Source organism: Streptomyces sp. NPDC093221 (genome assembly GCF_044753885.1).
Lineage (GTDB): Bacteria > Actinomycetota > Actinomycetes > Streptomycetales > Streptomycetaceae > Actinacidiphila.
Genome location: NZ_JBIVOA010000004.1, coordinates 746,262 through 803,932, shown reverse-complemented (window position 1 = coordinate 803,932; position 57,671 = coordinate 746,262). Strand labels below are relative to the sequence as shown.

Annotated in this window: 38 protein-coding genes (1 of these 38 only partly in view); 15 read left to right on the top strand and 23 right to left on the bottom strand. The window is 71.4% G+C overall.

Going from position 1 to position 57,671, the window contains the following annotated elements; translation table 11 throughout:
• The 6 genes from ACIQCJ_RS20400 to ACIQCJ_RS20375 form a co-directional block, all read right to left on the bottom strand.
• Positions 1–564, bottom strand: partial view of an aldose epimerase family protein gene (locus ACIQCJ_RS20400; protein WP_402712114.1) — the 5' portion only. It extends 561 nt beyond the left edge of the window; the window shows 564 of its 1,125 coding nt (coding positions 1–564); the start codon lies at positions 562–564; the stop codon falls past the left edge of the window.
• Between the two features lie 193 nt (positions 565–757).
• Positions 758–1,774 (bottom strand): LacI family DNA-binding transcriptional regulator, encoded by a 1,017-nt coding sequence (locus tag ACIQCJ_RS20395; protein WP_355347756.1) that lies wholly within the window; start codon positions 1,772–1,774, stop codon positions 758–760.
• A 101-nt stretch (positions 1,775–1,875) separates the two neighbouring features.
• Positions 1,876–2,922: an ABC transporter permease gene (locus ACIQCJ_RS20390; protein WP_188285164.1), complete on the bottom strand. Its 1,047-nt coding sequence runs from the start codon at positions 2,920–2,922 to the stop codon at positions 1,876–1,878.
• The gene (locus tag ACIQCJ_RS20385) at positions 2,919–3,887 is read right to left on the bottom strand and encodes an ABC transporter permease (RefSeq protein WP_355347753.1); all 969 of its coding nucleotides are present in this window, start codon (positions 3,885–3,887) and stop codon (positions 2,919–2,921) included. The genes ACIQCJ_RS20390 and ACIQCJ_RS20385 overlap by 4 nt, the downstream gene beginning before the upstream one ends.
• Complete coding sequence (locus ACIQCJ_RS20380) at positions 3,884–5,638, bottom strand: sugar ABC transporter ATP-binding protein (RefSeq protein WP_402712113.1); 1,755 nt, start codon at positions 5,636–5,638, stop codon at positions 3,884–3,886. The genes ACIQCJ_RS20385 and ACIQCJ_RS20380 overlap by 4 nt, the downstream gene beginning before the upstream one ends.
• 317 nt (positions 5,639–5,955) lie before the next feature.
• Positions 5,956–7,047, bottom strand: a complete 1,092-nt coding sequence (locus ACIQCJ_RS20375; protein ID WP_355347747.1) for an ABC transporter substrate-binding protein — start codon at positions 7,045–7,047, stop codon at positions 5,956–5,958.
• A gap of 431 nt (positions 7,048–7,478) precedes the next feature.
• Here ACIQCJ_RS20375 and ACIQCJ_RS20370 point away from each other — a divergent pair, with 431 nt between their 5' ends.
• Both ACIQCJ_RS20370 and ACIQCJ_RS20365 read left to right on the top strand, forming a co-directional pair.
• Entirely contained in the window at positions 7,479–9,923 is a 2,445-nt protein-coding gene (locus ACIQCJ_RS20370) for an RICIN domain-containing protein (protein WP_402712112.1), read from the top strand.
• A gap of 62 nt (positions 9,924–9,985) precedes the next feature.
• On the top strand, positions 9,986–12,616 hold the full coding sequence (locus ACIQCJ_RS20365; RefSeq protein WP_402712111.1) for a glutaminase domain-containing protein: 2,631 nt from the start codon (positions 9,986–9,988) through the stop codon (positions 12,614–12,616).
• 18 nt (positions 12,617–12,634) lie between these two features.
• On the opposite strand, the gene ACIQCJ_RS20360 is transcribed toward ACIQCJ_RS20365, so the two are convergent.
• From ACIQCJ_RS20360 to ACIQCJ_RS20320, 9 genes are all read right to left on the bottom strand, one after another.
• Positions 12,635–13,597: an endo alpha-1,4 polygalactosaminidase gene (locus tag ACIQCJ_RS20360; RefSeq protein ID WP_402712110.1), complete on the bottom strand. Its 963-nt coding sequence runs from the start codon at positions 13,595–13,597 to the stop codon at positions 12,635–12,637.
• Complete coding sequence (locus ACIQCJ_RS20355; RefSeq protein WP_355347735.1) at positions 13,594–14,280, bottom strand: spherulation-specific family 4 protein; 687 nt, start codon at positions 14,278–14,280, stop codon at positions 13,594–13,596. Before ACIQCJ_RS20355 ends, ACIQCJ_RS20360 begins: the two co-directional genes overlap by 4 nt.
• Complete coding sequence (locus tag ACIQCJ_RS20350) at positions 14,277–15,239, bottom strand: NAD-dependent epimerase/dehydratase family protein (protein ID WP_402712109.1); 963 nt, start codon at positions 15,237–15,239, stop codon at positions 14,277–14,279. The genes ACIQCJ_RS20355 and ACIQCJ_RS20350 overlap by 4 nt, the downstream gene beginning before the upstream one ends.
• 6 nt (positions 15,240–15,245) lie before the next feature.
• A complete protein-coding gene (locus ACIQCJ_RS20345; RefSeq protein ID WP_355347729.1) occupies positions 15,246–15,959 on the bottom strand; it encodes a sugar phosphate nucleotidyltransferase in 714 nt (237 codons plus the stop codon).
• An 89-nt stretch (positions 15,960–16,048) separates the two neighbouring features.
• Positions 16,049–17,050 (bottom strand): GDP-mannose 4,6-dehydratase, encoded by a 1,002-nt coding sequence (locus ACIQCJ_RS20340; RefSeq protein ID WP_391160661.1) that lies wholly within the window; start codon positions 17,048–17,050, stop codon positions 16,049–16,051.
• Positions 17,051–17,141: 91 nt separating this feature from the next.
• On the bottom strand, positions 17,142–18,845 hold the full coding sequence (locus ACIQCJ_RS20335; RefSeq protein WP_402712108.1) for a hypothetical protein: 1,704 nt from the start codon (positions 18,843–18,845) through the stop codon (positions 17,142–17,144).
• Positions 18,842–20,443, bottom strand: coding sequence for a GT4 family glycosyltransferase PelF (gene pelF / locus ACIQCJ_RS20330; protein ID WP_402712107.1), 1,602 nt, complete (start codon positions 20,441–20,443; stop codon positions 18,842–18,844). The genes ACIQCJ_RS20335 and pelF overlap by 4 nt, the downstream gene beginning before the upstream one ends.
• 159 nt (positions 20,444–20,602) lie before the next feature.
• Complete coding sequence (locus ACIQCJ_RS20325) at positions 20,603–22,783, bottom strand: hypothetical protein (protein ID WP_402712106.1); 2,181 nt, start codon at positions 22,781–22,783, stop codon at positions 20,603–20,605.
• Positions 22,784–23,197: 414 nt separating this feature from the next.
• Positions 23,198–24,025, bottom strand: a complete 828-nt coding sequence (locus ACIQCJ_RS20320) for a peptidoglycan-binding protein (protein WP_402712105.1) — start codon at positions 24,023–24,025, stop codon at positions 23,198–23,200.
• Between the two features lie 718 nt (positions 24,026–24,743).
• On the opposite strand from ACIQCJ_RS20320, the gene ACIQCJ_RS20315 reads away from it, so the two are divergent.
• From ACIQCJ_RS20315 to ACIQCJ_RS20305, 3 genes are all read left to right on the top strand, one after another.
• On the top strand, positions 24,744–24,932 hold the full coding sequence (locus ACIQCJ_RS20315; RefSeq protein WP_391050723.1) for a hypothetical protein: 189 nt from the start codon (positions 24,744–24,746) through the stop codon (positions 24,930–24,932).
• A gap of 970 nt (positions 24,933–25,902) precedes the next feature.
• Positions 25,903–26,481, top strand: coding sequence for a hypothetical protein (locus ACIQCJ_RS20310; protein WP_402712104.1), 579 nt, complete (start codon positions 25,903–25,905; stop codon positions 26,479–26,481).
• Positions 26,482–26,795: 314 nt separating this feature from the next.
• On the top strand, positions 26,796–28,937 hold the full coding sequence (locus ACIQCJ_RS20305; RefSeq protein ID WP_391050727.1) for a SpoIIE family protein phosphatase: 2,142 nt from the start codon (positions 26,796–26,798) through the stop codon (positions 28,935–28,937).
• 42 nt (positions 28,938–28,979) lie between these two features.
• Here ACIQCJ_RS20305 and ACIQCJ_RS20300 read toward each other — a convergent pair whose 3' ends face one another.
• From ACIQCJ_RS20300 to ACIQCJ_RS20290, 3 genes are all read right to left on the bottom strand, one after another.
• Positions 28,980–30,476, bottom strand: coding sequence for a hydrolase (locus ACIQCJ_RS20300; protein WP_402712103.1), 1,497 nt, complete (start codon positions 30,474–30,476; stop codon positions 28,980–28,982).
• Positions 30,477–30,866: 390 nt separating this feature from the next.
• Positions 30,867–32,987, bottom strand: a complete 2,121-nt coding sequence (locus tag ACIQCJ_RS20295; RefSeq protein ID WP_391050749.1) for a discoidin domain-containing protein — start codon at positions 32,985–32,987, stop codon at positions 30,867–30,869.
• Between the two features lie 332 nt (positions 32,988–33,319).
• Entirely contained in the window at positions 33,320–35,485 is a 2,166-nt protein-coding gene (locus ACIQCJ_RS20290; protein WP_391050731.1) for an NPCBM/NEW2 domain-containing protein, read from the bottom strand.
• Positions 35,486–35,716: 231 nt separating this feature from the next.
• On the opposite strand from ACIQCJ_RS20290, the gene ACIQCJ_RS20285 reads away from it, so the two are divergent.
• Entirely contained in the window at positions 35,717–36,931 is a 1,215-nt protein-coding gene (locus tag ACIQCJ_RS20285; protein WP_355347699.1) for an aromatic acid exporter family protein, read from the top strand.
• A 67-nt stretch (positions 36,932–36,998) separates the two neighbouring features.
• Here ACIQCJ_RS20285 and ACIQCJ_RS20280 read toward each other — a convergent pair whose 3' ends face one another.
• Positions 36,999–38,177 (bottom strand): PP2C family protein-serine/threonine phosphatase, encoded by a 1,179-nt coding sequence (locus ACIQCJ_RS20280; RefSeq protein WP_355347696.1) that lies wholly within the window; start codon positions 38,175–38,177, stop codon positions 36,999–37,001.
• 202 nt (positions 38,178–38,379) lie between these two features.
• Between ACIQCJ_RS20280 and ACIQCJ_RS20275 the strand changes: the two genes are divergently transcribed.
• The 7 genes from ACIQCJ_RS20275 to ACIQCJ_RS20245 all read left to right on the top strand — a co-directional run bounded on the left by ACIQCJ_RS20275 (position 38,380) and on the right by ACIQCJ_RS20245 (position 48,921).
• Positions 38,380–38,886, top strand: a complete 507-nt coding sequence (locus ACIQCJ_RS20275; protein WP_355347693.1) for a MarR family transcriptional regulator — start codon at positions 38,380–38,382, stop codon at positions 38,884–38,886.
• A gap of 235 nt (positions 38,887–39,121) precedes the next feature.
• Positions 39,122–39,493, top strand: coding sequence for an STAS domain-containing protein (locus ACIQCJ_RS20270; protein WP_355347690.1), 372 nt, complete (start codon positions 39,122–39,124; stop codon positions 39,491–39,493).
• Positions 39,494–39,866: 373 nt separating this feature from the next.
• Positions 39,867–44,150 carry a discoidin domain-containing protein gene (locus ACIQCJ_RS20265; protein ID WP_402712102.1) on the top strand — a complete coding sequence of 1,428 codons (4,284 nt, stop codon included), beginning with the start codon at positions 39,867–39,869 and terminating at the stop codon, positions 44,148–44,150.
• Between the two features lie 267 nt (positions 44,151–44,417).
• A complete protein-coding gene (locus ACIQCJ_RS20260) occupies positions 44,418–45,851 on the top strand; it encodes a ricin-type beta-trefoil lectin domain protein (RefSeq protein ID WP_355347684.1) in 1,434 nt (477 codons plus the stop codon).
• Between the two features lie 253 nt (positions 45,852–46,104).
• On the top strand, positions 46,105–46,617 hold the full coding sequence (locus ACIQCJ_RS20255; protein WP_355347681.1) for a DUF664 domain-containing protein: 513 nt from the start codon (positions 46,105–46,107) through the stop codon (positions 46,615–46,617).
• A gap of 202 nt (positions 46,618–46,819) precedes the next feature.
• A complete protein-coding gene (locus ACIQCJ_RS20250; RefSeq protein ID WP_391050750.1) occupies positions 46,820–48,439 on the top strand; it encodes an MFS transporter in 1,620 nt (539 codons plus the stop codon).
• Between the two features lie 29 nt (positions 48,440–48,468).
• The gene (locus ACIQCJ_RS20245) at positions 48,469–48,921 is read left to right on the top strand and encodes a MarR family transcriptional regulator (protein WP_355347678.1); all 453 of its coding nucleotides are present in this window, start codon (positions 48,469–48,471) and stop codon (positions 48,919–48,921) included.
• 56 nt (positions 48,922–48,977) lie between these two features.
• Here ACIQCJ_RS20245 and ACIQCJ_RS20240 read toward each other — a convergent pair whose 3' ends face one another.
• Positions 48,978–50,510 carry an MFS transporter gene (locus ACIQCJ_RS20240; protein WP_402712101.1) on the bottom strand — a complete coding sequence of 511 codons (1,533 nt, stop codon included), beginning with the start codon at positions 50,508–50,510 and terminating at the stop codon, positions 48,978–48,980.
• A gap of 245 nt (positions 50,511–50,755) precedes the next feature.
• Here ACIQCJ_RS20240 and pgm point away from each other — a divergent pair, with 245 nt between their 5' ends.
• On the top strand, positions 50,756–52,396 hold the full coding sequence (gene pgm / locus ACIQCJ_RS20235; protein WP_355347672.1) for a phosphoglucomutase (alpha-D-glucose-1,6-bisphosphate-dependent): 1,641 nt from the start codon (positions 50,756–50,758) through the stop codon (positions 52,394–52,396).
• A gap of 91 nt (positions 52,397–52,487) precedes the next feature.
• Here pgm and ACIQCJ_RS20230 read toward each other — a convergent pair whose 3' ends face one another.
• Positions 52,488–54,254 (bottom strand): ABC transporter ATP-binding protein, encoded by a 1,767-nt coding sequence (locus ACIQCJ_RS20230; RefSeq protein WP_355347669.1) that lies wholly within the window; start codon positions 54,252–54,254, stop codon positions 52,488–52,490.
• 85 nt (positions 54,255–54,339) lie between these two features.
• The gene (locus ACIQCJ_RS20225) at positions 54,340–55,425 is read right to left on the bottom strand and encodes an S-(hydroxymethyl)mycothiol dehydrogenase (protein ID WP_402712100.1); all 1,086 of its coding nucleotides are present in this window, start codon (positions 55,423–55,425) and stop codon (positions 54,340–54,342) included.
• 176 nt (positions 55,426–55,601) lie between these two features.
• On the opposite strand from ACIQCJ_RS20225, the gene ACIQCJ_RS20220 reads away from it, so the two are divergent.
• Positions 55,602–56,600: a YihY/virulence factor BrkB family protein gene (locus ACIQCJ_RS20220; protein WP_402712099.1), complete on the top strand. Its 999-nt coding sequence runs from the start codon at positions 55,602–55,604 to the stop codon at positions 56,598–56,600.
• Here the strand turns inward: ACIQCJ_RS20220 and ACIQCJ_RS20215 are convergent.
• A complete protein-coding gene (locus ACIQCJ_RS20215; RefSeq protein ID WP_391050741.1) occupies positions 56,570–57,289 on the bottom strand; it encodes a chaplin family protein in 720 nt (239 codons plus the stop codon). The genes ACIQCJ_RS20220 and ACIQCJ_RS20215 overlap by 31 nt on opposite strands.
• Between the last annotated feature and the right edge of the window lie 382 nt (positions 57,290–57,671).

The following is a 57,671-nucleotide window of genomic DNA, read 5'->3' as shown; positions in this document are numbered from 1 at the left end:
CTCCGACCCGCCCAGGTTGAAGTACGCGTGGTTGGTCAGGTTGACCACCGTCGGCCGGTCGCTGCGCGCCTCGAAGTCCAGCGACAGCGTCCCGTCGTCGTCGAGCGCGTACGTCACCGTGACGTCCATCGCGCCGGGGAAGCCCATGTCGCCGTCCGGGCTGTGCAGCGTCAGCCGCAGCGCGCCGGGCAGCGGCTCCGCCCGCCAGACGCGGCTGTCGAAGCCCTCGGGGCCGCCGTGCAGATTGTGGCCGCCGTCGTTGTCCGGGAGCCGGTAGTGGCGGCCGTTGAGCGTGAAGCGGGCCTCGCTGATCCGGTTGGCGTAACGGCCGACGAGCGCGCCGAAGTACGGGGTGTCGGAGGCGTACGCCGCCAGGTCGGGCAGGGACAGCACCACGTTGGCGGGGCGGCCCGTCGGGTCGGGCACGTGCAGCGCGTGCAGGACGCCGCCGTAGGTGAGGATCTCGGCGCTCACCCCGGAGGCCGAGCTGAGCCGCCAGCATTCCACTCGCCACCCGTCGGGAGTGGTGCCGAAGGGTTCGCTGAGCGGGGTGGGACGGGGCATCGGCAGTCCTCGTAAAGGGGGTCGGGGCGACGGATGCCGGACGCGGCGGGCGTCCGACGACGGGAAGGCGGCGGCAAGGCGGCGAGAAGACGACGGGGAGACCGGGCGGGGAAACCGGCCGGGGGCGCGACCACGGGCGACCACGGTCGGGCACCGGTGGCCGACCCCCCGGGGACAACGCTACGCGGCGCGCTCACCCCGCTCTGGGCGCGGTCGACTCCCTGGTGACCAGCGTGTATCCGGGCGTGATCCGCTCCGGCCTGATCTGCGGCGTACCGGTCAGCCGCGCCACGACCCGCTCCACGGCGAGCCGTGCGATGGCCTGTTTGTCCGGGGACACCGTGGTGAGCGCGATCGTCGAGAAGCGGCCCTCCTCGACGTCGTCGAAGCCGACCACCGACACGTCCTGCGGCACCCGCAGCCCGCGCTCGACCAGGGCCCGCATCGCGCCGAGCGCCATCAGGTCGTTGTACGCGAACACGGCGTCGGGGCGGGTGCCGCGGTCGAGCAGCGCGTTCATCGCGGCGGCGCCGTCCCAGCGGCCGTAGCCGTCGGTGGCGGCCACCAGCGAGTCGTCGTCCGGCAGCCCGGCCGCCGCCAACTCCTCCCGCCAGCCGCGCAGTCGCAGGTGCGCCGGTTGCCTGGCGCTCTCCCTGCGGGCGCCGAGGAACGCGATCCGCCGGTGCCCGAGGCCGGTCAGGTGCCGTACGGCGGTACGGGCCGCCGCCACGTTGTCGATGGCGATCTGGTCGTACGGGGCGTCGTACTCCCGCTCGCCGAGCAGCACCAGCGGCGCGTCGTCCATGCGGCCCAGCAGGTCCGCGGCCTCCAGCTCGATCGGGCTGAGGATCAGGCCGTCGATGACATGGGCCCGGAAGCCCTGCGAGACCAGCACCTCCTTCTCGCGCTGGCCCGCGGTGTGGTCGAGCAGCACCGTGTAGTCGTGCCGGGCGGCGGCGTCGATGACGGCGCCGGCCAGCTCCGCGAAGTACGGGTTGCCGAGTTCGGGGACGGCCAGCGCGATGATGCCGGTGCGGCCCTTCCGGAGATGGCGGGCCGTCAGATTCGGCCGGTAGCCCAGCTCGTCGATGGCCCGCTGCACGCGCTCCCGCATCCCCGGCGTGACATGCGGATAGTTGTTCACCACATTCGACACGGTCTTGACGGACACGCCCGCCAGTCGCGCGACATCCTTCAGGCTGGCGCCCACGGAGTTCCTTCCCTCGGCCGACCTCGTGCGAGGCGCGGCGGTTCCGGCCTCAGTGTGCTGGAGCCGGTCCCGCGGATCGCGGACGGCCCCTCCCGGCCCGGTCAGGTGCCCCGGCGGGCGGCCGACAGATAGCGCTGGGCGACGACGACCACGATCAGGAAGCCGCCGCTGACCACCGACTGGTAGGAGGAGTTGAGCGAACCGATCTGATTGATCAGATTCTGGATCACACCGAGCAGCAGCACGCCCCACAGCGTGCCCGACACCGAACCCGCGCCACCGACCAGCAGCGTGCCGCCGATCACCACCGCGGAGATCGCGTCCAGCTCCATGCCGACACCGATGATGGTCACACCCGAGGACAGCCGGGCCGCGTTCAACGCGCCCGCCAGCCCCGCGAGCAGCCCGCTGAGCGTATAGACCAGCACCTTCGTACGGGCCACCGGCAGCCCCATCAGCAGCGCCGCGTCACCGCTGCCGCCGACGGCGAACAGCGCCTGGCCGAACGAGGTGCGCTGGAGCACGAGGCCGCCGACCCCGAACAGGGCCAGCGCGATCAGCACCGGGTAGCCGAAGCCCCACACCGCGCCGCCGCCCAGCTCCTGGAAGGCCGAGCCGCGCGGCACGAGATAGGTGGTGGCGCCCTCGTGGGTGAGCGCGAGCAGCAGCCCGCGCGCGCCGAGCAGCGAGGCCAGCGTCACGATGAACGGGGCCATCCCGGCCCGCGCGACCAGCAGTCCGTTGAAGGTGCCGATCGCGCCGCACACCACGAGCGGCACCAGCAGCGCGGGCAGGAATCCGTACTGCGAGGCCCACGCGGCCAGTACACCGCCGAGCGCGAAGACCGAGCCGACCGACAGGTCGATGCCGCCGGTGACGATCACCATCGTCATGCCGAGCGCGACGATCGACAGGAACGACGCCTGGATGGTGATGCCGCGCGTGTTGTCGAGGGTGGCGAAGGAGTCGAAGACGAAGGACGAGATCAGGCAGAGCAGGACGAGGACGGCCAGGACGCCCTGGCGCTGGAGGAGTTCGGCGGCGCGCTGCCGCCCGGAGGGGCGGGACTCCGCGCTCACCGGCAGCGGCGCGTCACCGGCCACGGCGAGCGCGGGAGCGGGGGCGGCTGTTTTCACGAGGGCTTTCATCGGGATCGACGCTCCCGGGCGACGTAGACGGCGACGAGGATGATGCCCGCCTGGACCATCTGGGCGGTGGAGTCGTGCAGATTGTGGGTGACGAGCGTGGCGTGCAGGAGCTGCATCAGCAGCGCGCCGAACACCGTGCCGAGGACGCGTACCGAGCCGCCGGTCAGCGGGGTGCCGCCGACCACGACCGCGGTGATGGCCGACAGCTCCATCAGATTGCCCAGCGAGGACGGGTCGCTGGCGGTCAGCCGCGCGGTGGCGAGCACACCCGCGAGCGAGGCCAGCACCCCGCACAGCACGTACACGCCGATCAGCACCCGCTTGACGGGGAGTCCGGCGAGCCTGGCCGCGGCGCGGTTGCCGCCGATGGCCACCAACTGGCGTCCGAAGGTGGTGCGTTGCACCAGAAAGGCGACCAACAGCGCGAGCACGCCCGCGATCAGGACGACGATCGGGACGCCGAGCACGCTGTTCGTGCCGAGGTCCAGCAGATTCTGGTTCTCGATCTGCTTGAGCTTCCCGTCGGCGATGACCAGGGCCAGGCCCCGGCCGCCGACGAAGAGCGCCAGGGTGGCCACGATGGGTTGCAGCCCGACCAGCGACACCAGCGAGCCGTTGATCAGGCCGACGAGCACACCGGCGAGCAGCGCCACCGACAGCGCGGGCAGCAGGCCGTATCCGAGGTAGAGCGGCAGCACGGAACTGGCCAGCGCCATCGTGGAGCCCACCGACAGGTCGACGCCCTCGGTGCCGATCACCAGCGCCATGCCCAGTGCCACGATGACGACGGGGGAGACCTGGACGAGCTGCGTGCGCAGATTGTCCGTCGTCATGAAGTGGTCGGTGAAGACGCCGTTGAAGACCAGCAGCGCGGCGACCGCGGCGTACACGCCGTACCGCTGGAGCCAGTCCGCGATCCGCGACCGGTCCAGGCCGCGCGGGAGTGAGTACGGGGCCGAGGTCATCGCGGGTCCTCCTTCGCGGTGGCGGAGCCGGAATCCGCCGCGGGAGCGGGTGCGGGCTCTGCGTCGGCGGGTACGGGCTCCGGGTCGGCGGCTGCGGGCTCCGGGTCGGCGGCTGCGGGTTCCGGGTCGGCGGCTGCGGGTTCCGGGTCGGTGTCCGGCGCGGCGGCGCTGTCGTCGTCCCCGGTCTCCGCCAGTACGGCGAGCAACGCGCTCTCCTCGACGTCGTCGCCGGTCAGCTCACCGGCCACCGCTCCGGCGCGCAGCACCACGATGCGGTCGGCGCCCTCGACCAGCTCCTCGATGTCGGAGGAGATCAGCAGGACGGCCAGGCCCTCTCCCGCGAGGTCGTCGATCAGCGACTGCACCTCGGCCTTGGCGCCGACGTCGATGCCGCGGGTGGGCTCGTCCAGCAGCAGCACCTTCGGCTCCAGGCAGAGCCAGCGGGCCAGCAGCACCTTCTGCTGGTTGCCGCCGGACAGCTCGCCGACCTTCTGCTCGGGGCCCGCGGCCTTGATCCGCAGCCGCTTCATGAAGATGTCGACGATCCGGTCCTGCCGCTGCCGGGACACGATCCCGGCGCGGGACAGCCGGGGCATCGCGGCCAGCACGATGTTCTCCCGGACCGAGAGGCCCGGCACGATGCCCTCGGCCTTGCGGTCCTCGGGCAGCAGGCTGATCCCGGCCCTGATCGCGGCGGACGGGGTGAGGCGGCGCACGGTGTGCCCGCCGACGGTGACCTCGCCGCTGTCCAGTGACAGCGCCCCGGACAGCGCCTTGGCGGTCTCGCTGCGCCCCGAGCCCAACAGGCCGCCGAGGCCCAGCACTTCGCCGGGCCGCAGGTCCAGGCCGATGTCGTGCAGCAGGTGACGACGGGTCAGTCCTCTGGCCGTGAGCACCGGTTGGCGCTCGGCGGTGTGGCCCTCGCCGAAGCTGGTGGCACCGTGCCTGCGGACCTCGGCGATCTCCCGGCCGAGCATCAGCGAGACCAGCCGCACCCGGTCGGTGTCGGCCAGGTCGCCGCTGTGCACGAGGCGCCCGTCGCGCAGGACGGTGACGCGGTCGCAGATCCGGTACAGCTCGTCCATCCGGTGGCTGACGTACAGGATCGAGATGCCGCGCTCGTGCAGCTCACGGATCACCCGGAACAGCGTCTCGACCTCGCGCGGTTCGAGCGACGAGGTGGGCTCGTCCATGACGACCACCCGGGCCCGCACGGAGACGGCGCGGGCGAGCGCGACCATCTGCTGGGTGCCGATGCCCAGGGTGTGCAGCGGGCGGCGCGGGTCGGCGGTGATGCCGAATCCGCCGAGGAGTTCCGAGGTCTCGCGGTGCATCCGGGGGAAGTCGATCAGCCCGAAGCGGTTCTTCGGCTCCCGGCCCAGGAAGATGTTGCGGGCCACGCTCATCAGCGGGACCAGGTTCACCTCCTGGTAGATGGTCGAGATCCCGGCCCGCTGCGCCTCGTGCGGGTGGTGGAAGGCGATCGGCTCGCCCGCCAGTCGCAGTTCGCCGTCGTCGGGCCGGTAGACCCCGGTGAGCAGCTTGATCAGCGTCGACTTGCCCGCGCCGTTCTCCCCGACCAGCGCGTGGATCTCGCCCTCGCGCAGGGTGAAGGAGACGTCGTCGAGCGCCACCACGCCTGGGAAGCGTTTGCTGACGCGGACGGCCTCCAGTACGGCCCCGGCCGCCGGTGGCGGGCTCGGCGGACCGGGCGGCGCGGACTGGGCCGCGGCGGCTTCGGGTGGTGCCATGGTCGTGGCCTTCCGGGGTCGCGGGGAAGCGGGAACTCTTCTACGGGCTGACGGGCTGACGGGCTGTACGGGCTCTACTGGTGGGGCGGGCTCTTACGGGCTGGGCGGGCTCTACGGGTTGGGCAGGCTCTACGAATGGGGCGGCCCGGCAGGCGGCGGCCCTGTGGCCGTACGGGCTACAGGCGCCCCCACCGGCTCGACAGCCCGGCGGGCCGACCCGCCGATGGTGCGGCGTACGGCGGGGAGGCACCCCGCCGTACGCCTGTCCGAGGGGTGGCGCGGGGGGAGCCGCGCCACCGGTTCCTCCTGACCGAAGGTCAGAACGCCCCGCCGACCGACGCCTTGGCGTTGGACTCGTCGTAGGCGCGGTCCGAGATGATGACGTTCTCCGGGATCGCCTCGCCGCTGTAGAACTTCTGCGCGGTGGCGAAGGCCAGCGGGCCGAAGCGCGGGTTGGACTCGATCACCGCGTTGTACGTGCCGTTGACGATCGCCTGCACGGCGTTGCGGGTGCCGTCGACCGAGACGACCTTGACGTCCTTGCCCGGGTTCTTGCCCGCGCTCTTGAGCGCGGTGACCGCGCCGAGGCCCATCTCGTCGTTCTCCGCGTAGACCGCGGTGATGCCCGGCTTGGACTGGATGAGCTGCTCCATGACCTGCTGGCCCTTGTCACGGGTGAAGTCACCGGTCTGCTGGGCGACGACCTTCAGGCCGGGCGCCTTGGCGGCGATCTCGTCCACGAAGCCCTTGGTGCGGTCGGTGGTCACGTTGTTGCCCGAGGAGCCGAGCAGGATCGCGACCTGGCCCTTGCCGCCGGTGGCCTTGATCATGGCGTCCGCCGCGCGCTTGCCCTGCTCGACGAAGTCCGAGCCGAGGAAGGTGACGTAGTCCTTGCAGGACGTGGCGTTGATCTTCCGGTCGATGGTGATCACCGGCACGTGCTTGGCGGCGGCGGCCTTCAGCGCCGGGTCCAGGCCGTCGGAGTTGAGCGGCGCGACGATCAGGAGCTGCGCGCCCTGCGCGAGCATGTCCTGGATGTCGCTGATCTGCTTGGGGAGTTGGGACTGCGCGTCGGTGGTCAGCAGCTTCTTCACGCCGAGCTTGGCGGCCTCGTCCTTGATGGACTGGGTCTCGGCGATACGGAACGGGTTGTCCTCCTTCTCCGACTGGGAGAAGCCCACCACCGCGTTCTTCAGGTCGAGCTTGGGGGCGCCGTACGCCGTCAGGGTGCAGCCCGCGCCGGACGCCGTCGGGTCCGTGGTGACCTGCTGCTGCGCCGCCTGGTCCGAGCCGGAGGGGGAGGCGCCCTTGTCACTGGACTCCGACTTGGAGCAGCCGGTGGCGGCCAGCCCTGCGGTGGCCAGCAGCAGACAGGTGGCGGCCAGTGCGCGGGTTCTGTGGTTCGTCATGCTCACGACACTCCTTGGTCGCGACGGCAGCGGCCGTCGAGTCGTACGTGGGTCCGGCTCCGTGCCGGGGCGGGTGCGCTTCCGGGGTCCGGTCCGGGCTCCCCGAGGAGGCGGTATGACGTGCGGAGATGGCGGCGCTCCGGGGGTGGGAACGCCCGTTCCCTCCCTCGGCTTTACAACGTTATATACGCGCGGCGGCACCTCGACAACCCGTCGTTCCCGATGTTTCCAAAATGCTTCCCACCGCTGTGATCCGTGCTCAGGCAACAACCCCGACAGGCCCGTACGACTTCTGTCGCTGCTCTGGACATGCCCATCCCTGCGTGCTGTCATTCCGGGTGGCACCGCCGTTTCCAACGTTGGAAGGACCGTCGCCGCCAGGGTTCGCGCCCCCGCAGCGCCCCACCCGAAGCCACCAGGAGCCACCCCCCATGCCCCTGAACCGTCGTCAGTTCGCACTCACCGCACTCGCCGCCGGCACCGCAGGGCTCCAACTGCGGTTCGCGGGCGGCGCCCAGGCCGCCCCCACGCCTGCCGCGGCCCGCGTCGCCCCCGCCCGCGGCGGCCTCTACGCGCCGAACGCCGCACCGCTGGCCCCCACCGCCTTCCTGCGGCTGCCGCCCGGCGCCGTCACCGCGCGCGGCTGGCTCGACGGCCAACTGCGCCTCCAACTCGCCGGTCTGTGCGGCCGGTATGCCGACATCTCGCACTTCCTCGCCATGGACAACAGCGGCTGGGCGCACCCCGACCGCGCCGGCTGGGAGGAAGTGCCGTACTGGCTGCGCGGCTATGTCGACCTCGCCGTGCTCACCCAGGACGCCACCGCGCTGGCCGCCGTACGCCGCTGGATCGACGCCATCGTGGCCACCCGGCAGTCCGACGGCTTCTTCGGCCCGACGGCCCTGCGCACCTCGCTCGGCGGCGGCCCCGACTTCTGGCCGTTCCTCCCGCTGACCTGGGCACTGCGCAACTGGCAGGAGTACAGCGGGGACACCAGGATCATCCCGCTGCTGTCCGCCTTCTTCCGCTACATGAACGCCCAGGGCCCCGGCGCCTTCAACCAGAGCTGGGTGTCGGTGCGTTGGGGCGACGGCCTGGACAGCGTCTTCTGGCTCTACAACCGCACCGGCGAGAGCTATCTGCTCGACCTCGCCGACAAGATCCACGCGGGCGGCGCCAACTGGGTCAACAACCTCCCGTCGCTGCACAACGTCAACATCGCCCAGGGCTTCAGGGAACCGGCGCAGTACGCGCTCCGCTCGCCGTCCAACGCCCTCACCCAGGCCGCCTACCAGAACTACACCGCGGTGATGTCCGCCTACGGCCAGTTCCCCGGCGGCGGCTTCGCGGGCGACGAGAACGCCAGACCCGGCTTCGGCGACCCCCGGCAGGGCTTCGAGACCTGCGGCATCGTGGAGTTCATGGCCAGCCACCAGTTGCTGGCCCGGATCACCGGTGACCCGCTGTGGGCCGACCGCTGCGAGGACCTGGCCTTCAACTCACTGCCCGCGGCCCTCGACCCGGCGGGCAAGGGCGTGCACTACATCACCAGCGCCAACAGCGTCGATCTGAACAACACCCCTAAGACGCAGGGGCAGTTCCAGAACGGCTTCGCCATGCAGTCCTTCCAGCCGGGCGTCGACCAGTACCGCTGCTGCCCGCACAACTACGGCATGGGCTGGCCGTACTTCACCGAGGAGCTGTGGCTCGCCACCCCCGACAACGGCCTGGCCGCCGCGATGTACGCACCGAGCAGCGTCACGGCCAAGGTCGCCGACGGCACCTCGGTCACCATCACCGAGACCACCGACTACCCCTTCGCGGACACGGTCACGCTCAAGATCACCGCACCGCGCGCCCTGGCCTTCCCGCTGTACCTGCGGGTCCCCGGCTGGTGCTCCGCCCCGCGCGTCACCGTCAACGGCCAAGCGGTCAGAGCCCCTTCGGGACCCGCCTTCACCAAGATCAGCCGCACCTGGAACAGCGGGGACACCGTCACCGTCCAGCTCCCGCAGCAGACCACCGTCCGCACCTGGTCCGCCAACCACGGCGCCGTCTCCGTCGACCACGGACCGCTCACGTACGCGCTGAACATCGGTGAGAACTATGTGCAGTACGCGGGCAACGCCGAGTTCCCCGAGTACGAGGTGCACGCCACCACACCCTGGAACTACGGGCTCGCGCTCGACTCCGGGTCCCCGTCCTTCACCAAGTCGGGCGGCTCGCTGGCCGCCAACCCCTTCACGCACGACGGCACGCCGGTACGGATCACCGTGCCCGCCCGCCGTATCGCGGAGTGGAAGGCGGACGGACAGCAGGTCGTCAACCCGCTCCAGACCAGCCCGGCCCGCAGCACCGCGGCCGTCGAGACCGTCACGCTGATCCCGATGGGCGCCGCCCGGCTGCGGATCTCCGCCTTCCCCACCGCCACCCCCAACGGCACCCCGTGGGCACCGGCAGGCGACTACCTGAGGATCTGGAACAAGAACTCCAACAAGGTCATGGGCGTCGACCTGATGTCGACCGCGAACAGCGCCCACGTCGTGCAGTTCGACGACAACGGCACCGCCGACCACCTGTGGCAGCTCGTCGACAACGGCGACGGCTGGTACCGCATCCGCAACCTCAACTCGCAGAAGATGCTGGGCGTGGACCTGATGTCGACCGCGAACAGCGCCCAGGTGGTGCAGTTCGACGACAACGGGACCGCCGACCACCTGTGGCAGCTCGTGGCCAACGGCGACGGCTGGTACCGCATCCGCAACAAGAACTCGGGAAAGGTGCTCGGCGTCGACCTGATGTCGACGGCCAACAGCGCGCCGGTCGTGCAGTACGACGACAACGGCACCGCCGACCACCTGTGGCAACTGCGCTGAGCCCCCGGCTCCCCCCACCCCCGCTCCGCTCTCCTTCCCCCCACCTCTGAGGACGGACCCCCGTGACCCCCGACGACTCCGCGACCCCGCACGCCCGCCCCGGACGCCGCGAACTCCTGCGCTGGAGCGGCGCGTTGACCGCCGCCGCGGCCACCGGCGGCTGGCTCGCCGCCGTGCCCGCACAAGCCGCCACAGCGAACGCCGTCACCGCGGCGGCCGTTCCGGGCGCGGCCCCGCACGCCGCCCAGGCGGCGGCCTCCACCTTCAGCCCGCTGCGCCCGCCCGCCGTACCGCTGGCCGTCCGCTCGCCGTACCTGTCGACCTGGCTGCCCGCCGACAACCTCGCGGGGACCTGGCCCGCCTTCTGGACCGGCCACGTCACCGCGCTGTGCGGCCTCGCACGGATCGACGGCGCGGCGTACGTCTTCCTCGGCAACCCCGCGCTGCCCGGCGGCCCCGCGCTCACCACCATGCAGCAGGTGTCGCTGCAACTCACCGCCACCCGCTCGGTCTACCAGCTCAGCGGCGGCGGCGTGACGCTCACCGTCACCTTCTTCTCACCCGTCGACGTCGGCGATCTCCAGCGCCAGTGCGTACCGCTCAGCTACGTCACCGTGCGGGCCGCGAGCAACGACGGCCGCTCCCACACCGTGGACGTCCATCTCGACGCCTCCGGTGAGTGGGTGCACAACAACGTCGCCACGCCCATCACGTGGGACCGTACGACCACCGGCCGGATGACCGTGCTCAGCGCGGAGCCCGCCACCCCGGGCGTCCTTCAGGAGAGCGGCGACCAGGCGTCCTGGGGACGGCTCGTGCTGGCCACCGCCACCGGCGGCGCGGTGACCCATCAGATCGGCCAGGACACCGTGGTGCGCGCGGCCTCGGCGGCCACTGGGCGGCTCGACGGCTCGGTGGACACCGCCAAGCCGCGCGCGATCAACGACCGATGGCCGGTGCTCGGCCTCAACCGGGACTTCGGCACCGTCGACTCCGCTACACCGTCGGCGGAGTTCACCGTCGTCCTCGGCCATGTCCGCACCCCCGCCGTCACCCACCTCGGCGCACAACTCCAGCCGTGGTGGACGCACTACTGGAGCTCCTGGACCGCGATGGTGGACTGGTTCGACGCCGACCGCGGCGCCGCGCTGACCGCCGCGACCGCCCTCGACCAGAAGATCCACGACGACGCGGTCACCGCGGCCGGCGGCGGAAGCACCGGCGACCACTACGCCGCCGTCTGCGCCCTCGCGCTGCGCCAGGCCGTCGCGGGCACCGAACTGGTCGACCGCGACGGCGGCCCCTGGGCGTTCTTGAAGGAGATCTCCTCCAACGGCGACATGTCCACCGTCGACGTGATCTACCCCGCCTTCCCCGCCTACCTCTACCTCTCACCGGCCTACCTGCGACTGGTGCTCGAACCGCTCTTCCACTACGTCGAACACGGCGGCTGGTCACAGGACTTCGCACCGCACGACCTCGGCACCTACCCCAACGCCTTCGGCCGCGCCGACGGCAACGAGGAGAGCATGCCGGTCGAGGAGTCCGCGAACATGCTCATCATGGTCGCGGCGATCGTCCAGCGGCTGCCCACCGCTGACGGCGCGTCATACGCCGCCGCCCACTACGCGGTGCTGCGCCGCTGGGCCGAGTACCTGGTCGCCAACACCCTCGACCCCGGCTACCAGAACCAGACCGACGACTTCACCGGCTTCATCGCGCACAGCGCGAACCTCGCGCTCAAGGGCATGGTCGGCATCGGCGCGATGGGCGTCATCGCCGCCGCCACCGGCAACACCGCGGACGCCGCCCGCTACCGCTCGGTCTCCCGCGGCTACCTCAGCCAGTGGACCACCCTCGCCCAGGACTCCTCCGGCACCCACCTCAAACTGGCCTACGACCAGGACGGCACCTGGAGCCTGAAGTACAACGGCTTCCCCGACCGGCTGCTCGGCCTCGACCTGGTCCCGGTCGGCTTCGCCGAACAGGAGGCCAACTGGTACGCCTCCCACGCCGGCACTTACGGCATCGAACTCGACCCGCGCAACGACTACACCAAGGCCGACTGGGAACTGTGGACGGCGGCCTGGCTCGCCGACCGGCCCGGCGTCCGCGACCTGCTCGTCAACGGCGTCTACGCCTACGCCGACACCACCGGACAGCGCGTCCCGTTCAGCGACTGGTACACCGTGGCCAGCGCCGCCCAACGCGGCTTCCAGGCCCGCCCGGTGGTGGGCGGCGCGCTGGCCCTGCTCCTGAAACCCGCCGTGTCCACCGTGGTGTGGTGCCGGATCCAGAACCGCAACTCCGGCAAGGTGCTCGCCGTCTCCGGCATGTCCCGCGCCGACACCGCCGAGGTCACCCAGTACGCCGACAACGGCACCGCCGACCACGTCTGGACCGTGCTCGACAACGGCGACGGCACCGTACGCATCATCAACCGCAACAGCGGCAAAGCGCTCGCCGTCCACGACCAGAGCCTCGACGACGGCGCCCACGTCCAGCAGTACCAGGACAACGGAACGCCCGACCACCTGTGGCGGATCGTCGACAACGGCGACGGCTGGAAGAAGATCGTCAACGTCCGCTCGGGCAAGGTCCTCGCGGTCGACGGCATGTCGCAGGCCGACGCCGCCCAGGTCACCCAGTGGACCGACAACGGCAGCGCCGACCACCTGTGGCGGATGATCTGAGCGCCGTCGCCCGACCGCTCAGCAGGGATCGCGCCACGCGTCCAGCGAAAGGTGCTTCACCATCGAACTGAGCCCCAACTTCCTCGCCTGAGAGCAGAACTGACCGGACTTCAGCTTGTACTCGACGTGGAAGACCGGCTTGTCCGCCGCGATGAACGGCGCCATTTGCGCACACTCGTCGTACTGCGCGCACTCCTCGTTGACCGCGAAGTCGAAGTACCGCACGAGCGTGGCCACCTGGCCGACGTCGTTCTTCAGACCGACGGCCAGCCCACGCTCGTGCGCCAGGTCGGCGATCATCCGGTTGTACGTGATCTGCTGAGCGGCCGTCAACGGAAAGCCGGTGGTGTTCGCGTAGCCGTCCATCAGGTCGGGCTCCACCGCGTCGAAGCCCTTCTCGCGGCACATGTCGAAGCGGGCGGCCATCAGCGGGCGCAGGACGTCCACCCGGCGGATGTCCAGCCAGCGTTCGCCGTCCCAGCCGTCGCCCTCGCCGCGCACCGACGCGGGGAATTTCCCGCTGTCGGGGCGGAAGGACTCCCACGCCCCGACGTTGATGTAGCAGATCACCTTGCGCCCGGCCGCGTGCAACGTCCTGACCACCTCGGCGCCGTTCTCGAAGCCGTCGATGTCGTAGACCGGTACGTCCACCGAGGTGTCGACCGTGCCGCTGAGCTGCCACTGCCAGGGAGTGCGGGCGCGCGGATGCCAGTACGCGGGCGCGACCCGCCCGGTCGCCGCGTGCGTGGGCGTACCTTCCGGGGCGCTCGCCGGGCCGGTCGTGGCGGGGCTCGACGCGGCGCCCTTCGCGGGCCCGGACGCGGTCACCGAGGGACTGCCGCCCGCCGTGCCCCCGCCGTCCGTACCTCCCCCTCCGCCACCGTCCCCGTCGCCCGACGACGAGCAGGCCGCCAGCACGAGCAGCAGGGCGGCGGTCACCGTGCGCACGGTGAGATTCAGCGCCGTACGGCGGGCGGTCATACGTTTCCTCCGATCGGGACGGGCGCGGTCCGCCACGGATTGGGCGGCAGACCGGGGACCGCGCAGCGCACGGCCGCACCGCGCAGCGCCGCCAGCCGGGCCGCCCGCCCCGCGAGACCGTCGGGCACCCCGTACACCAGATGGCAGAACCGTTCGGCCGGATGCCCGGCCGTCCAGCGCGGCACGCCCGCGCCCTGGTAGTCGTCCCAGGTCCCCTCGAAGGTCACGAGCAGGTCGCAGAGACGGGCGTAGCCGGGATCGGGGTGCACCCCTGGATTGAACACCACCGTCCGCGCCCCGCAGAGCCGGGCCGTCCTGGCCAGCCACCGGTAGTACGGGATCCGCCGCGCGTCGGACGCCACCCGGTCGAAGAACACGCCGTCGGTGGCGTACCAGGCCCGGTGCCTGCGCAGATCGCGGTAGACCGTGTGCGCCGGGCGGGCCGCGTAGTCGGTGTCGACATAGCCGAGCACCGGCGCCCCGGCCTCCCGCAGCCGCCGCGCGGCGAGCGTGTACACCGGGTCCGGCCGGTCGCCGGGACCGTCCGCGGCGTTGAGCACCACCCCGTACAGGGCCGGTGCCGCGTCCTCCAGGGCCCGCCACGCGGCCGGGTCCACCGCCGGGTGGACGTACAGCGGCACGAGCAGCGAGCCCGCGGAGGGCGCGGGGGAGCCATGGCTCACGGTGAGATCCTGACCGGCTCGCCCGGCACCGCCGCCCACAGGGCGGTGAGCGCGTCCCGCAGCGTCCGCGTGGGCTGCCAGCCCAGCGCGTACGCCGCGAGCGTGATGTCCGCCTGGTGCCAGGACACCCCGGCCGAGCGCTCCGAGCCCCGCCCCGACTCCTCCAGCCGGCCGGTGAAGCCGCTGACCGAGGCCAACTCCGCCGCCAGCGTGCGCACTTGGGTCGCCTCGCCCGAACCGATGTTGACCACGGGCGGCACCGAGCCGGGCGCGGCCACCGCGAGGGCCACCGCGTCCGCCACGTCGTCCGCGGCGACGAAGTCGCGGTACGCGGCCAGACTGCCGGTGCGCACCACCCCTTCGCGCGGCGCCTCGCGGAAGGCGGCGGCCAGCCTGCCGGGCAGCCCGGAGGTCGGCGAGCCGGCGCCGACCGGGTTGAAGACCCGCAGCACCACCGCGTCGAGGCCCGAGCCGGTCACGGCGAGGGTGCCCGCGAGCTTGGCCGCCCCGTAGACGCCCTCCGGCCGGGCGGGCGCCGACTCCGCCAGTGCGGCGCCGGGCTCCGCCGGTCCGTACTCGGCCGCCGAGCCCAGGTGCACCAGCCGCGCCGACGGCGTGGCGAGCGCCATCGCCTCGCACAGCGCGGCCGGCCCCCGCGCGTTGGTCGCGCACAGCGTGCTGGCGCGGCCCGCCACCACGCCCGCGCAGTCGACCACCGCGTCGGGGGCCAGCGCGGCGAGCCGCCGGGCCAGGACATCGACCGGCACGGTCGCCAGGTCGGCCGCCAGATCGAGTCCGGCGCCGCCCTTCGGACCGCCCCGCGTACCGCCCTTGGCGCCGTCCCCCGCGCCCCGCCCGCCGCGCAGGATCCGCGCCCCGGGCGTCCGCTGGAGCCGCGCGGTCACCCGGGAGCCCAGGAAACCGCCACAGCCCAGTACGAGAATCCGCGTCCGCGTCATGGCCCCTCACGCCCCCTTGAGCAACAGGCCGCGACGGCTGCTGAATTCGGCGTTCGCCCGGTCGTAGTCGTCGGGGCGGCCGATGTCGAGCCAGTAGCCGTCGAAGTCGAAGGCCCGCGGCTGCGCACCCGCGGCCAGCAGATCGAGCACCACCTCGTCGAAGCCCAGCGGCAGACCGGGGGTGTAGCGCAGGAGCGTGCTCCGGGAGACCCCGTACACCCCCATCGACACCCGGTAGTCCATGCTCGGCTTCTCGGTGAAGGCGACCACCCGCCCGTCGTCGGTGCTGAGCACCCCGAAGTCGATGTTCACGGTACGGGCGTAGGTGGCGATGGTGAGCGGCGCGCCCGTGCCCCGGTGCTGGTCGAGAACGGCGGAGAAGTCGAGGTCGGTGAGCACGTCGCCGTTCATCACCAGGAAGTGTTCGGGGAGTTGGTCGATCATCGTGAGCAGCGGCCCCATCGTGCCCAGCGGACTGTCCTCGGTCACGTAGTCGACCTCGATGCCCCACTGGGAGCCGTCCCCGACGTACGCGCGGATGATGTTGCCGAGGTGGCCGATGGCGATGGTGCAGCGGCGGAAGCCGAAGCCCGCGAGCTGGCGCATCACGATCTCCAGGATCGCGTGGCTGTCGCCGATCGGCACCAGTGGCTTGGGCAGTGCGGTGGTGTACGGCCGGAGCCTCACGCCTTTGCCCCCGGCGAGAATGACTGCGTGCATGGTGGTCCCCCCTGCGGTTGGATGTCAGCGGTTCTCTGCTGCGATGAAAGTGGTCAACAGGTGCCCGGCGCAGCGCTGATGAGGCGGCGTCAGACGTTGTACGCGGTGGTCTTGTAACGGGCCAGGTGGGCCGGGTCGCGGAAGAAGTCGATGGTGTGCGCCAGCCCGTCCTCCAGGCTGTGGGCCGGTCGCCAGCCGGTGGCCTCGCGCAGCCGGGTCGCGTCGCAGACCAGCCGCATGACCTCGGAACCGGCGGGCCGCAGCCGCTGCGCGTCCTCGCGCACCAGCAGCTCGGTGTCCATCAGCTTGCCGATCAGCCGCACCAGGTCGCCGACCGAGATCTCGCCGCCCGTACCGGCGTTGAAGGTCCGGCCGACCACCTTCTCGGCGGGCGCGGTGCCGACCGCGACGAAGGCCGCGGCGGTGTCCTTGACGTAGCTGAAGTCCCTGGTCGGCCGCAGGTCCCCGAGCGTCACCTCCCGCTCGCCCGCCGCGACCTGGCCGATCACCGTCGGGATCACCGCGCGCATCGACTGCCGCGGCCCGAAGGTGTTGAACGGCCGCAGTGTCACCACCGGCGTCTCGAAGCTGGCGTGGTAGCTGTCCGCCAGCCGGTCCCCGCCCGCCTTCGACGCGGCGTACGGCGACTGCGTGACGATCGGGTGGTCCTCGGTGATCGGCACGGTCCGCGCGGTGCCGTACGTCTCGCTGGTGGAGGTGTGCACCAGCCGCGGGACGCCGAACTCCCTTACGGCTTCGAGGACGTTGAGGGTGCCGGACACATTGGTGTCCACGTAGCTGCGCGGCGCGCGGTACGAGTACGGGATCGCGATCAGCGCGGCCAGGTGGTAGACGGTGTCGCTGTCGGCGACCAGATCCCGTACGGAACCGGAGTCGCGGACGTCGCCGAGGACCACCTCGACCCGGTCCAGCACGTCGGGCGCGAGCACTTCGAGCCAGCCGTGGGACGAGAACGAGTTGTACTGCACCATCGCGCGGACGCGGCGCCCGGAGGCGACCAGCGCCTCCACCAGGTGCGAGCCGATGAAGCCTTCCGCGCCGGTGACGGCGACGGGTGTCTCGGTGGACACGGATGAATCTCCTTCTGCGGAGGGTCGGTTGGAGTGGTGAGGTCGGAGGTCGGTGGTGTGGGGCGCGGGTGTGCGCGCCGCGGACGCGGGGTCAGCGGTGGGTGGTCACGCGGCCGGTCATCGTCAAGGCCGCCGTGAGCAGGACGGCGGCGGCTCCCGCGCAGACCAGGCGGAGTACGGTCCCGGCCGTCGCGGTGTGCGCCGCCAGCAGCGCGACGGCCGTCAGGACGGCGGCGGCGAGCACGTAACTCCCCGTCCACGCCCGGCCGCAGGACTGGAGGAGCAGCGACAGCCACAGCGTGCCGCCGAGGGCCAGCAGCACCGACAGGTGCGCCGGGTTCCAGGCGGCGGCGCCGGGCACGACCGCCGCCTCGACGGCCGCGAGCGCGGCCAGCGCGACGGCGTAGAGCGCGAGACAGCCCGCCAGCACGCGCCACGACCTGGCGAGCAGCCGCTCGTGCACGGTCGTCCCGCGCAGTGCGGTCAGACACCGGCTGCGGAAGCGGAAGAGCAGCCATTCGGCGACGCCCATGCTCACCGTGAGCGCGGCCACGAACTCCCCGGTGAGCGCCGCCGCGACCACCAGCGCGCCGCCCGCGAGCCCCGCCATCCCGTGCGGCAGCGACAGATACGGCGACAGGCCCTTGGCGTCGGTGACGCCGTCGTCGGCCCGCCACAGCAGCCGGGCCGCCTCCGGCAGGGTCCGGAGCGAGGAGACGAGCCCGGTGCGGGTGTCCGTGCCGGGTCCGGCTGCCCTGCGGGCGAATCGGCCGGCTGTCCTGCGGGCGAATCGGCCGGGTGTGGTGCGGGTGTCCGTGCCGGTCTTGGCGCGACTGCGGCCGAACCGGCTTGCGCGAGCGCGCAGTTGGGCGCCGCGGTCGGCGCGTACACGCTCGCGCCAGGGCGCGCGCGGCGGCTTGGCGGGCCCGCGCTCGGGCGGCTCGCCGGTCAGGGCGGTGCGCAGCGCGGTGGCGAGGGCCGCCCCGCCGGCCGCCGCCGCGGTGGCGACCAGGACGGCGGCGACCGCGGGCGACGGCAGGCCGCCGGCCCCGCAGGCGACCGCGACGGCGAGCGGCGTCAGGACATAGAGGAGGGAGCGCTCGCGGCCGAGCACGAGCAGGACGGTCGCGGACGCGACGTACACCGACTGGCCCGCCGCGAAGGCGAGGGCGGAGAGATGGCCGGGGCCCGCGACGGCCGCGGCGGCGGCGCCGGCCAGGCAGGCCCCGACCGCCGCGCCGGTGACCAGGCAGCGCGCGGCGGCCCGCGGTCGCTGGGCGAGCAGGTGCAGGTGCGCGCGGTGCGCGAGCGCCTGGTTCCAGCCCCACCCGCACAGCGCCGCCGCGCCCCACGCGGCGACCGCGCGGGACACCCCGAACGGCCCGTCGTCGCCGCCTGCCCAGCGCCCGCCGAGCACATAGGCGACGCCTGGCAGCGCGAAGGTCAGGCCACGCAGTACGCAGCGCCACACGTCGACCTGCCACGGGTCGTCGGCGGGTTCGGGCTCGGGGAAGCGCCGCGGCACCGTCTCGAACAGCTCCCGCGCGAGCGAGAACAGGTCCGGGTGCCCGTAGCGGCCGGTGATCTGCTCGTCGGTCAGCCCCTCGGACTCCAGCACCGCCGCGATCTCGTCGGGGTGCACGGCCGCCGAGCACGCCGCCGACAGCCGCTCCGCCAGCTCCGCGACCGGGTCGCCGACCGCCCAGGACGGCACCCGGCGCGGGCGCGGCAGCTCGGGCAGCGCGGCCATACCGCCGCCCGCGACCCTGCTGAGCAGGGACATCGGCCCGCTCACCGGCCGTCCCCGACAGCCCGCACACCGACGACTGTCGCGTCATCGGCGTTCTCAGCGGCGGCTGTTGACAGGCCATCAGCTTCGGCGTCCGCTGAACCCCCGCGCCAGACACGGGACATCCAGGTGACACCGCCGTAGATCTGCGCGCCGCGGTCCTCGACCCGGCTCAGTCCCGTGTAGATCCCCCGGAAGGCGTCGATCGTCTGACGGAGCGTGAACTGGTCGATGACCCGCAGCCGCGCCTCCCAGCCCATCGAGGCGCGCCGCGCCGGATCGCGCAGCAGCTCGACCGCGGCCCGCGCCATCGCCTTCGGATCGCGCGGGGGCACGACGAGACCGGTGTCGCCCACGGCCTCCCGTACCCCGCCGACATCGGTCGACACGGTGCACCGCCCGCAGGACATCGCCTCGATGAGGGTGAAGGGGAAGCCCTCGCTGATGCTGGAGAGCATCACGACCTGCCCGGCCGCGTACGCGGTGCGGATGTCGTCCACCCGGCCCTCGAAGGTGACCGCGTCGGCCGCGCCGACCGTCGCCGCCAGTGCCTCGCACCGCTCGCGGTACGCCTCGCCGCCGCGCGGAGTGCCGCCGAAGATCCGCAGCCGCGCGGCGGGTATCTCGGCCCTGACCAGCGCGAAGGCGCGGATCAGCGTCTCCAGGTCCTTGATCGGGTCGATCCGCCCCGCCCAGGTGAGCGTCGGCACCTCCGGCTCGGGTCCGGCCATCGGGAACGCCCCGGGATCGACTCCGTTGTAGACGGTACGGATCCGGTCAGGCGCCGCCCCGCCGTGCTCCTCCCACCGCCGGTTGTAGCGGTTGCCCGGCGTGATCAGCGCGCTGTTGCGGTACGTCTCGCGCGACAGCAGCCGGAAGAAGGTGAGCAGCAGCGCCTTGACCGGCCAGCGGTACGGTCCCGTGCGGTAGCCGAGATAGCGTTCGCGCTGGTAGACGCCGTGCTCGGTGAGCAGCAGCGGCGTGTCGTACCGCTCGTGCGCCACCAGTCCCGGCAGCGTGGCCAGCCCGCCGCTGACGGCGTGCGCGACCTGACCCGGCGGCGGCACCACGGCCAGCGGGCGCAGCGCGTGCTCCAGCAGATCGACGGCGCTGAGCGCGTCGGCCTGGGTCGGCACCGCGGCCGACACGGTCGTGCCGGGGCGGCGCCACAGCCGGACCAGCGTCCGCACCGCCTCCTCCGAGCGCAGCCCGGCCGACAGCGCGCCCATGCCCGCCCACCCGGCGAGCGCGTACAGCGCGGGTCCGAAGTCCTCGTCGGGCGCCGCGGACCGGCCGCCGCGGGCCGGCGGCTCGTCCGCGCCGTCCTCGTGCAGCAGCGCCCGCAGAAAGCGTTCCCACACCGCGAGGAACGCGCGGCGGTCCCGGCCGCGCGGCGCCCTGCCCTCCGGCGCCTGCCCCCACAGCGGGACCACGTCGAGCCCGGTGACCTGCGCCGGGAGCGGCCAGACCGGGGTCTCGCGGCCGGTGCCCGTCACCGCGATCACCGAGAATTCGACGTCCGGCATCCCCTGGACCAACTGGTCGCACCACACGCTGACCCCGCCGGGGCTGTGCGGATACGTGCCCTCGGTCAGCAATGTCACCCGCGCGGTGCGCGAGGGCGGTGCGCCGAAGATTCTGTGCGTGGAAATGGTGTCCCCCCTGGACGTTCTCGTGTCACGGGGCGCCGGTGACCGTGCGGCGCCCCGGTACCGCGGGCGGGGCCGAGTACGCCCCGCCCGCGGGTGGTTCACTTCCCGGTGCTACTTCCTGGTGTGGTCGCCCGGTCCCACGGGCACGGCCTTGGCGACGCCCTTGGGCACCGGCAGATGGCCGACGGAAGCCTTGATCGTGATCGGCCCGAGCGAGACGTTCAGGTTGACCAGCGCGGGCACCGCGCCGGACGGCAGCGTCAGCGACACATTGCTCTGGAGCACGCCGGGCGTGGTCCAGCCGGACACCTTGCCCGCGTAGGAGCTGCCGAAGGCGGTCGTGCCGAGCAGTTGGGATTGGCGCGTACCGGCGGGCATCGTCGCGGTGATCTGCGTACCGCTCGGCGCGTTGACCGTCACCGCGTCACCGATCCGGTAGGCGGTCACCTGGCCGCCCTTCCACGCCGTGTCCCACGCCGCCCTGCGCTGCAACTCGGTGGCGATGTCCGAGGTCCGCAGGTTGACGGTCGGGGTGCTGGCGGCGAACAGCGACGCGTAGTCGCTGAGGATGCGCTCCAGCACCGGGTAGGCGATGCGGCCCTCCGCGAGGTTGGACTGGTGCATGAAGTGCGGGCGCGGGTTGTTGCCCAGCACGTGCCCGAGGTCGATCTTGGCCTCGAGCGGCACGATGTACGACGCGTAGCCGGTGTCGGTGTCCAACGGCGCGGTCAGACAGGTGGAGTTGCCCGAGGTCGCGCAGGCGCCGCTGCCGCCCTGGGCGGAGCTGGTGTAGATCCAGTTGTACTCGTCGGTCTCCTCCTGCGCCGTACCGGCGTTGTAGAAGACGTTCATCGGGAAGCGCGGCACGGTGACCGCGGGACCGACCTGACGCTGGCCCGGGTCGCGGGAGTTGTCGCTGGCCAGGTACTTCACGCCGAGCTGGGTCAGCGCGGGCGCGAGGTTCGGATTGTCGACCGGCTGCTGCGGCAGCACCTTGAGCCCGGAGTGCTCACCGGTCACCAGCTCCTGGTTGTTCAGCGACAGCCCGTGCGAGGCGGCCCAGTTGCGGTTGTCCTGCACCGAGGCCGTGATGTCGGCCTTGCTGACCCACTGGACATTCCCCGAGGCGTCCGTCCCGCAGACCCACGGCACCACGCTGACGTCCTGGACACAGCCGAGGAAGGGGTGCAGATACGTGTGGTTGACCCAGCGGTAGGCGCTCTTGTCGGCCAGGAGCTGGGTGGCCAGCGGGTCGACGGTGGTGTCGTGGTCGGCCTTCCAGTCCTCGCTGCCGCCGCCGTTGAAGACGAAGTCGAGGGTGAGGCCGTGCGCCTGCGACCACTGCTTGGCGTACTGCGCGTCCGCCGCGGTCATCCGGATCGGATCGGTGTCCTCACCGGTGCCGATCGGGCAGTCCACGTCGCCGGGCGTGCAGTTGAGGGTGGTGTTCCACCGGTCGTCGGCCAGGAAGATGTCGTCGACCTGCACCTCGAAGTAGTTGCGGTCGGCGCCGAGGTGGATGCCCTGGGTCATCCACTCCACGATCCCGCGCGCCAGCAGCCGGAACTGCTGCTGGTACTGGTTGTAGACGAACGGCAGCACCAACTCGCTGCGCCCGTCGTGGTTGTACTGCCCGACCAGCACACCGCGCGCCGAACTGTCCGGAATCGGCGCGTCGACCAGCGTGGTGAAGGTCGCCCCGGCGGCCTGGGTCGCCAGCGGCGTCGCGAGGAAGCCGTAACTCTCGGCCACGTTCGGGTCGTTGTCCTCGAAGGGAACCGCGCCCTTGAGGTAACCGAAGTCGCCCGCGGTGCCCTGCGCCGTCACCTGGCCCTGAATGCCGTCGAGTTGGCCGATGTACCCCGGATCCTGCGCGTAGTTCAGCCCGACGCCGGGCTGGGCGTAGGTGTACGCGTCCACCTGGCGGATGCCGAAGTCCGTCTCGTACGCCGCCAGTGCGGCCATCTCGGCGGAACCCGCCCCGAACGGGTTGTCGTTGGGCAGCACCACCGACTGGAACTTGGCGCGTGCCCGGCCGCTCACGGTGTCGCTGAGGTAGGCGGCGTTGATGGTCGGCCGGCCCGCCTGGTTGAGATCGATCCTCGTGTACGGGGTCCCCGCCCCGTCGAGTTCCGCGGTGATGGCCTGTGTCGCCGGTCCGCCGTCGTCGACGACCAGCACCCTCAGATCGATACGGGGCGGTGTCGCGGCCTGCGCCCCGCTCGGTGCCACCCCCAGGGCCACGAGAACCGCCGCTGAACTCAGAGCGGCAGCACGCAATGCTCTGCCCATAGTTTTCCTCCCCCGGAAGACGGCATGAATCGGCTCAGCGTCTTCCAACTGGCAGCGGCCGAATCCCGGCCGCAATTACGGGGACCATCGTGGGGCACGGTGCGGAGGACTTGTGACCATTCTGCGGAGGTGGCCGGAAGGCAGGGGACACCGAACGGCGTGACGCGCCTGCCCGACCCTTCCCACCTGCGAGTTTTCTGAATGACATGAGCACGGCGCGAAAGGATTATCGACCTGAATGATGAATCATCGCTCGGATTTGCGATTTTCTCGACCATGGTGAGGATCGATCGTCCGCGTGGTGGAAAATGACCGGAAAATGATCGAATCGAATTCCCGGAGAACGAGGGGAATACGCGGGGCGTATAAGGCGCACAGCGGGGGCGTACCGGGGCGAGACCGTGCGGAAAGCGGTTACGGGGCCAATGCGGCGCGAGTGCAGGGACCATAGACACCCGTGGGGTCACAGGTGATTCCGCGGTCCCGCTGAATCTGCGTCACGCCGCGCACGGTGGCGTCGTCGTACACCCCGGTGGGCGACACATAGGTGAATCCCTGCGCGAACAGCAGCCGCTGAAGATCGGTCACATCCGATCCGCTGTCACCCGCATGGAGCGTGCGGGGAGTTGGGGCCGTGGCGCTCGGCGCGGGGGAGTCGCTGGGGGCGGTGCTGGGCGGCGCGCCGGTCACGCTCGACCCCGGCGCGGGGGAGCCGTTCCCGTGCCCGGTCCCGGTTTCCGCTCCGCTTCCGGGCATCGCTGACGGCCCCGCCGGTGGCGTGGCCCGACGGGTCGGATCGCCGTCGGCGGCCGGTGCCCGGCCGGTGTGGCCGCCGGCCGAGGGCAGCGGTCCGGCCGCGTGGCCGGATATCCCGCCGCTGGTCAGCGGCCGGGTGCTGGAGGGCGGGGGAGCCGGCCGGTCGGGCGCCGTCGCGCCGGGCGACTGCGGCCACACCTGCCAGGCGATCACCGCCGCCACCGCGACCGCGGCGATGGACATGGCGCCGAGCAACAGCGGGCGTTCGCGCAGCCGTTCACGTCGGCCGGGCCCGCCACCGGGTCCTGCGGCCGCCGCGCGGCCGGTGTCCTCGGGCCCCGGCACGGAGAACACCACGTCGATCACATCCGGCGGCTCCTGGCCGCCGCCTCGGGACTCGGGTGCCGCGACCGCCGTCGCCGCGCGGTCCGGCCGGTACCGACGCTCCCCGTCCGCTGCCCGCCGCCCCGCCCTGTCGTCTTCCATGTCCATCACCGGTTTCACTCACGCCACTGCCGGATCATCCCCACCCGCGAAAACTTCCGCACCCCAGGGTGCGGTAACAAGGTGGCCCCGCCAAGGGGGCCTTGACATCCGCGGACAAGGGTGAGCCATCGGGGAGCCGACGGGCCGAACCGGTTCCTCGGCGTCCCCTCTTTCGTATCAACAGGCGCAGCGGCACCGTGCGTGATCCACGGTTGTCGCCCGCGGCCGGGCCCGACGCGGCAGAATTATCGTTTCTGCTGCGCGTCCGGCCCGGCGACCGGCGGTGCGGCGGCGCTGCTCAGTACATCGACGGCGGCGGCGGGGGCGGCGCGGGACTCGGCTCAGGCGTCGGCGGCACCGGGTCGGGCGCCGGGCCGGGAGGCACCGGCTCGGGTCCCGGAGGTGTCGGCGTCGGATCCGGCACCGGGACCGGACCCGGGCCGGGGGTGGGACCGGGCACCGGCGACGGGAACGGATCGGGCCCCGGCGTCGGGAAGGGCTCGGGCACGGGGTTGGTCATCGCTGCCTCCGAAGGTCCTGGCGAGGGCCTCTTCGTGATCCTCGCCGACTGGTCACGACACGTACCCGGTCATCGCGCGCCTATGCCGCACGCCCCCGCGCGCGCTCCCGTGGGAGTGAACCGCGCCGGCGCCCGCAACTGCGCGCCCACGGCGCGTTGTCTGTCCGGGGGACCGATCCACGGCGGAAGGAGCCGGTGATGGCAGAGGACTGGGAAGACCTTCGGGAACCTGGTGTGGTGCACGTCCTGATCACCGCGCGCGACGAGGCCAGCGCGTATCGCGTCTTCGACGCCCTGGTCGACCGCTTTCCCGCGGTCGGTCCCCCTGCCCCGGCCCGCTCCCGGCCCGGCCTCGTCGTCCTGTCCGTCCTCACCCCGACCGCCTGACGGCTCCCGTCTCAGGGGCGCGGGCGGTGACCTTCGGGGGCGTGGTGGCTGGTCGCGCCTACGCGGCGGCAGCCGCTCCGGGCCGGGACGTGCCCCGTAGGGGCGCGGGGAACTGCGCGACCGGCCCCCACCGGCTGGTGGTCCGGGGACGACCAGAATGCCCCTTCGGGGCGGGTGGTGACCTGTGGGACCGTCGTGGCTGGTCGCGCCTGCGCGGCGGCAGCCGCACATCGAACGCGGCGCCGGGCCCCTGGAGGGATCGGCTCACCGATCCGGGCCGGGACGTGCCCCGTAGGGGCGCGGGGAACTGCGCGACCGGCCCCCACCGGCTGGTGGTCCGGGGACGACCAGAATGCCCCTTCGGGGCGGGTGGTGACCTGTGGGACCGTCGTGGCTGGTCGCGCCTGCGCGGCGGCAGCCGCACATCGAACGCGGCGCCGGGCCCCTGGAGGGATCGGCTCACCGATCCGGGCCGGGACGTGCCCCGTAGGGGCGCGGGGAACTGCGCGACCGGCCCCCACCGGCTGGTGGTCCGGGGACCGACCGGAATGCCTCTCCGGGGCGGGTGGTGACGTGCGGGAGCGTCGTGGCTGGTCGCGCCCCCGTGGCGGCAGCCGTACATCGAACACGGCCCCAGGCCCCTCACGACACTGCCTTGCGCAGGGCCAGGGCACCTCGCGGCGGCCTTGGGGAACCGCGTTCCGCGCGGTGCGGGGACGGCGGCCGAATGGCCCATCGGGTGTTTGGGGGTGCCGCCCGGCCGACGGGGTGGGGTGTCACCCGGATGGGTCGGAGGCCGGGGACGGGGCGGGCGGGGACAAGAGGGCGCGGCGGTACGGGGGTTGGGAGGAGCCGGGCGGCCGGAGGCGGCGGCAGGGAAGGCGGACAGCGACGGCGCCGGGTTGGGTGGGGAGCGTGCCGGTCCCCCCATGAGCGGTCGCCAGACCGCCCCGGTGCGTGGAGAGACCGCATGCGCTCTGGACGTGCCCCCGGACGGACAACGGCCGCCCTCGTCGCGGGAACGGCGCTCGCGCTGGCCCTGGCCGCACCCGCCGCGCGGGCCGACTCCGACCTCACGTCCTTCGGCTTCGGTGTCTCGCCGACCACCGTCGTGCCCGGCGGGAAGGTCACCCTCACGGCCACCGACTGCGCCGGCCGGGCGACCGCCTCGGCCCCGGCGCTCTTTGGCGACGTGACTCTCGGCAAGGGCGACGGGCCCGGGCAGGTCGCCACCGCCACGGTGGACGGCGAGGCCAAGCCCGGCGCGCGGTACGACGTGACCTTCACCTGCGGGAGCCAGCGGGGCACCGCCGCGCTGACCGTCGCGGCCGGTACGACGTCCACCGGTACGACGTCCACCGGTACGACGTCCACCGGTACGACGTCCACCGGTACGAAGCCGACCGGCGCGGTGCGGACCGGCGCGGTGCGAACCGGCCTCGGCGGCGATGTGTCCGCCCCGAACGCGCGGGAGATCCTGGCGGGCGGCGTCCTGGTCGCCGCCGCGGGCGTGCTCGTCGTCCGCCGCAGACGCGCCACCCGCGGCTGACGGCGTACCGCCGCCGGCGAGGCTCCCTCGCGCGGTCGTCCACGCGCACCTGACGCGCATCCCCACGGAGCCCCGACTGAGTGTCCCGTACGAGCGCCCGTAGGAGCGGCCCGTACGAGCGGCCTGCACGAGCGGCCCGTACGAGCCACCTGCACGAGCCGCCCAGAAGGCGGAAGCGCGGCCCCGTGGCGGAATGTGGGACGCTGGATAATGTCCCTCATGGCGATAAATCATGCCAAAGCTATCCTGGTGGTCCGTGTGGCCCGCCTCGCGGATGTGGTCAGATGACCGCCGCCCGACCCCGGAGCAGGTGCATGACGGCACGCAAGCGGCCACCAGGTGGCGGCTACGACCCCCGCGTGGGGCCTTTCCCGACGGGTCTGCCGACGGCCCCGGAGATCGGCCCCGGGGAGCGGCTTGCCATGAACGGCATGGGCACCTTCGACTGGGACCTCGACCTCGGCACCTTCGACCTCGACCAGGCGGGACTGGACGTCTTCGACCTGCGCCCGGAGGAATTCGACGGCCGGATCGACTCGCTGGTGCTGCGGGTGACCCCGGAGGAGAGCGCCCGCCTCGACATCGCGCTGCGCAGGGCCCTGCAAGCGGGCCGCCGCAGCTACGGCGGATACTTCCAGGTCACCCGCAGGGACGGCGCCAAGCAGTGGACGCACACCCAGGGCGCCATCCTGCGCGACGACCTCGGCAACGCGTACCGCGTCCTGGGCATCGTCAGGGACGCGACCGCCGAGCTGACCCAGACCCCCGCGCCCAGCACCCCGCCGCCGCGGCACGAGCGCCGCAGCCTGCCCTCGATCGTGCGCCGTACGATCGAGGCGCTGTCCACGGCCGTCACGGTCGACGACGTCATCGCGGTACTCACCGGCGCGGGCGGCCTGGAGCGCTTCGGCGCCGACGGACTGACGCTCGGCCTGATAGAGACCGGCAATCTCAAGGTGGTCGCCTTCAGCGGCCGGGAGATGTCCTTCTACGAGGGGCTGCGGCTGCGGCGGCTCGACGACTCGCTGCCGCTCACCCAGGCCGTCATCACGCAGCAGCCGCGGTTCGCCACGGACTTCCCGGCGCTGGCCGAGAAGTTTCCGCTGCTGCGCGCCCAGATGAAGCCCGGCGCGGGCGTCGACTCCGACAGCAACTTCGCGGCGGCCTTCCTGCCGCTGGTCGCCCAGGCCCGCTCCATCGGCGGCCTCGCGCTCTTCTACCACGACCGCACCGAATTCCGGCCCGAGGACCGCGAGCTGTACATGACGCTCGCGGGCATCCTGGCCCAGTCCCTCCAGCGCGCGATCCTCTTCGACCAGGAGCGGGAGTTCGCCACCGGCCTCCAGGCCGCGATGCTGCCCCGGCACATCCCGCGCGTCGACGGCGCCGAGATCGCCGTCCGCTACCACGCGGCGCGCAGCGGGCGGGAGGTCGGCGGCGACTGGTACGACGTGGTCGCGCTGCCGCAGAACCGGGTCGGCCTGGTCGTCGGCGACGTGCAAGGCCACGACACGCACGCCGCCGCCGTGATGGGCCAGCTCAGGATCGCCCTGCGCGCGTACGCGGCCGAGGGCCACCCGCCGTCCACCGTGCTCGCCCGCGCCTCCCGCTTCCTGGCGGAACTGGACACCGAGCGCTTCGCCACCTGCGCCTACGCGCAGATCGACCTCGCCACCGGCTCCGTCTCCGCCGCCCGCGCGGGCCACCTCGGGCCGCTGATCCGGCACACCGACGGGCGTACCGGCTGGCCGAATGTGCGCGGCGGCCTGCCGCTGGGCCTGGCCACCACCCTGGAACTGCACGAGTTCCCCGAGACCCGGATCGACCTCGTGCCCGGCGAGACGCTGGTGTTCTGCACCGACGGCCTGGTCGAGGAGCGCGGTCTGGACATCACCATCGGTATGGAGGCGCTGGCCGAGGCGGTGCACTTCGGCCCGCAGCCCGCCGAGGCGCTCGCCGACCACCTCGCGGAGAACCTCTGGGAGCGCTGGGGCTCGGGCGACGACGTCGCGCTGCTGATCCTGCGCCGCGCCCCCGACACCGGCACCCCGCGCGCCCCGCGGATGCACAGCTACGTCCACCAGGCCGACCCCGAGGGCCTGGCCGACGCCCGGTCCGCCCTGCGGCAGGCGCTCACCGACTGGGGCCTGGCCGACCTCGCCGACGACGTGGAACTCGCCGCGGGCGAGCTGCTGGTCAATGTGCTGCTGCACACCGAGGGCGGCGCCGTCCTCACCCTTGAGGTGCTGCCGGAACCGGTACGCCGGGTGCGGCTGTCGGTCCAGGACCGGTCGAGCGTCTGGCCGCGCCGCAGATCGCCCGGCGAGGCGGCCACCTCGGGCCGCGGCCTGCTGATGATCGACGCGCTCGCCGCCTGCTGGGGCGTGGAGCCGCGCGGCGACGGCAAGGCCGTCTGGTGCGAATTCGACCCGGACGAGACCGGTACGGACGGCTGAGCCCCCACTCCCGGGACCCGGCCGCCCGTACCGCCGCCGCGCTCAGCTCACGTTCAGCGCCGTGTCGTCGATGACGAACGAGGTCTGGAGCTTGGAGCCCTCGGTCCCGGTGAACTTGACGGTGACCGTCTGCCCCGCGTACGCGCCCAGGTCGAAGGTGCGCTGCTGGAAGCCGGAGGCCGCGTTGACGTTGGAGTACGTGGCCAGGGTGCTCAGTACGGTGCCGGAGGAGTTCAGGACCTGCGCCTTGAGCGTGTCGTAGGCGGTGGTGCCGGTCTCCGCGGTGTCGATGTGCAGCCAGAAGCTCAGGCTCGCGGCGCAGCCCGCCGGGATGGTCACCGACTGCGCGACGGTGTCCGTGGTGGCGGTCCCGTAACCGTCGAGCCACGCCTTGTACGAGCCGCTGTGCGCCGCCTGCGACGCGTTGTTGTTGATGACGCCGCTGGTCGCCGTCCACGACGAAGTGCCGGACTCGAAGCCGGGGTTGGCCAGGAGCTGGCGCGCGGTGCAGGTGCCGCCGGTCGGCGGGGTGGTCGGGGGAGTGGTGGGCGGCGTCGTGCCGCCCGATCCCGAACCGGCCAGCCAGGCCGTCGCGTTGAGCGCGAGCGCGGCGTCGGTGCCCGCCGGGTCGTCCCAGCCGTTGTAGAGGGTGTTGCCCGACTGGCCGGTGCCGTCGTCGGCGGGTGAGCTGTCACCCCAGATCGCCACCCGGCCGCTGCCGAAGGTGCTGGTGACGAAGAACGCGCCGGTGTTGCCGGACGAACCCGTCTTGTACAGCAGCCCCTTGACGTTCGGATTGTCGGCGGGCTTGAGGGTGAAGGTGGTGCCGTCGCGCAGGATGCTGCCCGTCACGTTGCCGAACGGGCCGTGCAGCACCGGGTTGGACGCGTCACTGATCGCCCGCGGATTGTCGGTGCTGATGTCCAGCAGGTCGACGGAGAAGCCGAACGGGTCGGTGTTGTCGACCCCGTTGCTGGTCAGCAGGTCGTTGATGACGCAGGGGGAGTCGCAGCCGTCGTTGTTGCGGTCGCTGTTGTTGTGGTCGGAGATCAGGAAGAGGCCGCCGCCGTTCTGCACGAATTTCATCACGGCGGTCTTCTCGGCCGCGCTCAGCTTCACGTTCGGCTCGGGCAGCACGAAGGTGTCGAAGTTGCTGAGGTCCTGGGCGTTGGAGCTGTTGCCGTAGGTGATCGTGCGGCCGGACGGCAGGGTGTCGAGGGTGTACCCGCCCGCCTTCTGGAGCGCGACGCCCCAGGCGGAGAAGGCGCCGGTCCAGTCCGTCTCCTTGGTGGGGTTGGCGTTCTGGCCGAGCGGGTCGGGCTGGCTCGTGCTGATGATCCAGTCGGCGTTCCCGGCCGTCTCGGCCTTGGTGTTGTCGAAGAGCACGCGGTGCGTCGTCGCCGCGGCCGGCGCGACCGGGGCGCCGGGGGCGGCCTGAGCGGAGCCGCCGCTGAGACCGGCCGCGCCGAGCGCGATCGCGCCCAGTGCGGCTGCCGCGCCGATCAGCACACGGCTGCGGGGCACACGGGTTCCAAGCATCCGTCAACCTCCAGGTGGGGGGCGGTCAGTGGGGGTGCGGGAGATGATTCTGCGCGCGTAGAACCTGTGACTGATGTGCCGTGCGTTACGAGCGGGTGAATGCTGCCGGTCGGCTCTCGCCGCGCGCGTCCGGTGGGTGGGGGCCGGAAACTCCGCGCGTCACTCTAGGCTCATGACGCGACCCTGACAACATTGCCGCCCGGTGCGCCGGTGCGCCGGTGCGCCGGAGCGCGGTTCGCAGTCCCCGAACCCCCGATCCCCGAACCCCCCGGCCCCCGAACCCCCGGTCCGGCACCCCCCCTGCCCCGGACATACGTCCGCCTCCCCGTGTGAACCGTCATCACATACGGGGAGGCGGACGCGCCTACCGCGGCGGGCGCGGCGTCGCGGTTACTGCGACACGCGCACGTAGTCGATCAGCATGCGCTGCGGGAAGACCGTGGTGGCGTCGGGCGCTCCGGGCCAGTCACCGCCCACCGCGTTGTTGAGGATGATGTAGAACGGGTGGTCGTACACCCACGGACCCCTGGTCGCCTCCACCGTCGCCTTGTCGGCGGTGAAGAAGGCGTGGCCGTCCACCGAGAACGTCATGTGGTGGGAGTCCCAGTCCACGGCGTAGGTGTGGAAGTCCGAGGCGAAGTCGCTGCCCGCGAGGGTGTACGGGGACCCGTAACCGTTTCCGCCGTTGTAGGCGGGGGCGTGCAGCGTGGAGTAGACGGAGTCGGCGACCTTGCCGACGTGCTCCATGATGTCGATCTCACCGGAGTTGGGCCACGGCGTGCCCGTCTTGAAGTTGGACCCCAGCATCCAGAACGCGGGCCACAGACCCTGCGTGCCGCTCACCTTGATCCGCGCCTCGACGTGGCCGTAGGTGAAGTTGAAGTGGTCCGAGGTGTTGATCCGGCCCGAGGTGTACTGGTGGCCCTGGACGTTCTCCTTCCTGGCCTCGATGACGAGGTTGCCGTTGCCGTCCATCGAGGTGTTGTCGCCGTTGGTGTAGTACTCCAGCTCGCCGTTCTGCCCGCCGCCGATGTCCTGGGTCCACTTGCCGGTGTCCGGCTTGGTGCCCGCGGCGCCGTTGAACTCGTCGCTCCACACCAGGTGCGTGGGGTTGCCCGGGTCGGGCGGCAGGGCGGGCGGCGCGGTGGGGTTGCCGCCGGTGCCGTAGACGTCGAAGGTCCACAGCGAGTACCCGTAGCCGTTGCTGCGCGCGGTGCCGTACATCCGCACGTAGCGGCCGGTGCCGTCCACGTTCAGGGTCTCCTTGAAGCCCTTGCCGGTGGTGGTGGAGTAGATGCTCGTCCAGTTGGTGTTGTCCGGCGAGACCTGGATCTGGTACGCGGTCGCGTAGGCCGGGTCCCACTGGAGGACGACCTGCGTGATGTGCGCGGTCGCGCCCAGGTCGACGCTGATCCAGCCGGGGTCGACCCAGCCGTTGGTGTCGCTGGTCGCCCACCGGGTGGCCGGGTCCTCGTCGAACGCCTTGGCCGGCGTGCAGCCGACGCAGCTATTGGCGTTCTGGTAGGTCGAGGCGGAGGCCGGCTTGTTGTACGACAGCAGGACCGCGCCGCCCGGCGGCGTGGTGGGCGGGGTGGTCGGGGGTGTGGTGGGGGGAGTGGTCGGCGGGGTCGTGCTGCCGCCGCCACCGGTGAAGATCTGGAACTCCCAGAGCGAGACGCCGTATTGGGTGGCGCGCGCGGTGGTGTAGACCCGGACGTAGCGGCCGGTGCCGGTCAGGGTGATCAGCTCGGTCGCGCCGGGGCTCGTGGTGGTGGAGTAGGCGTTCGTCCAGGTCGTGCCGTTGGCCGAGACCTGGATCTGGTACGCCTTCGCGTACGCCGTCTCCCAGCTCAACTGGACACCGCACACGTTCTGCGAACTGCCCAGGTCGACCTGGAGCCACTGCGGGTCGGCCGCCGCGCTGGACCAGCGGGTGCCCATGTTGCCGTCGACCGCGGCCGACGCGGGGGTGCCCGCGTTCTCCGTGGACGAGGCCGTCGCGGGCTTGTTCAGCGCGGAGTTGGCCGTACCGCAGGCCGCGTTGCCCGTGCCGGTGGAGCCGTAGACCTTGAACTCCCAGAGCGAGACGCCGTATTGGGTGGCGCGCGCCGTGGTGTTGATCCGGACGTAGCGTCCGGAGCCGGTGACGTCGAGGGTTTCGGTGCCACCGGCGCCGGTCGTGGTGCTGTAGACGTTCGTCCAGGTCGTGCCGTTGGCCGAGACCTGGATCTGGTACGCCTTCGCGTACGCCGTCTCCCAGTTGAGCACCACCTGGGAGAGGGTGGACGTGGCGCCGAGGTCGACCTGGAGCCACTGCGGGTCGGCCGCCGCGCTGGACCAGCGGGTGCCGAGGTCGCCGTCGACCGCGGCCGACGCGGGCGTGCCCGCGTTCTCCGTGGAGGAGGCGGTGGCCGGTTTCGCCTGCGAGAGCAGGGTGCCCGCGGCCTTGGCCGGAGTCTGTGAGACCGCCAGCGCGAGCGTCGCGACGAGGGCCGCGACGAAGGCGAAGATCAGCGATCTGGGGAATCGTGTCGTGGGGGACGGAAGGGTCTGTGGGGGGTTGCCGATCACGGCGTCTCCTGATTGGTCGCCGAGCGAGAGAGCGCTCTCTGAATGCTGCGATGATTACGGCGCTGTTGCTGACACGTCAAGAAAGTGAACGAGATTCGCCCCGCGAATTCACTCGGACCCGCCTTGATGTCGACACCCGAAGGGTCAACGAACCACTCGTCCCGATAAGGGAGTTAAGCGGCTTGTCGCTGTGTGCAAGAGCTTGAGACGGTGAACATGACGATGGCGGCGGAGAAAAATCTCCGCCGCCATGATTGGTCCAGTCCTGCGTGTCAGCCGCAGGTCAGTACCGGCCCCGCCCAGTCGGCGTGGTCGGAGTCGTTGCCGTTGCCGCCGTCGGTGACCACCAACCGCAGCTCCGTACCGCCGCCCAGAGCGGCCGTCAGATGCCGGGCCGTGTCACTGCCGGTCACCACCCCGCTGTCGGCCACCAGCGTCGAGTCGCGGTAGATCTGGAAGTCCACCGAGCCCTTGCTGCCGACCTCGTCGTCCACCCCCACATCGGCGGTGACCGAGGAGCACCCGCCGCCCAGGTAGTAGACGACGGTGCTGGCCGCGTGCACGCCCAGCCCCTTGCTGTACGTGGTGCCGCCGACGGTGAGCGTCCTGCCGTCGCCAGCGGCCTGTTCGCCGTTGCTGCGGTCGCGCTCGACCGGGCCCCAACCGCTCACCGCCGACGACCAGTTGAGGTCGCTGAGGGCGTGCGTGCCGGCCGAAGGGCCTTTGCCGCAGGCCATCTTGGCGTCGGCCCAGTCGGCGTGGTCGTAGTTCATGCCGTCGCCCGCGTCGGTGGCCACCAGCCGCAGCGTCGTCCCTCCGGTCAGGTCGGCGGTCAGGTGCGCCGCCGCGTCGTTGCCCGTACGGGTCCCGCTGTCGGCGACCAGGGTGGAGTCGCGGTAGATCTGGAAGTCCACCGAGCCGTTGCTCCCCACCTCGTCGTCCACCCCGACGTCCACGGTCAGCTTTCCGCACAGACCGCCGACGTAGTAGGAGATGTCACTGGGCGCGTGCACCCCGAGTCCCTTCGCGTACGTGGTCCCGCCGATGGTGAGCGTCCTGCCGTCGCCCGCGGCCTGTTCGCCGTTGCTGTGGTCGCGCTCGACCGGGCCCCAGGCGTTCACCGCCGAGGTCCACGACAGGTCGCTCAGCTCGTTGAGCCCGGTCGGCGGCGGCACCGGGCTGCCCGGGGTGACCCGGAACATCACCGTGCCGTGCGCGGGCACCGACGCGCTGATCGTGCCGCCGGTGCTCGATGTCGCCTTGGACCACAGGTCCTTGAGCGCGTACGAGGACGCGCCGCCGACGCCGACGGCCTGCGCGGTGGTGCTGACGGTCTGGGCGGAGGCGTTCTCATTGGTGAGCGTCACCGCGCGGTCGCCGTTGGCCAGTGGCTTCGACATCACCACGAGGCCGCCGGAGGAGGAGACCACCGAGCCCTGCTTGCCCAACGGGTCCTGGTCCACCGCGATCACGTCGGCGTTCTTCAGGATCGTCAGCGTGGCGGCTGACGCGGTCCTGATGTCGCTGCCGATCAGCAGCGGCGAGGCCATCTCCGACCAGAGGCTGAAGTGGGTGCGGTACTCGGTGTCGGTCATGCCGCCGTTGCCGACCTCCAGCATGTCCGGGTCGTTCCACGCGCCGGGCTTGGCGTACGGCGCGAGCTGCTGGTTCTGGTGCGCGATGTTGATCATGCTGGACCACGAGTCGCTGATGTCCCCGGTCGTACGCCAGGAGTTGCCGACCGCGGGCGCCCAGTTCCACGGCTGGTTGGAGCCCCATTCGCAGATGCTGTAGAGGATCGGCCGGCCGGTGGCCTTCAGCGCGTCGCCCATCGCCTTGTAGCGCTGCTGCGCGTCGACGTTGTTGTTGTTGCAGTTGTCGTACTTGAGGTAGTCCACGCCCCAGGACGCCCACAGGTTGGCGTCCTGCTGCTCGTGGCCGAGGCCGCCGGGGAAGCCCGCGCTGTTGCAGGTCTTGGTGCCCGCGGAGGAGTAGAGGCCGAATTTCAGCCCCTTGGAGTGGACGTAGTCGGCGACGTTCTTGATGCCGTCGGGGAAGCGCACGGGGTCGGCGACGAGGTTGCCCGAGGCGTCGCGGCTGGGCAGCGCCCAGCAGTCGTCCAGGTTGACGTAGGTGTATCCGGCGGCCTTGAGGCCCTGGGAGACGAAGAGGTCGGCGATGCCCTTGACCATCGCCTCGTTGAACTGGGACCCGCAGCCGGTGGAGTTCCAGTTGTTGAAACCCATCTGCGGGGTCAGGGCCAGGCCGTTGTCGAGGGCCGCGGCCGGTGGTGCGGCGGCGATCTGAGCGGTCACGGCGGCGGTCGCGGCCAGTGCGGTGAGTCCGGCTCCCGCCCCGGCGACGAGGGTGAGCGACGCGGCCGAGGCCGCGAGACGCTGCCGGAGGTGGTGTGTTTTGGTGTGTCGTTCGTGCGGCATGTGCGGCTCCGAGTCATTTCAATGGCGCACAATCCAACGGGGTCGAACGAAAGCAACCACATTTCAGCGGTGCAGCGTGAGCATGTCAATAAGCGCGGTGCGGTGAACCCCGAAGTGCCGTGCGCCAATCCCGAATGACCGTACGAGGCGCGCCACCGGCCGTTCCGGAGGAGATCGACTTTAGGGTGGGCCCGGACCACTGAGATCGCCGAGAGCGGGAACGTGCACGGGATGCCCGACGTACCAGAACCCATGGTCAAGCTGGTCCGGTGGACCACGGAGCCGGCCGCGGCCCAGACCCTCAGGTCCACCGCCGCGGCCGTCATCGCCTATGTCGCCGCCGTCCAGCTCACCCCGCAGCCCGCCCCGCTGACCGCGCCCCTGACGGCTCTGCTGGTCGTCCAGGTCACCCTCTACTCCACGCTGACCACCGGCATCCGGCGGGTGAACTCGGTGGTGGTCGGCGTCCTGATCGCCATCGGCTTCAGCGCGCTGGTCGGGCTGAGCTGGTGGAGCCTGGGTCTGACGATCTTCAGCGCGCTGCTGATCGGCCGCGTCGTACGGGTCGGCGAGTTCGTGCCCGAGGTCGCGATCAGCGCGATGCTCGTCCTCGGCGTGACCCGGGTCGCGGACACCGCGTGGGACCGGGTGCTGGAGACGCTGATCGGCGCGGGCGTCGGCCTGCTGTTCAACCTGCTGTTCGCGCCGCCGGTCTGGGTGCAGTCCGCGGGCGGCTCCATCGAGTCGCTGTCCCGCCGGATGGGCGCCCTCTTCCGCGACATGGGCGGCGAGCTGGCCGGACACCTCCCCGTCGAGCGCGCCGCCGCCCGGCTGCACGAGGCGCGCCGCGTCGACCACGACATCGTCGAGGTCGACGCCTCGCTGCGGCAGGCGGAGGACAGCCTGCGGTGGAATCCGCGGGTCCGCGAGGGCGTGCTCTCCCGGATCGTGCTGCGGACGGGGCTCGACACCCTGGAGATCTGCGCGGTGGTGCTGCGCGTGCTGTCCAGGACGCTCACCGACCTCGCCAAGCACCGCACCGAGGAGTCGCTGTTCCCCGACGACGTCGCCGTCGAACTTGAGGAGCTGTTCGACCACGTGGCGCACGCGATCGAGAGCTTCGCCGTACTGATCACCACCCAGGTCGCGGCCAACGCGCAGTCGGCGGAGGAGCAGCTGGCGCAGGCCCTCACCGACAGCACGGCCAGCCGTGACAGGACCGCCCAGCTGCTGCTCGCCAAGGTGCGCGAGCACCCCCGGCAGTGGCAGCTGCACGGCGCGCTGCTGGCCGAGGTCGACCGCATCCTGGACGAGCTGGCCGTCGAGAAGCGGTCCGAGCGCCTGGTGGAGGAGCTGGACCGCTACTCGCGCGAGCAGAGCGACCGGCACCCCTGGCTGCACATGATCAAGAAGCGGCTGGGCGCCGCCCGTGCGGTCCTGCGCTGACGGCCGGCGCGCGAGCTCGCGTCAACGTACGGCTGACGGGCGCGGCGACCGTATACGACCGTACGGCTCAGGCCCCGGTCTCCTCCTGCGGGCCGAACCAGTCGAGGCAGACCACCAGCGCGTCGTCGTCCGCTTCGTGCCCCCGGTAGTCGGGCAGCTCGCGCAGCACCGCGCCCGGCACGTCGGCGGCGGGCAGCAGACTCGTCGCCGACAGGCCGCGGATCAGCGCCCGGTCGCCGTACGCGTCGCCCTCGGGGGAGTACGTGGCGTAGACGCCGTCGCTGGCGAACAGCAGCCGGTCGCCGGGCAGCACCTGGAACTCCTCGGCCACGTACAGGGTCTCCTCGAACATCCCGAGCGGCAGCTGCTCGTCGAATGCCACCCGCTCGACGGTCTTGCCGCGCTGCCGCCACAGCCGGGGCGACCCGGCGTCCACCACCTGCACCACACCGCTGGGCACGTCGAAGGAGAGCAGCAGCGTGGCGACGTGGGCGGCGCCGCGGTAGCGCGACCACAGCGCCTGGTCGGCGAGCGCGGCCTGGTCGGCGATGCCGATGCCCGCCCGGCGCGCGTTGCGCAGCGCGTTGACGGCCAGGCTGGTCAGCAGGGACGCGTCGATGCCCGCGCCCATGCCGTTGGTGATGGCCAGGGTCAGGGTGTCCGGGCTGGCCGACCAGTCGAAGTTGTCGCCGTGGATGGCGTAGGCGGGCTCCAGCTGGGCGCCGAGCGCGTACTCGGGCCGGGCGAAGGCGCGGCCCGGCAGCAGCTCCCACTGCATCTCGGCCGCCAGGGTGAGCCGCGTGGCCCTGCGCGCGATCAGATAGTGGTCGGTGTCCCGCTCGGCGACCACCAGTTCGCGTCCGAGCAGCTCCGCCACCTCGGCCAGCTCGCCGACGCCCTGCACGGCGTGCCGGTCGGCGGGCAGCACGACCGTGAGGATGCCCAGCCGGTCGCCGCGCACGGTGACCGGCAGATGCACGGTGACCTCGCCGTCCCGCCCCGCGCGCTGCTCCACCGGCTGCTGGCTGCCGAACGCCCTGCCCTGCGGGGTGTTGTGCACCGGCAGCGAGAGCCTGGCGGGCGCCGAGACGTCGACCGACTGGAGCACCGTGGTGCTGTAGTCGGCCAGCAGCAGGTCGGCCGAGACCGTGCCGTAGTGCTCGGCCAGCGCGGTGCGCGCGGTGTCCAGCAGAGCGTAGGGAGCCGCGGAGCGCAGAGCGCGTTCTACGGCCAGGAAGTTCGTCACGGGCGGGACAGCCTTTGCTATCGGTGGGAGAGACGGCGGGTGGGGGGCTGAAGCGGTGCTGACGGACGGCGGCGGTGAAGGGGGTCGGGGACGGTGGCCGAGGTGAGGGCGGGGTGACGAGGTGGGGCGCGGCGGGTGGCAGGGGGCCCGTGCGGGGAGGCGCGGGCTGACAAACCGCCGTCGTCAGTGGCACAGTGGCCAGGTGCCCCACATCGTTCCGCCTCACCGCCATGAGCAGGTCGCTCATGAAGCCAGTGCTGTGTCGGAACTGCTGGAGGTCCTGTGGGGGAGAGGCCAGGAGGCCGCACCGTCCGGCCCCCTGTCACCGTCGCAGGTGCGGGCGCTGTTCGCGATCGAACAGTACGAGGGCGCCAATCTGCGGACACTGGGCGACGCGCTGGGATCGCGGCCGTCCTCGGTGAGCAGGCTCTGCGACCGGCTGGAGGCGGTCGGTCTGGTGGACCGGCAGACGAGCCCGACCAGCCGCCGCGAGGTGGAACTGCGGCTGACCCGGCGCGGGCACGCGGCACTCGCCGAATTCCGCGACTTCAGGGCCCGCGAGGTGAAGGCCGTGCTGGGCCGGATGGCGCCGGACGAGCTGGCGGCGCTCGCCGAGGGACTGACGGCCTTCCGCCGTGCCGCCGCCGGTGCGGCCGTACCCGGTGCGACCACCGCCGACCCCGCACGCCGTGCGGCGGACTCCGCCTAGCATCACGCACCGCTCCCCGCCCCGGGCGCTGTCGCCCGCGCACTCGCATCCCGACCCGCACCCATGCCGTGACACGAACACGTGTGCGTCGGCACAGACTCTTGTCCGATGGATATTGTTGTCAAGTGGCAACGATCTTACTAGGGTGGCTCGCGTGACTGCGCATGTCGGGCAGCACGGGGGCGACGGAACGCCTCGTACGGCCGCCGGTGCGGCAGAGAGTGAAGGAAGCGCTGTGAGCGGTGGCGGAGAGGGTGCCGGGAGACCGGTCGAGGTGGCCGTCCGCCGGGCCGGGACCGCGCTGGTCCTCGCCTTGCGCGGCGAGCTCGACCTGGAAACCCTGGAGCCGCTGCGGGCTGCGCTGGCCGCGGCCAGGCGCGACGACGCGCCCCGCGTGGTGCTCGATCTGTCGCAGGTCACTTTCTGTGACTCCTCCACGGTGAACGAGTTGCTGCGGGCCGATGTCGATCTTGGCCCCGGTCGCCTGTGGCTCGCCGCTCCCTCTCCCTTCGTCGCCCGGCTCTTCGGCCTGGTCGGACTGCCGATGGTGCTGGCCGTCCGTGACTCCGTCGAAGAGGCGCTGGCCGGCTCCGACGACCGCGCGTAACGCTCGGCGCCGCACTGCGCGCCTTCCCCTGAAGCACGGGGGCGAACCCGCTGTGACGTGAGACCGCTCTCACGCGTACCCACTGTCACCCGACCCGCCCACGCGCGGGCGCTCAGGCATGTCCGGAAACCGGCAGGTCCGCCAACTGGCTTTGCCATGGCATGAATCGTTGCCTTCCGAGGCGTAGACGCCGCCGTAGCGCGTCTGTAACACTCTGCCAACACAAACGCAAATTTTTCGCAGAACAACGATGGATCTGCATGGGAAGAGCGCAACTTCATATGCTCAACCCGCACGTTTCGGATAGTCCGTCTCCTGAACCTCCCACCGCTCCGGTCGCGACGAAGCGCCGGACACGACATAGAGGGACGCTATGAGAACGAAGCGCTCCATCCCACGGCTGATGGCGGGGGTGACCGCGACGAGCCTGCTGCTCCTGGGCGGGTCCGCTCTTCCCGCCATGGCATCGGGAGAGCCAAGTCCGGCGACCGACAGCGCGGTCTCGGTCAGTAGCACCAGCGGCAAGAACAGCGCCGCCCACCTCAACGACGGCGACCAGAACACCTATTGGCAGAGTTCGGGCAAGTCCCTGCCGCAGTGGGCGCAGATCGACCTGGGCCGCACCACCCGCATCGACCAGGTGCGGCTGAAGGTCCCCTCGGGGTGGAAGTCCAGGTCGGAGACGCTCTCGATCCAGGCGAGCGAGGACGGCGAGACCTTCAACACCCTGGTCGGCTCGGCGAAGTACACCTTCAGCCCGTCGACCGGCAACACCGTCAAGATCTCCTTCCCGGCCTCCATGGCGCACTACGTGCGCGCCGAGGTGACCGGGAACTCCGCCGGGTCCTCCGCCCAGCTCTCCGAGATCACCGCGCAGGCCGCCGCGGCCTCGACGGTCAACCTCGCCAAGGGCAAGCCGACCGCGGAGTCCAGCCACGCGGACGTCTACGGCTCGGGCAACGCCGTTGACGGCGACGCGAATTCGTACTGGGAGAGCTCCAACAACGCCTTCCCGCAGTGGCTCCGGGTCGACCTCGGCTCCGCGGTGGCGGTCAACCAGGTCGTGCTGAAGCTGCCGCCGGCCACGAGCTGGTCGACGCGCACGCAGACCCTGGCCGTCCAGGGCAGCACCAACGGCACCACGTTCACCGACATCGTCGCCTCGGCGGGTTACTCCTTCAACCCGTCGTCGGCCAACACGGTGACCATCAACTTCAACTCGACGACGACCCGGTACGTCCGGCTGAACATCACCGGCAACACCGGCTGGCCCGCGGGCCAGATATCCGAGTTCGAGGTGTACGGGCCGACGACCGGTGACACCACCGCGCCGACCGCGCCCGCCAACCTGGCGTACACCCAGCCCGCGTCCGGCCAGGTCAAGCTGACCTGGAGCGCCTCCACCGACGACACGGGCGTCACCGGCTACGACGTGTACGCCAACGGCGCGCTGCGTACCTCGGTGGCCGGGAACGTGCTGACGTACACCGACAGCCAGCCCGACACCGCGACCGTGGCGTACTACGTGGTCGCCAAGGACGCGGCGGGCAACCAGTCGGCGCACAGCAACACCGTGACGCGCGCCGGCACCTCGGGTGACACGCAGGCGCCGACCGCACCGGGCAGCCTGGCGTACACCCAGCCCGCCTCCGGCCAGATCAAGCTGACCTGGACGGCGTCGAGCGACAACGTCGGTGTCACCGGCTACGAGGTCTTCCGCAACGGCAGCCAGATCGCCACCACCGCGGCCAACGTGCTGACCTACACCGACAGCCAGCCCGACACCGCGACCGTCTCGTACTTCGTACGGGCCAAGGACGCGGCCGGGAACGAGTCGGCGAACAGCAACACGGTGACCCGCAACGGCACCAGCGTCGGCGGTACGAACCTGGCGGTCGGCAAGCCGATCGTCGCGTCCGCCACCGTGCAGAACTTCGTCGCCGCCAACGCCAACGACGACAGCCTGTCGACGTACTGGGAAGGCAGCGGCACCAGCACCCTGACCGTCTCGCTGGGCTCCAACGTGGACACCAGCTCCGTGGTGGTCAAGCTCAACCCCGACGCCTCGTGGGGCAACCGGACCCAGACCATCGCGGTCTCCGGCCGGGAGCAGAGCGCGAGCACGTTCACCCAGCTCTCGCCCGCGACCGCGTACAACTTCAGCCCGTCCACCGGCAACTCGGTGACGATCCCGGTCTCCGGCCGGGTCGCTGACGTGCGCCTCACCTTCAGCTCCAACACCGGTGCGGGCGGCGGCCAGGCGGCCGAGTTCCAGGTCATCGGCGTACCGGGGCCCAACCCCGATCTGACCGTCAGCTCCCTGACGGCCTCGCCCGCCTCGCCGATCGAGACCGACCCGATCACGCTCAGCGCGACGGTGAAGAACATCGGCACCGACGCGGCGGCCTCCACCGACGTCAACTTCTACCTCGGCACCACCAAGGTCGGCACCGGCACCGTCGGCGCGCTGGCCGCCGGCGCGAGCAGCGTCGTGACCGCCAACATCGGCGCGAAGGACGCGGGCAGCTACCAGCTCACCGCCAAGGTCGACGAGTCCAACAAGGTCGTCGAGCAGAACGAGACCAACAACAGCTACACCAACCCGACCGCCCTGGTGGTCAAGCCGGTCGACACCTCCGACCTGGTGGCCTCGCCGGTCGCCTGGTCGCCGGGCAACCCGTCGGCGGGCAACAACGTCAACTTCTCGGTGGCCATCAAGAACCAGGGCACCGTGGCCTCGGCGAGCGGCGCGCACAACGTCACGCTCACCCTGGCCGACGCCACCACCGGCAGTGTCATCAAGACGCTGACCGGCTCCTACAGCGGCGCCATCGCGGCCGGAGCGACCACCAGCCCGATCAACCTGGGTAGCTGGACCGCGGTCAACGGCAAGTACACCGTGAAGACGGTGATCGCCGTCGACGCCAACGAGGTGGCGACCAAGCAGGCCAACAACACCAGCACCCTGTCCTTCTTCGTCGGTCGCGGCGCCAACATGCCGTACGACTCGTACGAGGCCGAGGACGGTGTGCTCGGCGGCGGCGCCCAGGTCGTCGGTCCCAACCGGACCGTCGGCGACATCGCGGGCGAGGCGTCCGGCCGCAAGGCGGTGACGCTCAACTCCACCGGGCAGTCGGTGTCCTTCACCACCCGCGCCAGCACCAACACGCTGGTTGTCCGCTACTCCATCCCGGACGCCGCGGGCGGCGACGGCATCAACTCCAACCTGAACGTCTACGTCAACGGCACGTTCCTCAAGGCCATCGACCTGACGTCCAAGTACGCCTGGCTGTACGGCAACGAGACCGGCCCCGGCAACAGCCCGGGTGCGGGCGGCCCCCGTCACATCTACGACGAGGCCAACCTGCTGCTCGGGACGACCGTCCCGGCGGGCAGCACGATCAAGCTCCAGAAGGACGCCGCGAACACCAGCACGTACGCGATCGACTTCATCAACACCGAGCAGGCCACGGTGATCCCGAACCCGGACCCGACGAAGTACGTCGTGCCGGCCGGCTTCACCCAGCAGGACGTGCAGAACGCCCTGGACGCGGCGCGACAGGACACCACCAAGCTCGGCGTCTACCTGCCGACCGGTGACTACTCGACCGCCCAGAAGTTCCAGGTCTACGGCCGGTCGATCAAGGTGATCGGCGCCGGTCCGTGGTTCACCCGCTTCCGCACTCCGGCCGACCAGTCGAACACCGACGCCGGATTCCGCGCGGACGCCACCGCCAACGGGACGACGTTCTCCGGATTCGCGTTCTTCGGCAACTACACCTCGCGCATCGACGGTCCCGGAAAGGTCTTCGACCTCTCCAACGTGGCCAACATGACCATCGACAACATCTGGGTCGAGCACACGGTCTGCATGTACTGGGGTGCCAACACCGACAACATGGTGATCAGCAACTCCCGTATCCGTGACACGTTCGCCGACGGCGTCAACATGACGAACGGCTCCACGGACAACCACGTCTTCAACAACGAGTCGCGGGCGACCGGTGACGACAGCTTCGCGCTGTTCTCCGCCATCGACGCCGGCGGCGCGGACGAGAAGAACAACGTGTTCGAGAACCTGACGTCGCTGCTGACCTGGCGCGCGGCGGGCGTCGCGGTGTACGGCGGGTACAACAACACCTTCCGGAACATCTACATCGCGGACACCCTGGTCTACTCCGGAATCACCGTCAGTTCGCTGGACTTCGGTTACGCGATGAACGGCTTCGGAACCGTGCCGACCAACATCCAGAACGTGTCGCTCGCCAGAACGGGCGGTCACTTCTGGAACGGCCAGACCTTCCCCGCCATCTGGCTGTTCTCGGCCTCGAAGGTGTTCCAGGGAATCCGCATCAGCGATGTGGACATCACCGATCCGACGTACAGCGGCATCATGTTCCAGACCAACTACGTGGGCGGTCAGCCGCAGTTCCCGATCACGGACACCATCTTGACCAACATCTCGATCACCGGTGCCCACAAGAGCGGTGACGCGTACGACGCGAAGTCGGGATTCGGTCTGTGGGCCAATGAGCTGCCGGAGGCCGGTCAGGGACCGGCCGTTGGTTCCGTCACCTTCAACGGTCTGCACCTGAGCGACAACTTCCAGGACATCAAGAACACCACCTCGACCTTCACCATCAAGGTCAACAACTAAGGGCAGCCGCTGAGGAGCGGCCGTCAGCTGGGAGGTGTCCGCGTTCGGCTCTCGAACGCGGGCACCTCCCGCATGCGTTCACGGGCGGGGTTGGAGAGCAAAAGGCGTGCGGTTGTCTTCAGTTGGTGAACGTGAGGGCTTGACGTGGCATTGGTCTAGTCCTACCTTCGCCGATGCGCCCTCAGTCATGTCGGAGTCCGCCGTTCACGGATCAGAACCGATCCGGGTGCGCGGGTCCGGCTGTCCGCTACCGGAAGGTCTCCCCCCATGAACAGACCGCGCATTCGGCTCAAGGCGCTGACCGCACTCGCCGCCGTCCCCGCACTCGCGGCGGGACTGCTGCTGGCCGCGGGCGCTCCGGCGCAGGCCGCGGCCAATCCGGGCCCCGGCTTCCCCGCGCAGTACGCGGCGCCCTACGCCGAGGTCTGGAACTCCCCGTCGGCGCTGGCGGCGGTGAAGAACGCCACCGGGTTGAAGTACTTCACCCTCGCGTTCGTCATCGACGGCGGCGGCTGCAACGCCACCTTCAACGGCAGTACCTCGGTCACCGACGCGAGCTGGACGTCGGCCATCAACACCCTGCGGTCCGGCGGCGGCGATGTCATCGCCTCCTTCGGCGGCGCGGGCGGCACCGAGATCGGCATCTCCTGTACGTCGGTCGCCGCGCTCAAGACCCAGTACAAGCGCGTGATCGACGGACTCAACCTGACCCGCCTCGACTTCGACATCGAGGGCGGCGCGCTCAACAACACCACCGCCAACGACCGGCGCAACCAGGCCCTCGCGCAGCTCCAGCAGGAGTACGCGGCGGCCGGCAAGAAGCTCGACATCGACTACACGCTCCCGGTCAACCCCACGGGCCTGGAGTCCAACTCGCTCAGCCTGCTGAACAACGCCAAGAGCAACGGCCTCAACGTCAACCTCGTCAACATCATGACGATGGACTACGGGCCGTCGATGGACATGGGCCAGGCGGCCATCAGCGCGGCCACCGCGCTGCACAGCCAGCTCGGCGCCATCTGGAACACCAAGACCTCCGCGCAGCTCTGGGCGATGGAGGGCAACACCCCCATGATCGGGGTGAACGACTCGACCAACGAGGTCTTCTCGACCGCCAACGCGCAGTCGCTGGAGACCTTCGCGAAGAACAACGGCATCCAGGAGCTGTCCTTCTGGTCGCTCGGCCGTGACAAGGCATGCGCCACCAACGGCCAGTTGTCGGACTCGTGCAGCGGCACACCCCAGTCGCAGTACCAGTTCTCCAGCATCTTCAACGCCATCACCGGCGGCGGCACCACTCCGCCGCCCACCGGCGGCGCCACCGGGCCGATCCGGTCCGGTTACGCCAACAAGTGCGTGGACGTGGCCTCCGCGAGCAGCGCCAACGGCGCGGCGGTCCAGCTCTACGACTGCAACGGCACCACCGCGCAGAACTGGACGGTCGGCAGCGACAACTCGCTCCAGGCCCTCGGCAAGTGCATGGACGTGGCCGCGGCGGGCACCGCCAACGGCAGCCAGGTGCAGCTCTACGACTGCAACGGCACGGCCGCCCAGAAGTGGACCCGCAGCGGCAGCACCCTGGTCAACACCGGCTCGGGCAAGTGCCTGGACGCGACCGGGCCCAGCTCCGCCAACGGCACCCGGCTCCAGATCTGGACCTGCGCGGGCGGCGCGAACCAGCAGTGGACGCTGCCTTCGTGACCCGCGCGTCCGCTGAGCGCTAGCTGAGCGGACAGGCGAATCGACCGGTCCCGGGCGGGGACGATGTCACCCGCCCGGGACCGGTGCGCTGTACCGCAGTGATCTTACGGGCTCCTCGCAAACAATCGACGTGGATACGTAAAAAATCTGCGGTGCGGAGATATTGCGGAGTATGTGCGCGGGGCGGGAAGGAGTAGGGGGCGCCGCCGCTTGTCATCGGTGGCCCGCTGTCGATCCTTCACGAGGAGCCCCGATGAACAGCACGGAACTGCTGGCCGACGCCTTCGGCCGGATCCAGGAAGTGGTCCACGACGCCGTGGACGGCCTCACCCCCGAAGAGCTGGCCTTCCGCGTGGACGAGGGCGCCAACAGCGTCGGCTGGCTGATCTGGCACCTGACCCGCGTCCAGGACGACCATGTCGCCGAGGTCGCGGGCACCGAGCAGGCCTGGACCGCGCAGGGCTGGGACGCCCGCTTCGACCTGCCCTTCCCCGCCGGGGCGATCGGCTACGGCGACGGTCCGGACGACGTCGCCGCCGTCCGGGTGAGCTCCGCCGACCTGCTCACCGGCTACCACGACGCTGTATACGAGAACACCGTCCGCCATGTGCGGGAGCTGACCGACGACGACCTCGACCGCGTCGTGGACAAGCGCTGGAATCCGCCGGTGACCCTGGGTGTACGCCTGATCAGCGTCGTCTCCGACGACCTCCAGCACGCCGGGCAGGCGGCGTATCTGCGGGGGCTGCTGATGCGCAGGCGGTGACGGCGTCGGCGTCGGCCGTTCACCCTTCGGTGTTAGAGTTACTTAACCTAAGTTAAGTACCTGCGCGACCTGTGGGGTGTGAGGGTTGGCGAGCGAGAAGACGGCCGAAGAGCCAGCGGCACGAATACAACGGAGGCCACCGCGCATAGCGGCTGACCATCCGCGCTACAAGTGGGTGGCACTGTCGAACACCACGCTCGGCATGCTGATCGCCACGATCAACTCCTCGATCGTGCTGATCTCGCTCCCCGCGATCTTCACCGGTATCCACCTCGACCCCCTCCAGCCCGGCAACGTCAGCTATCTGCTCTGGATGCTGATGGGATACATGCTGGTCACGGCGGTCCTCGTGGTCACCCTCGGCCGGCTCGGGGACATCCTCGGCCGGGTCAAGATCTACAACTCCGGCTTCCTGATCTTCACCGTCACCTCGGTGATCCTCTCCCTGGACCCGATGCAGGGCGGCGGCGGCGCGCTCTGGCTGATCGGCTGGCGCGTCGCCCAGGCCGTCGGCGGCTCGATGCTGATGGCCAACTCGGCCGCGATCATCACCGACGCCTTCCCGGCCCGCCAGCGCGGCATGGCGCTCGGCGTGAACATGGTCGCGGGCATCGCCGGATCCTTCATCGGCCTGGTCCTCGGCGGCCTGCTCTCCGAGTGGGACTGGCGCTCGATCTTCTGGGTCAACGTCCCGATCGGCCTGATCGGCACCGTCTGGGCCTACCGCTCGCTCCACGAGACCGGCATCCGCCGCAAGGCCAGAGTCGACTGGTGGGGCAACGTCACCTTCGCCGTCGGCTTGACCGCGCTGCTCGCGGGCATCACCTACGGCATCCAGCCCTACGGCGGCCACACCATGGGCTGGACCAACCCCTGGGTGCTCGCGGGCCTGATCGGCGGCGTCGCGATGCTCGCCGTCTTCTGCCTCGTCGAGGCCAAGGTGCGCGAGCCGATGTTCCCGCTCGGCCTGTTCCGCAACGTGGCCTTCGCGGGCGGCAACGCGGCCACCCTGCTCGGCTCCATCGCCCGCGGCGGCCTCCAGTTCATGCTGATCATCTGGCTCCAGGGCATCTGGCTGCCCCTGCACGGCTACGACTACGTCGACACCCCGCTGTGGGCCGGTATCTTCCTGCTGCCGCTCACCGTCGGCTTCCTGGTCTCCGGGCCCATCGCGGGCTACTTCTCCGACCGGTACGGCGCCAGGCTCTTCGCCGCCGCCGGATTCGTCGTGATGGCCGCGTCCTTCGCGGGACTGCTGCTGCTCCCCACCGACTTCAACTATCTGGCCTTCGCGTTCCTGATCTTCCTCAACGGGGTCGGCGGCGGTCTGTTCGCGGCGCCGAACACCTCGATCATCATGGCGAGCGTGCCCGCCGAGGCCCGCGGCGCCGCCTCCGGCATGCGCGCCACCTTCCAGAACGCGGGCATGGTGCTCTCCATCGGCGTGTTCTTCTCGCTCATGGTCGCCGGACTCGCCCGCTCGCTGCCCGGCACTCTCAGCAGCGGCCTGGTCGCCCAGGGCGTGCCGGGGGCGAACGCGCACGAGATCGCCAATCTGCCGCCGGTCGGCACGCTCTTCGCGGCCTTCCTCGGCTACAACCCGATCCAGCACCTGCTCGGCCCCGACCTGCTCGGCAAGCTCCCGGCGGCCAACCAGCACACGCTCACCGGCCGTGAATTCTTCCCGCACCTGATTTCCGGGCCGTTCCACGACGGCCTCGTGGTGGTGTTCGCCCTGGCCATCGTGATGTCCTTGGTCGCGGCGGGCGCGTCACTGATCCGCAGCCGCGCCGTCCGCGCGGCCCACGCCCCGCAGGAGTAACCGAACCGACCGAGGAGGCGCCCCCCGCCATGGACCACACCGACGGGCGCGGGGGCGCCACTCCGGCCGCGGTCGCGCTGATCGTGGCCCGGCTCTACCGCCAGCTCGCCCAGGCGTCCGCCGACGACCTCAACCTGACGTACGCGCAGCTCTCCGCGCTCGCCAGGATCGGGCAGTTCGGCCCCATCCGGCTCGGTGAACTCGCCGCCCGCGAACAGGTCGCCGCCCCCTCCCTGACCCGTACGGTCAGGCCGCTGTCGGAGGCCGGGCTGATCGGCAAGGAGGCCGACCCCTCCGACGGCCGCTCCTGGCTCGTCAGCATCACCCCGGAAGGGCGCGCCCTGCTGGAGCGCATCCGCCGCGAGCGGGCGGCACTGCTCGCCCGGAGGATGGCGTGGCTCACCGACGAGCAGCGCGCGACGCTGGACGCGGCGCTCCCCGTCCTGGAACTGCTCCTCACCGAACGGACCCCGCCGGACTGACCCCGCCGGACTGGCCTCCGGCCCTTACGAACTGCCCCCTCGGCTGCCCCCGCCTCTCAGGCGGGCTGTTCCGGCTGTCCGGGCCGCTCGGGCCGGCCCGGCTCGACCGGGGGCGCCAGCACACCGCAGTGCGGCGCGCACTCCGGCTGCGCGAGCGGCCCCTTCGCCCCGTCCTCGCGCAGCGCACCCGACGGCACCAGCACCGCGGCCAGCACCGCGGCGACGGCGCACAGGCCCGCACAGATCAGCATCGCCTTCCCGAACGCCGAGTTCACCGCGTGCGGCGACCGGTAGGCGTGGTCGGACAGGCCGACGGCCAGGGGGAGGGCCGCGACGATCAGCAGTTGCGCCACGCGGGCCGCCGCGTTGTTCACCCCGCTGGCCACCCCCGCGTGATCGACCTCCACCGAGGCCAGCACGGTCGCGGTCAGCGGCGCCACGAACAGGCACATGCCGAGCCCCTGGACGACGACGGCGGGCAGCACGTCGACGACGTACGAGGAGGTGTCCGGCGACACGCGGGTGAGCAGCAGCAGGCCGCACGCGGTGACCAGCGGACCGACCGTCAGCGGCCAGCGCGGCCCGATCCGCTGGGCGAGCGCGCCCGCGGGCGCGGACAGCAGCAGCATCAGGACGGTCACCGGCAGCGTCGCGAGACCGGCGCGCAGCGCGCTGTACCCGGCGGCGATCTGGAGCTGCACCGGCAGCACGAAGAACACCCCGCCGATGGCCGCGTACAGACAGAGCGTCACCAGATTCATCGAGGTGAACAGCTTCGAGGAGAAGACCGACAGCGGCAGCATCGGGGACGGGCGGCGCCGCTCGGTGCGCAGGAAGGCCCAGCCGCACGCCAGACCCGCCGCCGCGGGCACGGCGACCGCGACGGGGGAGGGGTGGCCGGACGCGCTGATCAGCGCGTAGGTGACGCCCGCGAGGCAGAGCGCGGCCAGTACCGCGCCCAGGATGTCGAAGCTCCCGCTCGCCGTACGGTCGCGGCTCTCCGGCACGTGCCGGACGGCGATGGCCACCACGACCGCCGCCAGCGGCAGATTGATCAGGAAGATCCACCGCCAGCCGGGACCGTCCACCAGATAGCCGCCGAGGAACGGGCCGATCGCGCCCGCCACGCCGCCGAGGCCCGACCAGGCGCCGACCGCCTTCGCGCGGTCCTGCGGGCGGTACGTGGACTGCACCAGGGCGAGCGAACCGGGCGTCAGCAGCGCCCCGCCCACGCCCTGGAGCGCCCGCGCCGCGATCAGCACGCCGCTGTCGGGCGCCGCGCCGCACAGCGCGGACGCCAGCGCGAACCAGACGACGCCGATGACGAAGACCTTCCTGCGCCCGTACCGGTCACCGAGGCCGCCGCCGAGCAGGATCAGCCCGGCGAGCGTCAGCAGATAGCCGTTGACGGTCCACTGGAGCGCCGCCAGGGTCGCGCCGAGGCCCTCCCCGATCCGGGGGAGCGCGATGTTGACGATGGTGCCGTCCAGCATCGCCATGCCCGAGCCGAGCACCGAGCAGGCCAGCACCCAGCGCCCGGTCGCCGAGGAGAGCCGCACACCCTCGGCGGGCGGCTCCGGATTACTCATGACCGTCACCATAGAGCGCCGGGAGCCGAGGCGTGAGTGTCGCGGCCCCGCGCCGCGGCAACCGTGAAAACCACGCCCGCCGCCCACCCCCGACCGCGCCCGCCAAGCGACCCCGACCACGCCCGCCGCGCATTCCCGACCGTGCCCGCCACGCGACCGCGACCGCGCCCGCTGATCACCGGCGCGCATCGGGGGTAAGAATGGTCAGGGCAGGCCCGACCGATGACGCAGCGAAGGAGACGCGGATGCCGCACGAGCGCGCCGGAACACCGGCACGGCCGGACGACCTGGTGGACGTACCCCGCCTGATCACGGCCTACTACGCGCTGCACCCGGACCCCGGCGAGACCGGCCAGCGGGTGGCGTTCGGCACCTCGGGGCACCGCGGCTCGTCGCTGAACACCGCGTTCAACGAGGACCACATCGCCGCCACCAGCCAGGCGATCTGCGACTACCGCACCGCGCAGGGCACCACGGGACCGCTCTTCCTCGGCGCCGACACGCACGCGCTGTCCGAGCCCGCGCGGGTCACCGCGCTCGAGGTCTTCGCCGCCAACGAGGTCTCGGTGCTGATCGACGAGAGCGACGGCTGGACGCCCACCCCGGCGGTCTCGCACGCGATCCTGTCGTACAACAGGGGCCGTACCACCCACCTCGCCGACGGCGTGGTCGTCACCCCCTCGCACAACCCGCCCGCGGACGGCGGCTTCAAGTACAACCCGCCGAGCGGCGGCCCCGCCGCCTCCGACGCCACCGGCTGGATCCAGGACCGGGCCAACGAGCTGATCGCCGACGGCCTCAAGGGCGTGCGCCGCGTCCCGTACACCCGGGCGCTCGCCGCCGACACCACCGGGCGCTACGACTTCCTCGGCCGCTACGTGGACGACCTGCCGTCGGTGCTCGACCTGGAGACCGTACGGCGCGAGGGCGTCACGATCGGCGCGGACCCGCTGGGCGGCGCGTCGGTCCAGTACTGGGGCCGGATCGCCGAATGGCACGGCCTCGACCTGACCGTGGTGAACCCGGTCGCCGACCCCACCTGGCGGTTCATGACGCTCGACTGGGACGGCAAGATCCGAATGGACTGCTCGTCGCCGTACGCGATGGCGTCGCTGATCGCCCGCAAGGACGAGTACCGCATCGCCACCGGCAACGACGCGGACGCCGACCGGCACGGCATCGTCACGCCCGACGGCGGCCTGATGAACCCCAACCACTACCTGGCCGTCGCCATCTCCTACCTGTCGCGGCACCGCGAGCAGTGGCGGCCCGACCTGGCGATCGGCAAGACGCTGGTGTCCTCCTCGATGATCGACAAGGTGGTGGCCGACCTCGGCCGTCCGCTGACCGAAGTCCCGGTCGGCTTCAAGTGGTTCGTGGACGGGCTGCTCGGCGGCACCCTGGCCTTCGGCGGCGAGGAGTCGGCGGGCGCGTCCTTCCTGCGGCGCGACGGCTCGGTGTGGACCACCGACAAGGACGGCATCCTGCTGGCACTGCTGGCCGCCGAGATCACCGCCGTCACCGGTCGCACCCCGTCCGAGCACTACGCGGACCTCACGGAGCGCTTCGGCGCCCCCTCCTACGCGCGGATCGACGCGCCCGCGACCCGCGAGGAGAAGGCCGTGCTCGCCGAGCTCTCGCCCAAGCAGGTGCCCGCCGCCGAACTCGCCGGAGACCCCGTCACCTCCGTGCTCACCCACGCCCCCGGCAACAACGCGGCCCTGGGCGGCATCAAGGTCAGCACCGACAACGCCTGGTTCGCCGCGCGGCCCTCGGGGACGGAGGACGTCTACAAGGTCTACGCCGAGTCCTTCCTCGGCGACGACCACCTCGCCACCGTCCAGGAGGAGGCACAGGCCATCGTCGCCCGTGCGCTGAACGGCTGACGGCCGTGCCCTCCACCCGACGGAGCGACCCCGGAGCGCGTGCTCCGCTCCGTCGGGTGAGGGACGACAGGCCCTTCGACGCGCGGGCGGCTCAGGCCAGTTGGGCGGCCTGGAGACCCGCGTACGCGCCGCCGCCGCGCACCAGCTCGGCGTGCGGACCGACTTCCGCGATACGGCCCTCGTCCAGGACGACGATACGGTCGGCGTTGCGGATCGTGGACAGCCGGTGGGCCACCACGAAGACCGTACGGCCGCGCACCAGCCGGGTCAGCGCCTGCTGGACCAGCGCCTCCGAGCGGGAGTCGAGCGCGGACGTCGCCTCGTCCAGGACCAGCACGCGCGGGTCGCGGATCAGCGCGCGGGCGATGGCCAGCCGCTGCTTCTGCCCGCCGGAGAGCCGGGCGCCCCGCTCACCGACGACGGTGTCGAGACCGTGGGTCATCCGGTCGATGAACTCCAGCGCGTTGGCGTCCCGCAGCGCCGCCCTGACCCTCTCCTCCGGCACATCGGTCATGCCGTAGGTGACGTTGTCGCGGACGGTGCCCTCGAACAGGATCGAGTCCTGCGGCACCACCGACAGCCAGGTCCGGTAGTCGCGCAGGTCCAGATCCTCCATGTCGACGCCGTCGAGCAGAATCCGCCCATGCGTCGGCCGCAGGAAGCCGATCACCAGATTGAGCACGGTCGACTTGCCCGCGCCGGAACCGCCCACCAGGGCGACCGTCTCGCCCGGCCGCACGTCCAGATCGAAGTCGACCAGCGAGGGCCGGTCGCTCTCGGGATAGGTGTGGCCGACCCCGCGGAACTCGAAGTGCCCCACCACGCCCTTCACTTCGGCCTTGCCGTCGTTCTGCTCCAGGTCGGGCGCCTGGAGCACCTCGCCGATCGAGCGGACCGACTCCAGGCCCTTGCCGATCTGCGGGGTCAGCGTCAGCAGCGTGGTCACCGACCCGGTGAGGCTGGAGAAGTACGCGCTGAGCATCACCACGGTGCCCGCCGAAACGTTCAGCCAGCCGTAGTAGGCGACCAGCGCCGAGCCCGCCAGGCAGGCCACGCCGATCGCGTTGAGCAGGATCCAGGCCAGCGAACCGAACCAGCCGTTGAGCCGGTCGAGCCGCAGCCCCGCGTGCAGCACCTCGCCCAGCGTGCGGTCCACCCGGTGCAGCGCGGTGTTCTCCAGGCCGTGCGCACGGGTGATGGGGATCAGGGTCGTCATCTCGCTGACCCGCGAGGACAGTTGCTCCACCTGCTGGCGGAAGGACTCGTTGTCGTGCCGCAACCGGCGGCGCAGCCGCACCACCAGCATCGCGGAGGCGGGCACCACGATCAGATAGACCGGCAGGAAGGCGGGCGCCTGGACGCCGATCACCACCAGGCCGCCGCTCAGGGTGGCGATCGCGGCCAGACCGTTGTCGGCGGTCTGCTGCGCCGCCGTCTCGATGGTCTCGACGTCCCTGATCACCTTGGCCTGGAGCACGCCGGCGCTGACACGGGAGTGGTAGCCGATGGAGAGCTGCTGCATCCGCTGGCAGATCGCGGTGCGCAGCCGGGTGCCGGTCCTGCGGATCGAGCCCTGCATGCAGCGCACGTACGCCAGGTGCAGCGGGAGGTTGAGGCTGAGGATCACCAGCAGGACGGCCGAGTTCCACCACAGCACCGATATCGGCCGGTGCTGCACGACGACGTCGACCACGTTGGCCGTGATGAGCGGCAGCAGCCAGACGGGGGTGTGCTTGGCGAAAAAGGCGAGTACGGCGAACCCGACCCGGCGACGGTCGGGTTCGAAGAGGTAGAGGAGGGTACGGACGGGGTGTTCGCCGCGGTAGCGGTGGCTGAGCGTGCCTTGCGGCAGCGCCATTGAAGGCTCCTCGAAATGACGTCTTCGCAGTACAGGTGCGCGCATGCGCCTCATCGCGCATGCGCCCGCCTTCACCTTAGAGCCGCTACAGCACCACGACCGAACGCAATACGTCGCCCTCGGACATCCGCGCGAACGCCGCCTCCACCTCGTCCAGCGCGATGGTCTCCGTGACGAACGCGCCCAGGTCCAGGCGCCCCTGGAGATGCAGGTCGATCAGCATCGGGAAGTCCCGCGACGGCAGGCAGTCGCCGTACCACGACGACTTCAGCGCGCCGCCGCGGCCGAACACGTCCAACAGCGGCAGCTCCAGCGTCATCTCCGGACTCGGCACCCCCACCAGGACCACCGTCCCGGCCAGATCGCGCGCGTAGAACGCCTGCTTGTACGTCTCCGGGCGGCCGACCGCGTCGATCACGACGTCGGCGCCGTTCCCGCCGGTCAGCTCGCGGATCGCCTCCACGGCGTCACGGTCGCGGGAGTTGACGGTGTGCGTGGCGCCCATCGCGGACGCCGTGGCGAGCTTGCGGTCGTCGATGTCGACGGCGATGATCCTGGCCGCACCGGCCAGCCGCGATCCCACCACGGCCGCGTCGCCGACGCCGCCGCAGCCGATGACCGCGACCGAGTCGCCGCGGCCCACGTTCCCGGTGTTGAGCGCCGCGCCGATCCCGGCCATCACCCCGCAGCCGAGCAGCCCGGCCACCGACGCCGACACCGCCGGGTCGACCTTCGTGCACTGCCCGGCCGCGACCAGCGTCTTCTCCGCGAAGGCGCCGATGCCCAGCGCGGGCGACAGCTCGGTGCCGTCCTTGAGCGTCATCTTCTGCTTCGCGTTGTGGGTGTCGAAGCAGTACCAGGGGCGCCCGCGCAGACACGCGCGGCACCGGCCGCACACGGCCCGCCAGTTGAGGATCACGAAGTCGCCCGGCGCGACCTCGGTGACGCCGTCGCCGACGGTCTCGACCACGCCGGCGGCCTCGTGCCCGAGCAGGAACGGGAAGTCGTCGTTGATCGCGCCCTCCCGGTAGTGCAGGTCGGTGTGGCAGACCCCGCACGCCTGGATCCGCACCAGCGCCTCGCCCGGCCCCGGATCCGGCACCACCACCGTGTCCACCCGTACCGGCTCGCCCTTGCCCGGTGCGATCACTGCGCGGACTTCCTGTGCCATGTCCGGTCCTTCCCTTCGTCGTGTGCCCAGCGTTCGGCCACTGTTCGCTGCCGACGATAGGTGCCGCGACCCCGCGGCGGGCAGTACCCGGAAAGGCGCACATGGGTGGACCGGCACCGGGCATACGTCACTGCGGGCCACAGGTCGCCTACCGCTCGACGCTGTGAGGGGCACTTTTGACCACTGAGGACAGCGCGGTCCGCGGCACGCGGCCGGCTGACACAAGACGGCTGCCGAAGACCGTCGCGACCTTCCGCGCCATCCGGGCCCTCGGCCGCGCCATAGGGGCGGCATGGGAGGAGGACGCCACGGAGCGGGCGGCGGCCCTCACGTACTACGCGGTGCTCGCGCTCTTCCCCGCGCTGCTGGTCACCGTGTCGGTGCTGGGCCTGGCGGGCGGTGCCTCGGAGAATCAGCTGGCCTCCGAGGTCACCTCCCTGCTCCCGACCGCGTCCCGGCCGATCGTCGCCTCCGCGCTCCAGGACATGGCCGACGACCGGTCCGCGACCCTCTCCCTGGTGATCATCGGCAGCGCGGGCGCCGTCTGGTCGGCGTGCAGCTACTCCAGCGTCTTCCGGCGCGCCCTGCACTCGATGTACCGGGTGACCGACCACCGCCCCGCCTGGCGCACCGCCCCGCGCATCGTGATCACCTCGGTGGCGCTGCTCGTCCTGCTGGTGTGCAGCGCCAGCAGCCTAGTGGTCAGCGGCGAGGTCGCCCACCGGATAGGGGAGCTGCCGCACATGAACACCCCCGTGATCACCGCCTGGCGGGTGTTGCGCTGGCCCTTGCTGCTGGTGCTGGCCGCCGCGCTGGTCCTGGTGCTCTTCCGCTCAGGTCCCCGCGGCACCCGCGGCCTGCGCGCGATGGCCCCCGGCGGCGCCCTCGCCGTCCTGCTGTGGCTGCTGACCTCGGTCGGATTCGCCGCGTACACCGCCCGCGCGGGCACGTACAACCGGCTCTACGGCCCGCTGGCCGGCACCGTGGTCTTCCTGGTGTGGCTGTGGTTCTCCAACCTGGCCCTGCTGGTCGGCGCCCACTTCAACGCCCAGCGGGCACTGGACGGCAAGGCCGCGCCGCCGCCGGAGGCCCCGGCGGCGTCGAAGACGCCGGAAGCGGCCCCGGACGTCGCACCGCTGCCGGTTCAGCCGCGGCCGGGTCGGAAACGGCGGTAGAGCACGACGCCGCCGAGCAGCAGGGCGGCGCTGCCACCGGCGGTGTACGGCAGGCCGTCCGCACCGGTGTGCGCCAGCGTCGGGGCCGCGGGGTCCTCGACGTTCGGCGGCGCGGGCACCGGAGTGTGGGCCGGGGCGGGCGGGGTGGTCGGCACCGGAGTGGGCTTCACGACCGGCGGGGTCGAGCCGTTCGTCGAGGTGTTGCCCGTGGAGGGGTTGCCGATCCCGACGACATTGACGCTGTTGCCGGTGATGTTGACGGGCACGTCGATCGGCAGCCGGATGCTGTTGCCCGACAGCAGGCCGGGCGAGTTACGGGTGCCGCCCGCCGCGTGTGCGCCGCCGCCCGAGCCCGAGTTCGTCCCGGCGGGGACGGCGCGCTCATCGGCCGGTGCGCCCGCGTGCCGACCCGGCCTGGCACCGGGGGAGGAGTGCGTGGCGGCCGGAGCCGAGGTGTTGGCGCACGCGTTGCCCGTCACCGGATTCAGCAAACCGATCACATTGATCGTATTTCCGCATACATTCACCGGAATGGAGACGGGCACTTCCACCGAATTGCCCGACAGGACACCGGGCGATCCGGTGGTGTCACCCTGGGCGGCCGAATCGGCCTGGGCATACCCGGCGCCCGCCAACAGACCGCCGGCGACCATGGCGGTGACGAGTCCCTTCTGGGCAACCCTGTTCATACGCTTTCCTGCCTTCCGGAAATCCTCACGGGCCGCATGCCCGCACCGGAGACAACGCGCTCAGGGCCAATCAGGTCATGGCCGACGGATAAATCACCCCAACGAGTGACCGTGTCGCGGCCCCGTCCCTGACGGGCCGACAGGACGTGCGGCCAGCACTTTTCCCGGTATTCCGGCTATCGGTTCCGCTATTCCTATGAATTACCCATGAGCGGCCGATGGAACGTGGTAACGGATTGTCCCGACACGACAGCGGCGGGGGGGCCCGGGGGGGGGGGGGGCGCGGGGGGGGGGGGGGGGGGGGGGGGGGGGGGGGGGCCCGCGCCGGGGGGGGGGGGGGGGGTTGGGGGGGGGGGGGGGGGGGGGGGGGGGGGGGGGTAGG

Bases quoted from the DNA above. Each gene is read 5' to 3' on its own strand.
- ACIQCJ_RS20380 (WP_402712113.1), bottom strand. From the start codon at position 5,638: ATGGCACCACCCGAAGCCGCCGCGGCCCAGTCCGCGCCGCCCGGTCCG.
- ACIQCJ_RS20265 (WP_402712102.1), top strand. From the start codon at position 39,867: ATGAGAACGAAGCGCTCCATCCCACGGCTGATGGCGGGGGTGACCGCG.
- ACIQCJ_RS20215 (WP_391050741.1), bottom strand. From the start codon at position 57,289: ATGAACAGGGTTGCCCAGAAGGGACTCGTCACCGCCATGGTCGCCGGC.
- pgm (WP_355347672.1), top strand. From the start codon at position 50,756: ATGCCGCACGAGCGCGCCGGAACACCGGCACGGCCGGACGACCTGGTG.
- ACIQCJ_RS20385 (WP_355347753.1), bottom strand. From the start codon at position 3,887: ATGACCTCGGCCCCGTACTCACTCCCGCGCGGCCTGGACCGGTCGCGG.
- ACIQCJ_RS20320 (WP_402712105.1), bottom strand. From the start codon at position 24,025: ATGGAAGACGACAGGGCGGGGCGGCGGGCAGCGGACGGGGAGCGTCGG.
- ACIQCJ_RS20315 (WP_391050723.1), top strand. From the start codon at position 24,744: ATGGCAGAGGACTGGGAAGACCTTCGGGAACCTGGTGTGGTGCACGTC.
- ACIQCJ_RS20240 (WP_402712101.1), bottom strand. From the start codon at position 50,510: ATGAGTAATCCGGAGCCGCCCGCCGAGGGTGTGCGGCTCTCCTCGGCG.
- ACIQCJ_RS20285 (WP_355347699.1), top strand. From the start codon at position 35,717: ATGCCCGACGTACCAGAACCCATGGTCAAGCTGGTCCGGTGGACCACG.
- ACIQCJ_RS20230 (WP_355347669.1), bottom strand. From the start codon at position 54,254: ATGGCGCTGCCGCAAGGCACGCTCAGCCACCGCTACCGCGGCGAACAC.
- ACIQCJ_RS20375 (WP_355347747.1), bottom strand. From the start codon at position 7,047: ATGACGAACCACAGAACCCGCGCACTGGCCGCCACCTGTCTGCTGCTG.
- ACIQCJ_RS20300 (WP_402712103.1), bottom strand. From the start codon at position 30,476: ATGCTTGGAACCCGTGTGCCCCGCAGCCGTGTGCTGATCGGCGCGGCA.
- ACIQCJ_RS20260 (WP_355347684.1), top strand. From the start codon at position 44,418: ATGAACAGACCGCGCATTCGGCTCAAGGCGCTGACCGCACTCGCCGCC.
- ACIQCJ_RS20370 (WP_402712112.1), top strand. From the start codon at position 7,479: ATGCCCCTGAACCGTCGTCAGTTCGCACTCACCGCACTCGCCGCCGGC.
- ACIQCJ_RS20390 (WP_188285164.1), bottom strand. From the start codon at position 2,922: ATGAAAGCCCTCGTGAAAACAGCCGCCCCCGCTCCCGCGCTCGCCGTG.
- ACIQCJ_RS20325 (WP_402712106.1), bottom strand. From the start codon at position 22,783: ATGGGCAGAGCATTGCGTGCTGCCGCTCTGAGTTCAGCGGCGGTTCTC.
- ACIQCJ_RS20350 (WP_402712109.1), bottom strand. From the start codon at position 15,239: ATGACGCGGACGCGGATTCTCGTACTGGGCTGTGGCGGTTTCCTGGGC.
- ACIQCJ_RS20310 (WP_402712104.1), top strand. From the start codon at position 25,903: ATGCGCTCTGGACGTGCCCCCGGACGGACAACGGCCGCCCTCGTCGCG.
- ACIQCJ_RS20255 (WP_355347681.1), top strand. From the start codon at position 46,105: ATGAACAGCACGGAACTGCTGGCCGACGCCTTCGGCCGGATCCAGGAA.
- ACIQCJ_RS20250 (WP_391050750.1), top strand. From the start codon at position 46,820: ATGCTGATCGCCACGATCAACTCCTCGATCGTGCTGATCTCGCTCCCC.
- ACIQCJ_RS20360 (WP_402712110.1), bottom strand. From the start codon at position 13,597: ATGACCGCCCGCCGTACGGCGCTGAATCTCACCGTGCGCACGGTGACC.
- ACIQCJ_RS20225 (WP_402712100.1), bottom strand. From the start codon at position 55,425: ATGGCACAGGAAGTCCGCGCAGTGATCGCACCGGGCAAGGGCGAGCCG.
- ACIQCJ_RS20305 (WP_391050727.1), top strand. From the start codon at position 26,796: ATGACGGCACGCAAGCGGCCACCAGGTGGCGGCTACGACCCCCGCGTG.
- ACIQCJ_RS20345 (WP_355347729.1), bottom strand. From the start codon at position 15,959: ATGCACGCAGTCATTCTCGCCGGGGGCAAAGGCGTGAGGCTCCGGCCG.
- ACIQCJ_RS20290 (WP_391050731.1), bottom strand. From the start codon at position 35,485: ATGCCGCACGAACGACACACCAAAACACACCACCTCCGGCAGCGTCTC.
- ACIQCJ_RS20245 (WP_355347678.1), top strand. From the start codon at position 48,469: ATGGACCACACCGACGGGCGCGGGGGCGCCACTCCGGCCGCGGTCGCG.